Annotated in this window: 49 protein-coding genes and 4 tRNA genes (2 of these 53 cut by a window edge); 30 read left to right on the top strand and 23 right to left on the bottom strand. The window is 39.9% G+C overall.

Annotation, left to right across the window (positions count from 1 at the left end; translation table 11 throughout):
* Positions 1-635, top strand: partial view of an ATP-binding protein gene (locus FNH22_RS18405; protein WP_255518093.1) — the 3' end only. The gene continues 874 nt to the left of window position 1, outside the view; 635 of the gene's 1,509 nt are visible here — the last part of the coding sequence; its start codon lies off the left edge, out of view; it ends in the stop codon at positions 633-635.
* Entirely contained in the window at positions 622-1,440 is an 819-nt protein-coding gene (panB, locus tag FNH22_RS18400; RefSeq protein ID WP_143399892.1) for a 3-methyl-2-oxobutanoate hydroxymethyltransferase, read from the top strand. The genes FNH22_RS18405 and panB overlap by 14 nt, the downstream gene beginning before the upstream one ends.
* On the opposite strand, the gene FNH22_RS18395 is transcribed toward panB, so the two are convergent.
* A complete protein-coding gene (locus tag FNH22_RS18395) occupies positions 1,437-2,012 on the bottom strand; it encodes a CAP domain-containing protein (RefSeq protein WP_185154285.1) in 576 nt (191 codons plus the stop codon). The genes panB and FNH22_RS18395 overlap by 4 nt on opposite strands.
* A 172-nt stretch (positions 2,013-2,184) precedes the next feature.
* On the opposite strand from FNH22_RS18395, the gene FNH22_RS18390 reads away from it, so the two are divergent.
* Entirely contained in the window at positions 2,185-4,416 is a 2,232-nt protein-coding gene (locus FNH22_RS18390; RefSeq protein ID WP_143399890.1) for an NADP-dependent isocitrate dehydrogenase, read from the top strand.
* 62 nt (positions 4,417-4,478) lie between these two features.
* On the opposite strand, the gene ribH is transcribed toward FNH22_RS18390, so the two are convergent.
* From ribH to pdhA, 3 genes are all read right to left on the bottom strand, one after another.
* Complete coding sequence (gene ribH / locus FNH22_RS18385) at positions 4,479-4,955, bottom strand: 6,7-dimethyl-8-ribityllumazine synthase (RefSeq protein ID WP_143399889.1); 477 nt, start codon at positions 4,953-4,955, stop codon at positions 4,479-4,481.
* A gap of 82 nt (positions 4,956-5,037) precedes the next feature.
* A complete protein-coding gene (locus FNH22_RS18380) occupies positions 5,038-5,745 on the bottom strand; it encodes a tetratricopeptide repeat protein (protein WP_143399888.1) in 708 nt (235 codons plus the stop codon).
* Between the two features lie 86 nt (positions 5,746-5,831).
* On the bottom strand, positions 5,832-6,863 hold the full coding sequence (gene pdhA / locus FNH22_RS18375; RefSeq protein WP_143399887.1) for a pyruvate dehydrogenase (acetyl-transferring) E1 component subunit alpha: 1,032 nt from the start codon (positions 6,861-6,863) through the stop codon (positions 5,832-5,834).
* 48 nt (positions 6,864-6,911) lie between these two features.
* On the opposite strand from pdhA, the gene FNH22_RS18370 reads away from it, so the two are divergent.
* The 22 genes from FNH22_RS18370 (at position 6,912) to chrA (ending at position 27,991) form a co-directional block, all read left to right on the top strand.
* Positions 6,912-8,036, top strand: a complete 1,125-nt coding sequence (locus tag FNH22_RS18370) for a DNA replication/repair protein RecF (RefSeq protein ID WP_143399886.1) — start codon at positions 6,912-6,914, stop codon at positions 8,034-8,036.
* Positions 8,020-8,331 carry a DUF721 domain-containing protein gene (locus tag FNH22_RS18365; RefSeq protein WP_143399885.1) on the top strand — a complete coding sequence of 104 codons (312 nt, stop codon included), beginning with the start codon at positions 8,020-8,022 and terminating at the stop codon, positions 8,329-8,331. Before FNH22_RS18370 ends, FNH22_RS18365 begins: the two co-directional genes overlap by 17 nt.
* A 155-nt stretch (positions 8,332-8,486) precedes the next feature.
* A tRNA-Tyr gene (locus FNH22_RS18360) sits at positions 8,487-8,569 on the top strand.
* A gap of 65 nt (positions 8,570-8,634) precedes the next feature.
* Positions 8,635-8,707, top strand: a tRNA-Gly gene (locus FNH22_RS18355).
* A 199-nt stretch (positions 8,708-8,906) separates the two neighbouring features.
* Positions 8,907-8,978, top strand: a tRNA-Thr gene (locus FNH22_RS18350).
* Positions 8,979-9,067: 89 nt separating this feature from the next.
* Complete coding sequence (gene tuf, locus FNH22_RS18345) at positions 9,068-10,255, top strand: elongation factor Tu (RefSeq protein WP_143399884.1); 1,188 nt, start codon at positions 9,068-9,070, stop codon at positions 10,253-10,255.
* A gap of 186 nt (positions 10,256-10,441) precedes the next feature.
* Positions 10,442-10,514: transfer RNA gene (locus tag FNH22_RS18340), tRNA-Trp, on the top strand.
* Positions 10,515-10,532: 18 nt separating this feature from the next.
* A complete protein-coding gene (gene secE / locus FNH22_RS18335; RefSeq protein ID WP_143399883.1) occupies positions 10,533-10,724 on the top strand; it encodes a preprotein translocase subunit SecE in 192 nt (63 codons plus the stop codon).
* 18 nt (positions 10,725-10,742) lie between these two features.
* Positions 10,743-11,300, top strand: coding sequence for a transcription termination/antitermination protein NusG (gene nusG / locus FNH22_RS18330; RefSeq protein ID WP_143399882.1), 558 nt, complete (start codon positions 10,743-10,745; stop codon positions 11,298-11,300).
* Between the two features lie 4 nt (positions 11,301-11,304).
* The gene (gene rplK / locus FNH22_RS18325; protein ID WP_143399881.1) at positions 11,305-11,748 is read left to right on the top strand and encodes a 50S ribosomal protein L11; all 444 of its coding nucleotides are present in this window, start codon (positions 11,305-11,307) and stop codon (positions 11,746-11,748) included.
* An 11-nt stretch (positions 11,749-11,759) separates the two neighbouring features.
* Positions 11,760-12,458 (top strand): 50S ribosomal protein L1, encoded by a 699-nt coding sequence (gene rplA / locus FNH22_RS18320; RefSeq protein WP_143399880.1) that lies wholly within the window; start codon positions 11,760-11,762, stop codon positions 12,456-12,458.
* Between the two features lie 2 nt (positions 12,459-12,460).
* On the top strand, positions 12,461-12,991 hold the full coding sequence (rplJ, locus tag FNH22_RS18315) for a 50S ribosomal protein L10 (RefSeq protein WP_143399879.1): 531 nt from the start codon (positions 12,461-12,463) through the stop codon (positions 12,989-12,991).
* Positions 12,992-13,026: 35 nt separating this feature from the next.
* Positions 13,027-13,410, top strand: coding sequence for a 50S ribosomal protein L7/L12 (rplL, locus tag FNH22_RS18310; protein WP_143399878.1), 384 nt, complete (start codon positions 13,027-13,029; stop codon positions 13,408-13,410).
* Between the two features lie 190 nt (positions 13,411-13,600).
* A complete protein-coding gene (gene rpoB / locus FNH22_RS18305) occupies positions 13,601-17,473 on the top strand; it encodes a DNA-directed RNA polymerase subunit beta (protein ID WP_143399877.1) in 3,873 nt (1,290 codons plus the stop codon).
* Positions 17,474-17,530: 57 nt separating this feature from the next.
* On the top strand, positions 17,531-21,844 hold the full coding sequence (gene rpoC / locus FNH22_RS18300) for a DNA-directed RNA polymerase subunit beta' (RefSeq protein WP_143399876.1): 4,314 nt from the start codon (positions 17,531-17,533) through the stop codon (positions 21,842-21,844).
* Positions 21,844-22,173 carry a DUF3467 domain-containing protein gene (locus FNH22_RS18295; protein WP_143399875.1) on the top strand — a complete coding sequence of 110 codons (330 nt, stop codon included), beginning with the start codon at positions 21,844-21,846 and terminating at the stop codon, positions 22,171-22,173. The genes rpoC and FNH22_RS18295 overlap by 1 nt, the downstream gene beginning before the upstream one ends.
* A gap of 171 nt (positions 22,174-22,344) precedes the next feature.
* Positions 22,345-22,719 carry a 30S ribosomal protein S12 gene (rpsL, locus tag FNH22_RS18290; protein ID WP_143399874.1) on the top strand — a complete coding sequence of 125 codons (375 nt, stop codon included), beginning with the start codon at positions 22,345-22,347 and terminating at the stop codon, positions 22,717-22,719.
* 12 nt (positions 22,720-22,731) lie between these two features.
* Positions 22,732-23,199: a 30S ribosomal protein S7 gene (gene rpsG / locus FNH22_RS18285; protein ID WP_143399873.1), complete on the top strand. Its 468-nt coding sequence runs from the start codon at positions 22,732-22,734 to the stop codon at positions 23,197-23,199.
* A gap of 17 nt (positions 23,200-23,216) precedes the next feature.
* Positions 23,217-25,325: an elongation factor G gene (fusA, locus tag FNH22_RS18280; RefSeq protein WP_143399872.1), complete on the top strand. Its 2,109-nt coding sequence runs from the start codon at positions 23,217-23,219 to the stop codon at positions 25,323-25,325.
* A gap of 11 nt (positions 25,326-25,336) precedes the next feature.
* A complete protein-coding gene (gene rpsJ / locus FNH22_RS18275) occupies positions 25,337-25,642 on the top strand; it encodes a 30S ribosomal protein S10 (RefSeq protein ID WP_143399871.1) in 306 nt (101 codons plus the stop codon).
* Positions 25,643-25,819: 177 nt separating this feature from the next.
* A complete protein-coding gene (locus FNH22_RS18270; RefSeq protein ID WP_143399870.1) occupies positions 25,820-26,791 on the top strand; it encodes an isopenicillin N synthase family oxygenase in 972 nt (323 codons plus the stop codon).
* Between the two features lie 12 nt (positions 26,792-26,803).
* On the top strand, positions 26,804-27,991 hold the full coding sequence (gene chrA, locus FNH22_RS18265; protein ID WP_143399869.1) for a chromate efflux transporter: 1,188 nt from the start codon (positions 26,804-26,806) through the stop codon (positions 27,989-27,991).
* 264 nt (positions 27,992-28,255) lie between these two features.
* Here the strand turns inward: chrA and FNH22_RS18260 are convergent, their stop codons facing one another.
* From FNH22_RS18260 to FNH22_RS18185, 16 genes are all read right to left on the bottom strand, one after another.
* A complete protein-coding gene (locus FNH22_RS18260) occupies positions 28,256-28,930 on the bottom strand; it encodes an energy transducer TonB (protein WP_143399868.1) in 675 nt (224 codons plus the stop codon).
* 69 nt (positions 28,931-28,999) lie between these two features.
* Complete coding sequence (locus FNH22_RS18255; RefSeq protein ID WP_143399867.1) at positions 29,000-29,368, bottom strand: VanZ family protein; 369 nt, start codon at positions 29,366-29,368, stop codon at positions 29,000-29,002.
* Between the two features lie 6 nt (positions 29,369-29,374).
* The gene (gene gcvH / locus FNH22_RS18250; protein WP_143399866.1) at positions 29,375-29,755 is read right to left on the bottom strand and encodes a glycine cleavage system protein GcvH; all 381 of its coding nucleotides are present in this window, start codon (positions 29,753-29,755) and stop codon (positions 29,375-29,377) included.
* Between the two features lie 50 nt (positions 29,756-29,805).
* Positions 29,806-37,047 (bottom strand): cell surface protein SprA, encoded by a 7,242-nt coding sequence (gene sprA, locus FNH22_RS18245; protein ID WP_255518092.1) that lies wholly within the window; start codon positions 37,045-37,047, stop codon positions 29,806-29,808.
* A 14-nt stretch (positions 37,048-37,061) separates the two neighbouring features.
* Positions 37,062-37,646: a Holliday junction branch migration protein RuvA gene (gene ruvA / locus FNH22_RS18240; RefSeq protein ID WP_143399865.1), complete on the bottom strand. Its 585-nt coding sequence runs from the start codon at positions 37,644-37,646 to the stop codon at positions 37,062-37,064.
* Positions 37,643-39,919 (bottom strand): NADP-dependent malic enzyme, encoded by a 2,277-nt coding sequence (locus tag FNH22_RS18235; protein WP_185154284.1) that lies wholly within the window; start codon positions 39,917-39,919, stop codon positions 37,643-37,645. The genes ruvA and FNH22_RS18235 overlap by 4 nt, the downstream gene beginning before the upstream one ends.
* A 156-nt stretch (positions 39,920-40,075) precedes the next feature.
* Positions 40,076-41,176, bottom strand: a complete 1,101-nt coding sequence (locus tag FNH22_RS18230; protein ID WP_185154283.1) for a DUF4837 family protein — start codon at positions 41,174-41,176, stop codon at positions 40,076-40,078.
* 45 nt (positions 41,177-41,221) lie between these two features.
* The gene (locus FNH22_RS18225) at positions 41,222-42,595 is read right to left on the bottom strand and encodes a lytic transglycosylase domain-containing protein (protein WP_143399863.1); all 1,374 of its coding nucleotides are present in this window, start codon (positions 42,593-42,595) and stop codon (positions 41,222-41,224) included.
* A gap of 1 nt (position 42,596) precedes the next feature.
* Positions 42,597-44,015 carry an Asp-tRNA(Asn)/Glu-tRNA(Gln) amidotransferase subunit GatA gene (gatA, locus tag FNH22_RS18220; RefSeq protein WP_143399862.1) on the bottom strand — a complete coding sequence of 473 codons (1,419 nt, stop codon included), beginning with the start codon at positions 44,013-44,015 and terminating at the stop codon, positions 42,597-42,599.
* Positions 44,016-44,026: 11 nt separating this feature from the next.
* A complete protein-coding gene (gene tatA / locus FNH22_RS18215; RefSeq protein WP_143399861.1) occupies positions 44,027-44,236 on the bottom strand; it encodes a twin-arginine translocase TatA/TatE family subunit in 210 nt (69 codons plus the stop codon).
* A gap of 125 nt (positions 44,237-44,361) precedes the next feature.
* Positions 44,362-45,555, bottom strand: a complete 1,194-nt coding sequence (locus FNH22_RS18210; RefSeq protein WP_143399860.1) for a murein hydrolase activator EnvC — start codon at positions 45,553-45,555, stop codon at positions 44,362-44,364.
* Entirely contained in the window at positions 45,542-46,294 is a 753-nt protein-coding gene (locus FNH22_RS18205; protein ID WP_185154282.1) for a DUF4292 domain-containing protein, read from the bottom strand. Before FNH22_RS18205 ends, FNH22_RS18210 begins: the two co-directional genes overlap by 14 nt.
* Positions 46,287-48,011: a tetratricopeptide repeat protein gene (locus FNH22_RS18200; protein WP_185154281.1), complete on the bottom strand. Its 1,725-nt coding sequence runs from the start codon at positions 48,009-48,011 to the stop codon at positions 46,287-46,289. Before FNH22_RS18200 ends, FNH22_RS18205 begins: the two co-directional genes overlap by 8 nt.
* A gap of 26 nt (positions 48,012-48,037) precedes the next feature.
* Entirely contained in the window at positions 48,038-49,042 is a 1,005-nt protein-coding gene (locus FNH22_RS18195) for a sugar phosphate nucleotidyltransferase (RefSeq protein ID WP_143399857.1), read from the bottom strand.
* A gap of 50 nt (positions 49,043-49,092) precedes the next feature.
* The gene (locus FNH22_RS18190; RefSeq protein ID WP_255518091.1) at positions 49,093-50,592 is read right to left on the bottom strand and encodes a polysaccharide biosynthesis C-terminal domain-containing protein; all 1,500 of its coding nucleotides are present in this window, start codon (positions 50,590-50,592) and stop codon (positions 49,093-49,095) included.
* Between the two features lies 1 nt (position 50,593).
* The gene (locus tag FNH22_RS18185) at positions 50,594-51,379 is read right to left on the bottom strand and encodes an enoyl-CoA hydratase-related protein (protein ID WP_143399855.1); all 786 of its coding nucleotides are present in this window, start codon (positions 51,377-51,379) and stop codon (positions 50,594-50,596) included.
* Positions 51,380-51,745: 366 nt separating this feature from the next.
* Between FNH22_RS18185 and FNH22_RS18180 the strand changes: the two genes are divergently transcribed.
* On the top strand, positions 51,746-52,372 hold the full coding sequence (locus FNH22_RS18180) for a T9SS type A sorting domain-containing protein (protein ID WP_143399854.1): 627 nt from the start codon (positions 51,746-51,748) through the stop codon (positions 52,370-52,372).
* Here FNH22_RS18180 and FNH22_RS18175 read toward each other — a convergent pair.
* Positions 52,358-53,305, bottom strand: a complete 948-nt coding sequence (locus FNH22_RS18175; RefSeq protein WP_143399853.1) for an NAD-dependent epimerase/dehydratase family protein — start codon at positions 53,303-53,305, stop codon at positions 52,358-52,360. The two genes, FNH22_RS18180 and FNH22_RS18175, sit on opposite strands and share 15 nt — an antisense overlap.
* Positions 53,306-53,419: 114 nt before the next feature.
* Here FNH22_RS18175 and FNH22_RS18170 point away from each other — a divergent pair, with 114 nt between their 5' ends.
* Together FNH22_RS18170 and kbl are read left to right on the top strand one after the other, a co-directional pair.
* Positions 53,420-53,746 carry a hypothetical protein gene (locus FNH22_RS18170; RefSeq protein WP_143399852.1) on the top strand — a complete coding sequence of 109 codons (327 nt, stop codon included), beginning with the start codon at positions 53,420-53,422 and terminating at the stop codon, positions 53,744-53,746.
* Entirely contained in the window at positions 53,746-54,939 is a 1,194-nt protein-coding gene (gene kbl / locus FNH22_RS18165) for a glycine C-acetyltransferase (RefSeq protein ID WP_143399851.1), read from the top strand. Before FNH22_RS18170 ends, kbl begins: the two co-directional genes overlap by 1 nt.
* 26 nt (positions 54,940-54,965) lie before the next feature.
* Here the strand turns inward: kbl and cdaA are convergent, their stop codons facing one another.
* On the bottom strand, positions 54,966-55,853 hold the full coding sequence (cdaA, locus tag FNH22_RS18160; protein ID WP_143399850.1) for a diadenylate cyclase CdaA: 888 nt from the start codon (positions 55,851-55,853) through the stop codon (positions 54,966-54,968).
* Between the two features lie 14 nt (positions 55,854-55,867).
* On the bottom strand, positions 55,868-56,725 hold the full coding sequence (gene folP / locus FNH22_RS18155; protein WP_255518090.1) for a dihydropteroate synthase: 858 nt from the start codon (positions 56,723-56,725) through the stop codon (positions 55,868-55,870).
* A 38-nt stretch (positions 56,726-56,763) separates the two neighbouring features.
* Here folP and FNH22_RS18150 point away from each other — a divergent pair, with 38 nt between their 5' ends.
* A complete protein-coding gene (locus tag FNH22_RS18150; protein ID WP_143399916.1) occupies positions 56,764-57,315 on the top strand; it encodes a DUF1599 domain-containing protein in 552 nt (183 codons plus the stop codon).
* On the top strand, positions 57,308-57,671 hold the 5' portion of the coding sequence (locus FNH22_RS18145; protein ID WP_143399849.1) for a BT_3928 family protein. Its footprint extends 734 nt past the window's final position; only the first 364 of its 1,098 coding nucleotides appear in the window; its start codon is at positions 57,308-57,310; its stop codon lies off the right edge, out of view. Before FNH22_RS18150 ends, FNH22_RS18145 begins: the two co-directional genes overlap by 8 nt.

Raw genomic sequence — 57,671 nt, 5'->3', positions numbered from 1 at the left:
GATCTATACTGGGTCTTATTGAATTATATCGCATAGAAACCAATCAAAGTATTAGGGCAGAATGTATAGAAAAAATACAAGATAGTGTAAAAAGGCTAGACGATCTGGTGGTGGAGCTTTTAAGCATTTCCCGAAATGATAGGGTCAATGACCCGCATGTTGAAATAAATCTTATGTTGGAAATCAATAATTCTATATCCAGCTATTATAATGCCTCCAACACTGAGAATCTCCAAATTAGGACTAAGGTATTACAACCTGTAACTTTTAAATCTGACCTTACCAGGGTGAGAATTATATTGAATAACCTTATCTCCAATGCCATCAAGTATAGAAGCTATGGTAAAGACGAAAATTATATATATATAGATGCAGTAGTAGACAATGAGCAACTGGTATTGAAGGTAGAGGATAATGGAGAAGGTATAGAAGAGTCTAAATTACCCCATATTTTTGATATGTTTTACAGAGCTACTGAAAAAAGTGAAGGCTCAGGCCTGGGCTTATATATCGTAAAAAAAGTAGCGGATAAACTTGAAGCCAGTATTTTAGTAGAGAGCCAGGAATTAGAAGGAACAACATTTAAAGTAACTATTCCAAATACTTTTGAACCAGATATAGATGTCAATTCATAAATCAGAATTAAAAAAGATCACCACACACCAGTTCCAGGAAATGAAAAACCGTGGAGAGAAAATATCGATGCTTACAGCGTACGACTATTCAATGGCTAAGATCTTAGATAGTGCAGGGATAGATGTGTTATTAGTAGGTGATAGTGCTTCAAACGTTATGGCTGGCCATGAGACCACTCTACCCATTACTTTGGATCAGATGATATATCATGCCAGTTCTGTAGTGAGAGCAGTAGAAAGGGCTCTTGTAATTGTAGATATTCCTTTTGGTTCTTATCAAGGGAATTCTACAGAAGCTTTACGTTCTGCTATACGGATCATGAAAGAGTCAGGTGCTCATGGAGTCAAAATGGAAGGAGGTAGCGAAATAAGAGCGTCTGTAGAGCGTGTGTTAACTGCCGGCGTGCCTGTAATGGGGCACCTTGGTCTCACACCTCAATCTATATTTAAATTTGGTACTTACACAGTAAGGGCAAAAGAAGAACAAGAGGCTGAGCGACTGATGGAAGATGCTAAGGTGTTGGAAGAATGTGGATGTTTTGGCATAGTATTGGAAAAAATACCAGCCTCGCTGGCACAAAAAGTAGCACGAGAGGTTTCTATCCCTATAATTGGTATCGGTGCTGGTGTGGGGGTGGACGGCCAGGTGCTGGTGATGCAAGATGTACTCGGTATTACCAAAGAATTCCAGCCTCGCTTCTTAAGGCGTTATGCAGATCTTCATACGACTATAACCGAAGCTATTGTTGGTTATATTAAGGATGTGAAATCGGAAAGCTTTCCAAACGAAAGAGAACAGTATTAACGGTCACATCGCTTGATCTTGGATTTATCTTCTTCTTGTCCAAACCAGACAACAGCATATTCCTTGTATATACCTACTCCGACAGCTTTCCATTCAGCTTGTTTCCATGTGCCGCTATTTACAAGCAGGGGATTATGACTTGGGCTTTTTTTCCAGCCAGACATACCTTCCGCTGCCGTAGCACCTTTGGAACTGTAGTAAGCTATTTCGTATCCGGGACTATCATATCCGGCAATTTCCTTAGGTTTATCCCACATACATTGTGCCTGTTTATGATTATTGGTATAACAGCATTCACTCCATTTACCTTTGTCTGACCAACTGTGAGGGTTACATTTGTTATCCGGATCAAATGTGTAATGTACAGCCAGGTCTTTAGCATGTGCCTGGGCAACCATGGTCAGGTGCGATGAAAAAGGTATTGCCTCAAGCTTCTTAGAGCGTCTGTAGTCATTGATCATCTTATATAACTTTTCCTCTTCTTCACCCAAACAGACTTCTTTTTCGGTCGGGTAAGAGGTGTTCGAAAGATGAGGAGTAACCTGTAACAATAGTAAGACAATAATGAACATAGTTAGAGCGATTTTCTTTTTAGAACGACACATTTAGATAAGTGGTTACCTGATAATATGTAATAGCAACGACCATATCCTAAAAGGCTTTTGAAAATGATTTCACCACCATGTGAAACACGTTGATATTTTCTTAAATTCACAACCCGAAAAAGCCCAAAAAAAAGATAAAATGACACAGGTATCTAAAATAATTTATACAAAAACCGATGAAGCACCGGCTTTGGCCACTTATTCGTTGCTACCCATTATAAAAAGGTTCGTAGCACCAACAGGCATTGCTGTGGAAACCAGAGATATATCTTTGGCAGGTAGGATTTTGGCTAACTTCCACGATTTCCTTACAGAGGAACAGAGGATCCCAGATGCCTTAGCCGAGTTAGGTAAACTGGCAAAGACACCAGAAGCGAATATTATCAAATTACCCAATGTCAGTGCTTCTATTCCTCAGATGAAGGCTGCAATTCAAGAACTGCAAGATCAGGGTTATAAACTTCCGGATTACCCGGACGAACCAAACAATCCACAAGAAGTGGAAATAAAGAACAGATATGATAAAATTAAAGGTAGTGCTGTAAACCCTGTACTACGCGAGGGCAATTCTGACCGTAGGGCTCCTAAAGCAGTGAAACAGTATGCCCAAAATCATCCACATTCAATGGGGGTCTGGAGTGCTGATTCCAAGACTCATGTGGCAAGTATGGATGAAGATGACTTTAGAAATAATGAAAAATCTCATACATCGTCAATAGCAACGGAAGTAGCCATCGAGTGGGTAGGAGGCAATGGAGATACTATTATCCTGAAGGATAAGGTTAATCTTTTGGAGGGAGAAGTGATAGATGCTACCGTAATGAGTAAAAAGTCACTTGTGGGGTTTTTAGAGGCTCATGTTAAAGAAGCAAAAGCACAGGGCATCCTTTTCTCATTGCATATGAAAGCTACAATGATGAAAGTTTCGGATCCTATTATTTTTGGATTGGCAGTGAGAGTATTTTTTAAAACATTATTTGAAAAGCATTCTAAAACACTTCATGACTTAGGGGTTGATGTTAATAATGGCTTTGGCGATCTTCTTGCCAAAATAGAGAATTTACCTGAAGCAAAGAAGACTGAGATTGAAGCAGATATTGCCAGGTGTTATGAAGAGGGCCCACAGCTCGCTATGGTTAATTCAGACAAAGGTATCACCAACCTGCATGTTCCCAGTGATGTGATTATTGATGCGTCTATGCCGGCCATGATTCGTAGCTCCGGTAAAATGTGGGATACAAAAGGAGAAATGCAGGATACCAAAGCAGTAATACCTGACAGTAGCTATGCAGGGCTTTATCAGGTGGTGATTGATTTCTGTAAAGAGCATGGAGCTTTTGATCCTACAACTATGGGTACTGTACCTAATGTTGGTTTGATGGCGCAAAAAGCAGAGGAATACGGATCACATGACAAAACTTTTGAGATCGAACGTGACGGTTCAGTAAGAGTAGTTGATGCTGACGGAAACGTACTTCTGGAGCATACCGTGGAGGCTGGTGATATATGGAGAATGTGCCAGGTGAAAGATGCGCCCATACAAGATTGGGTGAAATTAGCCGTGTCTCGTGCAAAAGCAACAAATACACCTGCTGTATTCTGGTTGGATGAACATAGAGCACATGATGCTCAGTTAATACAAAAAGTTAATGAATACCTTCAGGATCATGATACAACAGGTCTTGATATTAGAATTCTTCCACTGAAAGAAGCTACCCTGTTTACACTGGAACGATTAAAGGCAGGAAAAGATACAATTTCGGTTACAGGTAATGTACTGAGAGATTACTTGACTGATTTGTTTCCTATTCTTGAAGTGGGTACAAGCGCTAAAATGTTATCGATAGTACCATTGATGAATGGTGGTGGGTTATTTGAAACAGGGGCAGGAGGATCTGCACCAAAACATGTTCAGCAATTCACCGAGGAAGGTCATCTAAGGTGGGATTCATTGGGAGAATTCCTGGCATTGGCCGCTTCTCTGGAGCATTTAGGCAGCGCCACAAGTAATGATAAAGCTATAATACTGGCCGAGACACTTGATGTCGCTACGGCTAAATTTTTAGAAGAAAACAAATCGCCGTCAAGAAAGGTCAATGAACTTGATAATAGAGGTAGCCACTTTTATTTGGCCATGTACTGGGCACAAGCGATAGCTTCTCAAACCAAAGACCACAGTCTGCAAAGCACGTTTGCTGGTCTTGCAAAAGCGTTAGAAGAAAACGAGATCAGGATTGTTGAAGAGCTAAATAGTGCTCAGGGTGCGGAAATAGATTTGGGCGGGTATTATAATCCAAATGAAGAACAAGCAACCAAAGCCATGAGGCCTAGTGAAACATTGAACACGATTTTAGACGAAGTGACAATATAGGGATTGACGTGAAAAAAGATAGATAGTGAATGGCCAATTTATCAGCCCCCATTTCCATTGACTCAGAACCCTAACATTTTAACAGCAGTAATAGCGGCTTCATCTCCTTTGTTACCATGTTTACCGCCTGCCCTGTCCAAAGCTTGTTGTTGATTATTTGGAGTTAGTACACCAAATATTACAGGCTTGTTATACTTCAAAGCAACATTGGTTAATCCGTTTGCTACGGAGTTACAGATAAAATCGAAATGCTTCGTTTCACCTTGTATAACACATCCAATACAGATTATTGCGTCTACATCTTCTCTTTCTGCCATCCATTGTGCTGCAAGCGTGAGTTCAAAGCTCCCTGGAACATCTTTTCTTATGATATTCTCTTTCCGTACACCATTTTCCCTAAGTGTATTGAACGCCCCTTCAAACATAGCTTCTGTAACGGCCTCATTCCATTCTGATACGATGATGGCAAAAACCTTTTTATTAATGTCTGGAATAAACTTTCTGGAAAAGCTACTCAAATTCTTTTCAGCTGTGGCCATACTCTAAATCTTTTAATAAAGTACCAAAAATAAAAAAGGGATAAAGATTAATCTTTATCCCTTTGAAGGAGTTTTAAATATTTTATGCCTCTTTCACTAATCTGGCCTTAAATTTTTTGGCATTCTGAAATTCGGCAGATTCATGATACGTGTCAATAATAATTTGATAGGCGTCAATTGCTTCAGTATTCTTACTAGCTTTTTCGTAAGCAATTCCCGCTTTCATTAAATACTGTGGGGTAAAGAACTTATTAGTCTTATGATTGGCAGCTTTAGTGTAAAAAGTTGCTGCATTGGCATAATCTTTCAATTCCATATGGGCGTCACCGATCAAACTATAGGCGCGGGCCTGTACAAGCAAATCATCTGAACTAAAATCTTCAAGGTACAAAATGGCAAGTTTGAATTTGCCCTGTTTTAAGTAGGCAGTGCCAGCATAAAAGTTGGCAAGATTGCCGGCATCTGTCATTCCATAATCCTCTACAATATCTACGAATCCAAGATTATTACCATCACCGTCAAGAGCTAACCCCAGGCTGTCGGCCTCAAAATAATAGACTGCCTGAAACATTTCACTTTGAGCAAGCTCATTTTGGGAGTTTTTATAATATCTAAAACCAAAGATCCCGCCTAGTACCAAAATTGTTACGATGGCTACACCGTATACTAAAGCCTTATTGTTTTCTATAAATTCTTCCGTTTGAGAAAGTTGGTCGGCCAGCGCGTCTGGATTTTCAAGGAAATCGGTTCCGTGCTTTTCTTCTTCCTTTTTCTTACTTTTTACTGCCATCTTCAAAAAATTAAGGCTGCAAAACTAATGATTAATATGACAATAAGAAATGGGTATACTAGTTTCTTGTAGCCAAAATTAGACAATCAGTCCATTATGTATGGGTAATCACTTTGTGCGTATACATCTTTGAGAGCTTCTGAGGGGTCAGGAAAATTAGACGTTTCTGCAAACTTTACACATTCCATTACCTCTTCCTTAATTTTTGCACCAATAGCATCTAGTTCGGCTTCTGTTGCAAACTTATTTTTAAGAATAGCGGCTTTTACCTGCTCAATAGGGTCTCTACGCTTGTAATCTTCTAATTCTTCTTTTGTACGGTATTTAGCAGGGTCTGACATGGAATGCCCCTTGTATCTATATGTTCTGAATTCCAATAGTACAGGCCCTTCGCCTTTTCTTACTCCTTCAGCTGCGGCAGCTACTTCCTTGTGAACTTCTTCCACGGACATAGCATCAACGGCCTTAGAAGGCATATTGTACCCTTCACCTAAAACATAAAGGTCTGTGACATTGGAAGTTCGTTCTACTGACGTGCCCATGGCATATCCGTTGTTCTCTATCACAAAAATCACAGGCAACTTCCAGGTCATTGCAATATTGAGCGCTTCATGAAATGCTCCTTGACGGACGGCCCCATCACCCATGTAACACATACATAATTTATCAGTCTTATTATATTTTTCAGCGAAAGCAATGCCTGCTCCTAAAGGGATCTGCCCTCCCACTATACCATGGCCCCCGAAAAAGTGATTTTCTTTATCGAACATGTGCATTGACCCTCCTTTACCTTTTGAGATTCCAGTCTCTTTGGCAAATAATTCTGCCATGATAGCTTTAGGATCACTACCCAGGGCAATGGGGTGAGCATGGTCACGATACGCCGTAATATACTTGTCTCCTTTTTTCAAGGCGGAAACAGCACCTGCGACACACGCTTCCTGCCCTATATAAAGGTGGCAAAACCCTTTTATTTTTTGTTGGCCGTATAACTGACCCGCTTTTTCTTCAAATCTTCTCATGAGGAGCATGGTTTCAAACCATGTCATATAGGTCTCCTTGGAAAATGTATTTTTCGTAGTTTTAGCTTTGGATTTACCTTTTGCAGTCGTAGCCATAGTCTTAGTTTTGGTCCAATGGAGTGCGAAAATAAGTAAAAAAAGTCAATGTACATTGAAAAACTAAGCCTGATTAATTTCAAAAACTACAAGGATTTGAATCTTCGTTTTTCGGATAAAATCAACTGTTTTTTAGGGCCTAACGGATCAGGGAAAACGAATTTACTCGATGCCGTGCAGTACCTGTCATTAACTAAGAGTGCCTTTAACACAGTCGATAGCCAGAATATCTTATTTGGAGAACAACTGTTTACAGTCCGTGGCCATTTCGTTAAAGAAAAAACTACCATCGAGGTGACGTGTGCTGTTGTGAAAGGACAAAAGAAAATCGTTAAAGTAAACAAAAAGGAGCACGATAAATTGTCCGACCATATCGGTATGTTTCCCGTGGTATTGATGACACCGGATGATACGGACATTATTCGTGATTCAAGCGAGATTAGAAGAAAGTTCTATGATACCATACTTTCACAGCTAGACCGCAAATACCTTCAGGCATTAATAGAATATAATCATCTGCTGAAACAAAGAAACTCACTCCTTAAACAGTTTGGGAATGGCCTAAGTTTTGATCAGGATCTTTTAGAACCTTATGATATCAAACTGGTCACAAGTGGAATGTTTCTTTTCGAAAAAAGGAAATCGTTTCTAGAAGAATTTCAGTCAAAGTTTAAAGAGTCCTATGAAGTTATCTCTTCGCATAAGGAGAACGTCAGCATTGAATACCATTCAGATTTGGAAAATGAAGAATTTGATAAACTTCTAAAAAAAACGTTACAACGTGACCTTGTTCTTGAACGCACCACGACAGGGATACATAAAGATGATTTTAAATTTTTTATAGATAACCATTCGCTAAAAAAATTCGGTTCTCAGGGGCAACAAAAAGCTTTTGTCATCGCTTTAAAATTGGCCAATTACCATGTTATTTGTAATAACATAGGCTTTAAACCAATTCTTTTACTTGACGACATCTATGATAAACTTGATAGTGACAGGATATCCAGCTTAATGAATATTGTATCGGGTGATAGCTTTGGTCAAATTTTTATTACCGATGCACGTCAGGAAAGGACCAGAACTATATTAAATGAGTTAAATTTGCAGTCAACTTTTTTTCAAGTAGAAAATGGTCTTGTGAAGACTACCACGAAATATGCACCGCAAAAATGATAATAAGCGAAAGGCACAAACCTCCACCGTACGTGAAGCTATTAACGAGTTGCTGAATCAATACCATTTGAAACCTAGATTTGATGAAGTTCAATTAATAGCTTCCTGGCCCGGTTTAATGGGTAAAACCATAAGCAGTAAGACGGGAGAAATCTACATGAGAAACAACGTACTTTTTGTTGAGATTAGCTCTGGACCACTTAAGTATGAATTAAATATGTCTAAGGCCAGGGTCAAAGATATTATTGAAAAGAAGTTTGGTAAAAATGTGGTGGACGATATCATATTCATTTGACTTCATTTCCAGGAGTAAAATAGCAAGGAAAATAAAACATCTTTTTTTCTAAATGCTTGAATAAAATAAAAAAGCGTATAATTTTGCACTTCCTTTGAAAAATCGGCTGTTAATAAGTCATTTTTCAAATCTTGTTCTTTTAAAGTATTTAGGGAGGGGGGATACCAAAGCGGCCAACTGGGACGGACTGTAAATCCGTTGTCTTATGACTTCGCAGGTTCGAATCCTGCTCCCCCCACTGCAACGATCTTCGCATTACTACTTTCTTTCATGAAGGTGGGTTTCCAGGAAGGCGTTGATTAAGCGGGAGTAGCTCAGCTGGTAGAGCGACAGCCTTCCAAGCTGTAGGTCGCGAGTTCGAACCTCGTCTCCCGCTCTGTTCGACATCATGGGTAGATGTTTAATTGAAATAAATGTCACTTAAGTCGATCAAAGAACTTGATTACCAGGTATTCTTTCAGGGAAAGTAATATCTGGTAATTACTGTTATACTGGGAAGTTTTTAGAACTAAGAGAGTTCAAAAAAAAACGCTTTGCACCAAATTGGAATGGATTAAACCTTTCCTGAATTTAAAGCCGAGATAGCTCAGGGGTAGAGCGCTTCCTTGGTAAGGAAGAGGTCGGGGGTTCAAATCCCCTTCTTGGCTCAATAGTAGATCGCTTGCTGCGCCAGTATAAAAAGAATTTTAATTGATAAAAGAAATAAATTTTAAACTAAACTTAGGGATTTTCAAATATGGCTAAAGAAACATTCGACCGTTCAAAACCCCATGTTAATATTGGGACAATCGGTCACGTTGACCATGGTAAAACTACCTTGACTGCGGCTATTTCTAAAGTATTGTCAGACAAAGGTCTGGCGCAAACGAGAGACTTTTCTTCGATTGACAATGCACCTGAAGAAAAGGAAAGAGGTATTACGATTAATACTTCACACATTGAGTATGAAACAGCTAATCGTCATTACGCTCACGTTGACTGCCCTGGTCACGCTGATTACGTAAAGAATATGGTTACTGGAGCTGCTCAGATGGACGGAGCGATTATAGTGGTTGCTGCTACTGACGGTCCTATGCCTCAAACACGTGAGCACATCCTGCTTTCACGTCAGGTAGGTGTTCCTGCTTTGGTTGTTTTTATGAACAAAGTAGATTTAGTGGATGATCCCGAACTGTTGGAGCTTGTTGAAATGGAAATCAGAGAATTACTTTCTGCCTACGATTTCCCAGGTGATGATATTCCAGTGATACAGGGTTCTGCTCTTGGTGCACTTAATGGGGAATCTCAATGGGTGGAGAAAGTGGAAGAGCTTATGGATGCTGTTGATAACTTCATTCCTATTCCTGAAAGATTGATAGATAAAGATTTTCTGATGCCTGTGGAAGATGTATTCTCCATTACAGGTAGAGGGACTGTGGCTACTGGTAGAATTGAAAGTGGTGTTATTAACTCTGGTGATCCTGTAGATATATTAGGGATGGGAGCAGAAAACTTGAAGTCTACTGTAACTGGTGTTGAAATGTTCAGAAAGATCCTCGATAGAGGAGAAGCCGGTGATAACGTGGGTCTTTTATTAAGAGGTATTGAAAAAACCGATATTAAAAGAGGAATGGTAATCTGTAAACCAGGTTCAGTAACTCCTCATTCAAAATTCAAGGCAGAAGTTTATGTGCTGTCTAAAGAAGAAGGAGGACGTCATACACCTTTCTTTAATAAATATCGTCCTCAGTTTTATCTCAGGACTACAGATGTGACGGGAGAGATCATGCTTCCTTCAGGTGTTGAAATGGTTATGCCTGGCGATAACGTGTCGATCGAAGTGAACTTGATTAACCCGGTTGCTATGGGCAAGGGACTTAGGTTTGCTATCAGAGAAGGTGGTAGAACGGTAGGTTCAGGTCAGGTAACTGAGATTCTGGACTAAGAATAAATAAACAATGTAAAAGCGTTCTGAATTTTTTCAGAACGCTTTTGTTTTGTAAAAACTTATGCTACCTTTGCAGACCATTTTGGATGATGTGGGGCCAGTAGTGTAAAAATTGTATCCAAAATGACGGCATAGGAGTAGGATAGAGAGGTGCGTCTTTGGCTCGTATTTATATAATGAAAAACGGGTGTAGCTCAATTGGTAGAGTAGCGGTCTCCAAAACCGTTGGCTGGGAGTTCGAGTCTCTCCACCCGTGCAAGGAAAATAAAAAACAATGCAAAAATTAAAGACTTTTATCCTGGATGCTTACGATGAGATGAAAAATAAAGTCTCTTGGCCGAAATATAGTCAACTACAAAATAGTTCTATGTTGGTGTTAATTGCTTCTTTAATATTTGCACTGATTATTGGCGCTATGGATTATGTCTTTCAAAATGGCATGGACTTGTTTTACAAGGAATTCTAATTTAAACCTTAGCTAGTTGTGAGCGAATTAAAATGGTATGTAGTTAGGGTCGTTAGCGGTCAGGAAAAGAAAGTTAAGAGCTATCTTGAGACGGAGGTTGAAAGAGAGGGGTTGGCAGATTTTGTTCCTCAAGTGTTGATACCTTCTGAAAAGGTGTATGAGATGAGGAATGGGAAAAAAAGAGTTCGAGAAAGAAACTTTTTTCCAGGATATGTTCTAGTCTCGGCAGATTTGAGCAATGGGGAGGCAAATCACCTGGTGACAAGCATACCAGGAGTGATCGGTTTTCTCGGTAATAATGGTACAGGCTCTTCCAAGCAACCTGTTCCTTTAAGGCAAGCTGAGATCAATAGAATTCTTGGCAAGGTGGATGAAATGGATGAGTTTGAAGAAAAGCTGGATACACCTTATATAGTGGGAGAGTCAGTGAAAGTGATGGACGGACCGTTCAGTGGTTTTACGGGTACTGTGGAAGAGGTATTTGAGGAGAGGAAGAAATTGAATGTTATGGTGAAGATATTCGGCAGGAATACTCCTGTTGAATTGAATTATATGCAAGTAGAAAAATTAGATTAAGATAATGGCTAAGGAAATTAGTGGATACTTAAAGTTACAAATCCGTGGAGGTCAGGCAAATCCTTCACCTCCGGTAGGACCTGCCCTTGGTAGTAAAGGTCTGAATATAATGGACTTTTGTAAGCAGTTCAATGCCAGGACACAAGAAAAACAAGGTCAGGTATTACCCGTCTTAATTACGATATACGCCGACAAGTCTTTTGAGTTCGTAATCAAAACACCGCCGGCTGCCGTGATGGTGTTAGAGGCATCCAAGAAGAAAAAAGGTTCACCTGAGCCTAATAGAAATAAGGTAGGGTCGATTACCTGGGACCAGGTTCAAACAATTGCTGAGACAAAGATGCCTGATCTTAATGCCTTTAAAATGGAGTCTGCTATGAAAATGGTAGCAGGTACAGCCCGCAGTATGGGTATAAAAGTTACAGGAACAGCTCCTTGGAGTAATTAATATAGCATCTAATGGGAAAGCTAACAAAGAATCAAAAAGCAGTGCTGGCTAAAGTTGAGCCTCAAAAAGAATATTCTGTGGAAGAAGCATCTGCGCTTTTAAAGGAAATAACATTTACCAAATTTGACGCTTCTGTTGATATTGACATTCGTTTGGGTGTTGATCCTAAGAAGGCGGATCAAATGGTTAGAGGTGTTGTTACTCTTCCTCACGGTACGGGTAAAGACCTTAATGTACTAGTGTTATGTACTCCTGACAAAGAGCAGGAAGCGAAGGATGCTGGTGCTGACCATGTAGGCCTTGATGATTATATAGCTAAGATTGAAGGTGGTTGGACCGATGTTGATGTAATTATCACCATGCCAACAGTAATGGCCAAAGTGGGGCGATTAGGCCGCGTTCTGGGACCAAGAGGCTTGATGCCTAATCCAAAATCCGGAACGGTGACGTTAGACGTAGCAAAAGCGGTAAAAGAGATTAAAGCAGGTAAAATTGACTTTAAAGTAGACAAGTTCGGTATAATACATACCAGAGTGGCTAAGTCGTCTTTTACAGCTGATAAAATCCAAGACAATATTAATGAAATGGTTCAGACTATAGCGAAGTTAAAGCCATCTTCTTCAAAAGGTACTTATTTCAAAAGTATCAACGTATCAACTACCATGAGTCCTTCAATTACAATCGATAAAAACTCAATAGGAGGAATATAGCCATGACGAGACAAGAAAAAGCGACGATAATAGACGATCTCAAAGATAAATTTGCTAATAATGGGCATTTCTATATTACTGATGCTTCAGGATTATCCGTGGCACAGATCAATGCCTTTCGTAGGTTGTGCTTTGAAAAGGGAGTTGAGTATCGAGTATTTAAAAATACATTGATAAAGAAAGCGCTACAGGATGTAGAGGGCGACTATGATGGCTTGAATGATGTTCTTAAAGGCTCATCAGGCGTAATGTTTGTAGAAGAAGCTGCAAATATACCGGCTAAAATTATCACTGAATATAGAAAAAAACAAGGTGGCGGAAAACCACTTTTAAAGGCTGCTTCCATTGAAAGAGATCTTTTCATCGGAGAAGATCATTTAAAATCGTTAAGTCAACTCAAATCTAAAAACGAGTTACTGGGCGAAGTTATAGGTTTACTACAATCACCTGCTAAAAACGTACTTTCTGCACTTCAAAGTGGAAAAGGTACATTAGGCGGACTGATAAAAACCTTAGCTGAAAGAGAAAATTAAGTTTGAATTAAAAAGGAATATTAAATAGAATAAAAATGGCAGACGTTAAAGCACTTGGCGATCAACTAGTTGAACTTACTGTTAAAGAAGTAAACGAGCTTGCGGAATACTTAAAAGAAACACATGGCATTGAGCCGGCAGCAGCGGCAGTAGCAGTAGCTGGTCCTGCAGCAGGTGGAACTGAAGGTGGTGACGCAGCGGCTGAAAAATCTGAGTTTGATGTTGTCCTGAAATCAGCAGGAGGAACGAAACTAGCAGTAGTTAAATTGGTAAAAGAGCTTACAGGTTTAGGACTTAAAGAAGCGAAGGAGATGGTAGATGGCGCTCCTAAATCCATTAAAGAAGGGATAGCAAAAGACGAAGCAGAAGGCCTTAAAAAGCAGCTTGAAGAAGCCGGGGCAGAAGTAGAGTTAAAATAATCCTTGGCGACGACACATAGTTGTCAAAAATTTACAGACCCTTATTCCAGAGGCCTGAAAAGGTGAATGGGATAATAGGGTCTTTTCCTGTTTGTAGATATACAAACAAATATCTTAGGCCTACCTTCTTTCTTACAAATATAAAGGACAGGCCGGACAAGAAAGTTCTGGTAATTAAAAAAATAATGCTTTGGCTAATAACACAGAAACCTCAAGAATCAATTTCTCATCCATAAAGAAAGTAATCGACTATCCTGGTTTCTTGGATATTCAATTACAGTCTTTCAAAGATTTTTTCCAGCTGGAGACGCCTGCTGAGAAAAGAGAGCAAGAAGGTTTGTTCAAAGTTTTCTCTGAAAACTTCCCTATTTCAGACTCAAGGGAAAATTTTGTTCTTGAATTCATCGATTACATTGTTGATCCTCCAAAATATTCTGTTGACGAATGCATAGACAGAGGTCTTACGTATTCTGTTCCTTTGAAGGCAAAATTGAAGTTAACTTGCAATGATGAGGACAATGAGGATTTTGAAACCATAGAACAGGAAGTATTCTTGGGTAATATTCCTTATATGACCAAGAAGGGTTCTTTTGTCATTAACGGAGCTGAAAGGGTAATTGTGTCCCAATTGCACAGATCACCTGGTGTGTTCTTCGCTCAAAGCAAGCATACCAACGGAACGAAATTATATTCAGCCAGAATTATTCCTTTTAAAGGGTCCTGGATAGAATTTGCTACAGATGTAAATAATGTAATGTATGCTTACATCGATAGAAAGAAAAAGTTCCCTGTTACCACACTTTTGAGAGCTATTGGTTATGGTACAGATAAAGATATTCTGGACCTTTTCGGATTGTCAGAAGAGGTAAAAGCTACCAAGAAAGATTTAAAAGATGTAAGTGGTCGAAAACTTGCAGCCAGAGTGCTTAGAACCTGGACTGAGGATTTCGTGGATGAGGATACTGGCGAAGTAGTATCGATAGACCGAAATGAGGTGCTGCTTGAGAGAGATCACATTCTTACGGAAGAGGATATTGACATTATAGTTGATTCTGGTGCTAAGTCAATTATACTTCATAGGGATGACGTAAACGTAACAGATTATACTATCATTTTTAATACGTTATCTAAAGATAACTCAAATTCTGAGAAGGAGGCTGTTGAGCAAATCTATCGTCAGTTGAGAAATACTGAAGCACCAGATGAACAAACAGCACGTGATATTATCCAGAGTTTATTCTTCAGTGAGAAGCGCTATGATCTGGGAGAAGTAGGTAGATATAGAATTAACAAGAAACTCGGGTTAGATCTTGATACTGACCAAAGAGTTTTGACCACCGAAGATATTATTCTTATTGTTAAATATTTGATTGGTCTTATTAATTCAAAAGCAGTAGTTGATGATATTGACCATTTGAGTAACAGAAGGGTAAGAACAGTTGGGGAACAATTATATACTCAATTTGGTGTAGGTCTGGCCAGAATGGCAAGAACTATCAAAGAGAGAATGAACGTTAGAGATAACGAAGATTTCAAGCCGGTTGATCTGATCAACGCAAGAACATTGTCATCAGTTATCAACTCTTTCTTTGGTACTAATCAACTATCTCAGTTTATGGATCAAACGAATCCATTGGCGGAGATTACCCACAAGAGAAGAATGTCTGCGCTTGGACCTGGAGGTCTATCCAGAGAGCGTGCCGGATTCGAGGTACGTGATGTGCATTACACACACTATGGGAGGCTTTGTACTATTGAAACTCCCGAGGGTCCGAATATTGGATTGATATCTTCCTTATGTGTTCATGCTAAGGTGAACCATATGGGCTTTATTGAAACACCTTACCGGGAGGTAAATGGCGGCAAGGTAGATATGACCGGAAATGTCAAATACCTTACAGCTGAAGAAGAAGATACACATAACATAGCCCAGGCTAACGCTCCTTTGAAAGATAGCGGTGACTTCCTGAACGAAAGGGTCAAGGCCAGATTTGAGGGAGACTTTCCTGTGGTGGAACCAGCGGAAGTTAAATATATGGACGTTGCACCTAATCAAATTGTTTCTGTGGCAGCCTCCCTTATCCCATTCTTGGAACATGACGATGCCAACCGTGCTTTGATGGGATCAAACATGCAACGTCAGGCGGTTCCACTTATGAAACCTCAAGCACCAATAGTAGGTACAGGTTTGGAAAGTCGGGTTGCGCTGGACTCAAGAGCACTGGTTCTTGCGGAAGAAAACGGTATTGTTGAATTTGTCGATGCCAAAAGGATCATAGTAAAATATGATATGGATGAAGACGACCTGTTGATCAGTTTCGATAAAGACAGTAAGACATATGATCTGATTAAGTTCAGAAGGACAAACCAGGATACGTGCATTAACCTTACTCCAATTGTTAAAAAAGGAGATAGAGTTCTTAAAGGGCAGCCTTTGGTAGAAGGTTACGCTACTGAAGGTGGTGAATTGGCCTTGGGTCGAAATTTGAAAGTAGCTTACATGCCATGGCAAGGTTACAACTTTGAGGATGCCATCGTAATTTCCGAAAAAGTAGTCAGGGACGATGTGTATACATCTATCCATATAGAGGAATTTGAACTTGAAGTAAGGGATACTAAGCGAGGAGAGGAAGAACTTACTTCTGAGATACCGAATGTTAGTGAGGAAGCAGTTAAGCACCTGGACGAAAACGGTATTATTCGTATTGGGGCAGAAGTAAAAGAAGGAGATATCTTAATCGGTAAAATAACACCGAAAGGAGAGACTGACCCTACTCCAGAAGAAAAGCTGCTAAGGGCTATTTTCGGAGATAAAGCAGGTGATGTAAAAGATGCTTCTCTTAAAGCGCCTCCATCACTTCGCGGAGTTGTAATAGATACCAAGCTTTTTTCAAGACCTAAGAAGGATAAGGAACTTAGGGCCAAATCGAAGAAAGAGGTTGAAATACTTAAGAATAAGTATAGTAAGCAGTTACTTGGACTGAGAAGTGAAATGATCGAGAAGATGACGACACTTCTTAATGGAAAAACCAGCCAGGGTATCAAGCACAAATTTGGTGACGAACTCATTAGCAAAGGAGTTAAATTCGGAGCTAGAAATATTGAAGAGAATCTTTTTCCGGAAAAGAACATCTATAAAGATGAGAGTACCTATAATGTTCCCGAGGAGGTTAATCTGGTATCTGATGTTAATTTAGATAATTGGACAAGTGATGAGAAGGCGAATGAAATGGTATTCAAGCTTGTCAAAAGTTATAACATCAAGAGGAATGAGATTGCCGGAGACTTCAAGAGGGAAAGATTTACATTGGAAGTAGGTGATGAATTACCAGCCGGTATCGTACAGTTGGCTAAAGTCTATATCGCGAAGAAAAGAAAGCTAAAAGTAGGTGATAAAATGGCAGGTCGCCATGGTAATAAAGGTGTGGTAGCCAGAATCGTGAGAACGGAAGATATGCCGTTCCTTGAAGATGGAACACCTGTTGATATTTGCCTCAATCCTTTAGGTGTACCTTCCAGGATGAACCTTGGACAAATATACGAAACGGTTCTTGGATGGGCAGGCCTACAGCTTGGAAGAAAATATGCTACTCCGATTTTTGACGGTGCATCGATGGAAGAGGTAGCGACAGAACTGAATGAAGCCGGACTACCTAAATATGGCAGAACATTTCTATATGATGGGCTAAGTGGTGAGAAATTCGATCAACCGGTTACGGTCGGTATTGCTTACATGTTGAAACTGGGACACCTTGTAGATGATAAGATGCACGCCAGATCCATCGGGCCGTACTCATTAATTACTCAACAACCCCTGGGAGGTAAAGCGCAGTTTGGAGGTCAAAGGTTCGGTGAAATGGAAGTTTGGGCTCTTGAAGCGTTTGGAGCATCCAATGTACTTCAGGAAATTCTTACCATTAAGTCTGATGATGTGATAGGAAGAGCGAAAGCGTATGAAGCTATCGTTAAAGGTGAAAATATGAAAAAGCCTAATATACCTGAATCCTTCAATGTACTTGTACACGAACTTCGTGGATTAGCACTTGAAATTACCTTAGACTAATAAATATATGTTGTACAGGATTTTTCCTGCACAACATTGCTCATAAAAAATCTAACTATGTCGTTCAGAAAAAACAAAAAGTTAAATAACGATTTTTCAAAAGTTACTATCAGCCTGGCATCTCCGGAGTCGATCTTAGAAAGTTCGCACGGAGAAGTAACACAGCCTGAAACGATCAACTACAGAACGTACAAGCCTGAAATGGGCGGTTTATTTTGTGAAAGAATATTCGGTCCGGTTAAAGATTGGGAATGTCATTGTGGAAAATATAAGCGAATACGTTACAAAGGTATTATTTGTGATCGTTGTGGAGTAGAAGTTACCGAGAAGAAAGTAAGACGTGAGAGAATGGGGCACATTGAACTCGTGGTTCCCGTAGCTCACATTTGGTACTTTAAGTCTTTACCTAATAAGATAGGTTATCTTTTAGGTCTACCAACTAAAAAGTTGGATCAGATCATTTACTATGAGCGCTACGTAGTTATTCAGGCCGGCGTGAAGGAAGAGGATGGACTAGCCTACATGGATTTCCTTACGGAAGACGAATACCTGGATATTCTGGATAAATTGCCAAGAGAAAACCAGTTGCTAGATGACGATGACCCTAATAAATTCATTGCCAAGATGGGAGCTGAATCCTTGGAGATGCTGTTGTCTCGTCTTGATTTGGATACCTTGTCTTATGACCTAAGGCATCAGGCGGCCACAGATACATCACAACAGCGGAAGGCAGAAGCTCTGAAAAGACTTAAAGTAGTCGAGGCTTTTAGAGATGCTAAGACCAGAATAGAAAATCGCCCGGAGTGGATGGTGATCCGTATGGTGCCCGTTATTCCGCCTGAATTAAGGCCACTAGTGCCTTTAGATGGTGGAAGGTTTGCTACGTCTGATTTGAACGATCTTTACAGAAGAGTGATCATTAGAAACAATCGTCTAAAAAGACTTATTGATATTAAAGCGCCTGAAGTTATCCTAAGGAATGAAAAGCGGATGCTCCAGGAAGCGGTTGACTCACTTTTTGATAATTCAAGAAAAGTAAATGCCGTGCGTTCTGATGGGAATAGAGCACTGAAATCCTTAAGCGATATGCTCAAAGGAAAACAAGGTCGTTTTCGTCAAAACTTATTGGGTAAGAGGGTGGATTATTCTGGACGTTCGGTAATCGTTGTAGGTCCGGAACTAAAGCTGCATGAGTGTGGGTTGCCAAAAGATATGGCAGCGGAGCTTTTCAAACCATTCATTATAAGAAAGCTTATAGAGAGAGGTATTGTAAAAACAGTAAAATCCGCTAAAAAGATTGTGGACAGGAAAGATCCTGTTGTTTGGGATATTCTGGAAAATGTTTTGAAAGGCCATCCCGTATTACTTAACAGGGCTCCAACGCTTCACAGACTGGGTATTCAGGCTTTCCAACCCAAATTAATCGAGGGAAAAGCAATCCAACTTCATCCATTGGTATGTACTGCCTTTAATGCTGATTTTGACGGTGATCAAATGGCGGTTCATGTACCGTTAGGTCAGGAGGCTGTTTTGGAAGCGTCATTGTTGATGTTATCATCACATAATATATTGAACCCTGCCAATGGTGCACCTATTACTGTACCCTCTCAAGATATGGTACTGGGTCTGTATTATGTGACTAAAGGTAGAAAAGGAACTAAGCAGGAAGCTGTTCCCGGTGAGGGCAGAATCTTCTACAGCGCTGAAGAAGTAGTGATAGCGCTTAATGAAAAGAAACTTTCTAAACACGCTCACATCAAAGTAAGAACTAAAGTTAGAACAGAGAGTGGAGAGTTAGAGACCAAAGTAGTTGAGACAGTGGCTGGTAGAGTTTTATTCAATCAGTATGTTCCTGAAGAAGTGGGTTTTGTCGACGAACTACTGACAAAGAAAAAGTTACAAACCATTATATCAGATGTCTTTAAAATTTCTGGTATGGCCAGAACTGCTCAATTCCTTGATGATATTAAGGAGTTAGGCTTCCAGTCTGCCTACAAAGGCGGTCTTTCAATGGGGCTGAACGATGTAGCAGTTCCTGCGGAGAAAGAAAATCTGGTTAACCAGGCCAAAGAAGAAGTAGATGTAGTTTGGAATAACTACTTGATGGGGCTGATCACTGATAATGAGCGATACAACCAGGTGATTGATATCTGGACGAGGATCAACACTCAGTTGACAAATACGTTGATGCATCAGTTGGAAGAAGACGATCAGGGATTCAACTCTATCTATATGATGATGCACTCTGGCGCAAGAGGTTCAAGAGAACAAATACGTCAGTTGGGAGGAATGAGAGGACTTATGGCCAAACCTCAAAAAAACCTGGCAGGTTCTGTAGGGGCGATTATTGAAAACCCTATTCTGTCTAACTTTAAAGAGGGACTGGACGTATTAGAATACTTTATCTCAACACACGGTGCTAGAAAGGGGCTTGCAGATACCGCACTCAAAACGGCTGATGCAGGATACTTGACCAGGAGATTAGTGGATGTAGCACAAGATCTTGTGATTACCGAGGCTGATTGCGGTACGTTGAGAGGTCTTACCGTTGCCGCACTTAAGGACAATGAAGACATTGTTGAGCCATTATCTGAAAGAATACTGGGTAGAGTATCTGTTCACGATATCTATGATCCGCTTACAGATGAAATCATTTGTGAATCAGGAGAAGAAATTACAGAAGATATCGCAAAACAGATCGATGAGACTAGCTTGGAAGAAATTGAAATTCGCTCGTTATTGACTTGCGAAACCAAGCAGGGAGGTTGCGCGAAATGCTATGGAAGAAATCTATCTACCGGTAGAATGGTACATGCAGGTGAGGCTGTTGGTGTAATAGCTGCACAATCTATTGGTGAACCTGGTACACAACTTACCTTAAGAACATTCCATGTAGGTGGTACGGCTTCGAATATTGCTGTGGATGCCAGTATCAGAGCTAAATTTGATGGTGTGATTGAGTTCGAAGGAATTAGAACAATATCTACCATTAACAGTGAGGATGAGAAAGTAGATGTTATCATGGGTAGGACTGGCGAGATAAAAATCGTTGACCCTAAGAAGAAGCAAGTACTTATTTCCAATCATGTACCCTATGGTTCTTTCCTTACTGTTAAAGAAGGACAGAAGATTTCAAAGGGTGATCAAATGTGTTTCTGGGATCCTTATAATGCCGTGATCTTATCAGAGTTTGATGGAACGATCGAGTTTGACTCCATCATAGAAGGAATTACTTACAAGGAAGAGTCCGATGAACAAACCGGTCACAGAGAAAAAGTAATTACTGATACAAAAGATAAGACTAAAAACCCAGCCGTGGTTGTTAATGCCAAGAACGAGTCTAAAGGCTATAATATACCCGTGGGAGCTCACTTGTCAGTAGAGGAAGGGCAAACGATCAAGGCTGGTCAAATACTGTCAAAGATCCCCAGGACTATGGGTAAATCACGGGATATTACCGGAGGTCTTCCTCGTGTTACTGAACTTTTCGAAGCCAGGAACCCGTCTAATCCTGCAGTCGTTAGTGAAATTGACGGTGTTGTGACTTATGGTGGAATAAAGAGAGGAAATCGAGAGATATTTATTGAATCGAAAGACGGTGTGAAGAAGAGATACCTGGTCCCTCTTTCAAAGCATATACTTGTACAGGATAATGACTTTGTCAGAGCAGGTTATCCTTTATCGGATGGTGCAATAACACCTTCTGATATTCTTGCCATAAAAGGTCCTACAGCAGTTCAGGAATACCTTGTTAATGAAATTCAAGAAGTATACCGTTTACAAGGGGTTAAGATCAATGATAAGCACATAGAAGCTATTGTTAGCCAAATGATGCAAAAGGTGCAGATCCTTGATCCGGGAGATACAAGCTTCCTGACGGGTGAGAGTATTGATAAATTCGTCTTTGGCGAGGAGAACGATATGGTTCTGGATAAAAAGGTGGTTATGGATGCAGGGGATTCGGAAAATCTTAAGCCCGGACAAATTGTTACCGCAAGAGAATTGAGAGATGAAAACTCTACACTCAAGCGTAAAGATATGAAACCTGTCGAGGTGCGGGAGGCAATGCCCGCAGTGTCTAAACCTACACTCCAGGGTATTACGCAGGCATCACTGAAAACGGAGAGCTTCTTGTCGGCTGCTTCATTCCAGGAAACTACTAAAGTGCTTAGTGAAGCTGCTATTCGAGGTAAGGCGGATCAATTGCTCGGCTTGAAAGAGAACGTGATTGTAGGTCATTTGATTCCTGCGGGTACCGGTCAACGGAACTTTAATAAGTACATCGTTGGTTCGCATGAAGAATATGATCAACTGGTTACAGCTGGTGAACAAGCCACTGATTCACCAAGGGAATTACAAGCAGATAGCTAATGGCTGAAGAGAATAAAGATAAAAAAGCAAATCCAAATCAGATCAATATAGAATTATCTGAAGAGATTGCTGAAGGTGAATATGCTAATCTGGCAATGATTGCGCATTCAAACAGTGAATTTGTTATTGACTTTATTCGTTTGATGCCAGGTGTACCTAAGGCAAAGGTAAAATCCAGGATTGTGATAACGCCGGAACATGCCAAGAGATTACTTAATGCCTTGAATGATAATATCCAAAAATATGAAGATACTTTTGGTTCAATTAAAAAAACTGATGAAGCTCCTAAGTTCCCTATTAATTTTGGAGGAACAGTAGGAGAAGCCTAATACAAAAAGCCTGTAATATCGTCCAAGAAAGAACCTTCTTTAGATATTACGGGCTTTTTTAATGCCCTCTCTGAAGGATTAAATAAATTAGATTTATTTGTTTAATCTAGCTCTTTTTATACCTTTGCAGTCCGAATTTTGAGAACGTTGTAATTTAAGAAATAAATATAAATGCCTACTATTCAACAATTGGTAAGGAAGGGCAGAAAGAATTTGATATCAAAGTCAAAATCACCAGCTCTAGATTCATGTCCGCAAAGACGTGGTGTTTGTACCAGAGTTTACACTACTACACCTAAAAAGCCGAATTCAGCGATGCGTAAAGTAGCGAGAGTTCGCTTGACTAATGGTAAAGAAGTGAACGCCTATATTCCGGGAGAAGGTCATAACCTTCAGGAGCACTCTATTGTTTTAATTAGAGGAGGGAGAGTGAAAGACCTTCCTGGTGTGCGATATCATATCATTAGAGGTGCCTTAGATACTGCCGGTGTGAATGGCAGACTACAACGAAGGTCTAAATACGGTGCTAAAAGGCCCAAGAAATAAATAGTAAAAAGAATGAGAAAAGCTAAACCTAAAAAGAGGTATATCCTTCCTGATCCCAAATTTAGTGATACACTTGTTACTAAATTTGTTAATTATCTGATGGTTGATGGAAAGAAAAGTATTGCTTACAATATTTTTTATCAAGCTATAGAGCAGGTAGAAAGTAAAACAGGTGAAAATGGATTGGAAACCTGGAAAAAGGCATTAAATAATGTCATGCCTGCTGTTGAGGTAAAAAGTCGAAGAGTAGGTGGAGCTACCTTTCAGGTGCCAATGGAAGTACGCCCTGACCGTAAGATAACCTTAGGTATAAAATGGATGATCCGTTATGCCAGATCCAGGGGTGAGAAGACAATGAGAGATCGGTTGGCTGGTGAGATCATCGCTGCGTCAAAAGGCGAGGGAGCTGCTATTAAAAAGAAGGACGACACACATAGAATGGCTGACGCAAATAAGGCATTTTCTCATTTTAGACTATAATTTCAGGCAGTTTTACAATGGCAACAAGAGATTTAACATATACACGTAATATCGGTATTGCAGCGCATATCGATGCCGGAAAAACCACTACTACAGAACGCGTTCTGTATTACACCGGAGTGAGTCATAAAATTGGTGAGGTACATGATGGTGCCGCTACCATGGACTGGATGGAACAAGAGCAGGAGAGGGGTATTACGATTACTTCTGCTGCCACTACTGTGTTCTGGCCTTATAAAGGCAATGAATATCACATTAACATTATAGACACTCCCGGACACGTGGACTTCACTGTTGAGGTGAACAGGTCATTAAGAGTCTTGGACGGTCTGGTGTTTTTATTCAGTGCTGTGGATGGGGTTGAGCCACAATCAGAAACAAACTGGAGACTTGCCGACAATTATAAGGTGGCAAGAATAGGATTCGTAAATAAGATGGATCGTGCTGGCGCTGACTTTCTAAACGTGTGTAAACAGGTGAAAGAAATGTTAGGTACCAAGGCAGTGCCTCTTCAATTGCCTATAGGTGCAGAAGATAATTTCAAAGGGGTGGTAGACCTTGTTGAGAATAAGGCCATTGTTTGGAACGAAGAAGATAAAGGCATGACCTACGAGGAAATCGAAATTCCTGCGGATATGGTCGATGAGGTGAATGAATACAGAGCTAATCTGGTGGAAGCCGTAGCTGAATATGATGACGAGCTTCTTGAAAAATTCTTTGAAGACCCTGAGTCCATTACAAAAGATGAGATCATCGCAGCATTGAGAAAAGCCACTATTGATTTGGCTTTTGTTCCTATGATGTGCGGTTCTGCTTTCAAGAATAAGGGAGTTCAAACGATGTTGGACTATGTAATGGAATTACTTCCATCTCCTTTGGACAGAGAGAGTGTAAAAGGAACGAATCCTGATACCGATGAGGAGGTAAGTCGTGCGCCAAATCCGGATGAACCTTTTGCGGCATTGGCATTTAAAATTGCCACGGATCCATTTGTGGGTCGGTTATGCTTTGTTCGTTCTTATTCTGGTATGTTGAACTCAGGGTCATATGTTTTTAACTCGAGAACAGGCAAAAAGGAGAGAATTTCCCGAATATTTCAAATGCATGCCAATAAGCAAAATCAAATTGATCGATTGCATTGCGGAGATATTGGTGCTGTGGTAGGGTTTAAAGATATCAAAACAGGAGATACGCTCTGTGATGAAAAGGCTAAGGTGGTTCTTGAATCTATGGTGTTCCCTGACCCGGTTATTGGTTATGCTATTGAGCCTAAAACACAAGCTGACGTTGACAAGTTAGGTATTGCAATAGGCAAGCTCATAGAAGAAGACCCTACGTTGCAGGTGGAAACGGATCAGGATACCGGTCAGACAATCCTGAGAGGTATGGGGGAACTTCACCTGGATATCATCATCGACCGTTTGAAACGAGAGTTTAAGGTTGAAATTAATCAGGGAGCGCCACAGGTAGCTTATAAAGAAGCGCTGAGGGAGACAGTAGAGCATAAAGAGGTCTATAAGAAGCAAACGGGTGGTAGAGGTAAATTTGCTGACATTGTCTTCGAAATAGGCCCTAAAGATGAAGATCACGAGAGTGCAGGACTTCAATTTGTAAATAATATTGTTGGTGGTGTTATACCACGAGAGTTTATTCCAGCTATTGAAAAAGGATTTAAGGATGCCATGTTCAACGGCCCTTTGGCAGGATATCCTATCGATCATATGAAGGTGAGGCTATTTCATGGCTCTTTTCATGATGTTGATTCCGATGCGCTTTCTTTTGAATTAGCTGCTCGAATGGGTTTCAGAGAGGCAGGTAAAAAAGCGAAGCCTGTTCTTTTAGAACCTATTATGGCAGTAGAAGTGGTTACTCCTGATGAATATACAGGTTCTGTAACCGGTGACCTGAATAGGAGAAGAGGTATCATGAAAGGAATGGATACCAGGGGTGTAGCACAAGTAATTAAAGCAGATGTTCCTCTTTCTGAATTATTCGGTTACGTAACAGATTTGAGGACCATTACCTCAGGTAGAGCAACAGCATCATTGACATTCTCACACTATGATCCTGTTCCTCAGAATATAGCCGAGGCTGTGATCACAAAAGTAAAAGGTCAACCAGCTTAAAATCTAAGATCATGAACCAGAAAATAAGAATAAAATTAAAATCTTACGACCATAACTTGGTTGATAAATCTTCTGAAAAAATTGTACGGGCTGTTAAGACTACCGGAGCAGTAGTTAGTGGACCTATTCCATTGCCTACAGTTAAGGAGAAATTTACAGTACTTAGATCTCCTCACGTTAATAAAAAATCGAGAGAACAATTTCAACTGTGTACTTACAAGAGACTTGTTGATATTTATTCGAATAGCACTAAAACAGTTGATGCTTTAATGAAGTTGGAGTTACCGAGTGGTGTGGACGTAGAGATTAAAGTATAAAGAACAACCCTGATAAAAATCATAAGCCTTTAGTTTTCTAAAGGCTTTTTTTTTGTGGTATATTCAAAACAAAACGCTTAATTTCATCAGGTTTAAGTTATACAGAACTAATGATCTGGGAGAAATGTCACCGGAAAATGGTTGGCCTCCAATTAAGCCGAAAACATTGAAAATATTATGGACCAACGACTTTATGAAGAGATACCTTCACTAGATTTGAATGATTTCACCAAAGGTAGTGAAGAGCAACGGACCAGGTTTGTGAAGGAATTGGGAGAAGCTTATAATAACATAGGCTTTGTGGCTGTGAAAAACCATTATCTCACTAATGAGTTAAGTCGCAATTTATATACTAGTATTGAAGAATTCTTTGCCTTACCGGAAGAGATCAAACAACGTTATGAAATCCCTGAACTTGCGGGCCAACGAGGGTACATCGGTAAGGGGAAAGAGCATGCCAAGGGGCGGTCTACGGGTGACCTGAAAGAATTCTTTCATATAGGCCAGGAAGTAACAGATGGTGACAGTATTAAGTATCAATATCCTGATAATGTATGGGTGGACGAAGTGCCGGAGTTAAAAGAGATTGGACTTGATGTTTACCGAAGGTTGGAACGTACTGGTATGGAAATGTTAAAGGCCATAGCACTATATCTTGAACTGGACGAAAATTATTTTGATGATAAAGTAAAGAACGGGAATAGCATACTTCGGCCAATACATTATTTCCCAATTGAGAATCCAGAAGAGATTCCAGATGATGCCGTAAGAGCAGCTGAGCATGGGGATATCAATCTCATTACCTTATTGATGGGAGCCAGTGCAGATGGATTGCAGGTGCTTCGCAGAGACGGTGAATGGATATCCATAACCGCCTTACCAGATCAATTGGTTATTAACGTAGGGGATATGCTTGAACGACTAACGAACAAGAAGTTGAAATCCACCATTCACCGAGTGATCAATCCTCCAAAGGAACTTATGAGGACCTCCAGGTTTTCGGTGCCTTTTTTTATGCACCCAAGATCGGAAATGGATTTGTCGTGTCTGCCTAACTGCATTGATGACCAAAATAATAAGCAATTCGATGACATTACGGCGGGTGAATTTTTGGATCAAAGATTAGCTGAGATTGGCCTGAAAAAATAATGTAAATAAGGCGTGTTCAAAAGAGTACGATATTACATTTTTCTTAGAGACATTTTTATTCTTTCTATTTCCGCTTTTGGAGGGCCTCAGGCGCACTTTGCGATGTTCGTAGATCTATTGGTCCAGAAGAGGGGATATCTGTCGGAAGAAGACCTTATTGAGCTAACGGCGCTTTGTCAAATACTTCCAGGCCCTACATCTACACAAACAATTACGGCGGTAGGGTTTAAAATAGGAGGCCCTAACCTTGCATATCTCACGTTGCTAATTTGGATGTTGCCTGCTGTTACGGCGATGACAGTAGCAGCAATAGTGATCAGTAACCTGCAGGAACGGGAGATTTCAATAGAGTTTACCAAGTACATTCAACCTATGGCAGTGGGTTTTGTAGGTTATGCAGCTTTACGGATAGGTCAAAAAGTAATTAAAACAAAGACGGCAGCAGCTATCATGGTTATGGCTGCCGTAGGTTCGTTTTTGCTAAGGTCACCGTACGCTTTTCCTATACTGCTTATTATTAGTGGAGGTATTACCGGCCTTAAATATAAAGCACAGCCAGTGGAAGAAAAAGACAGAATCAGGGTGCAGTGGTCAAACTTCATATTATGGATATCAGTTATTCTGGCAGCTGCTTTACTTGGGGCATTAACGCGTAATGAACCGGGTTTACTTCCGTTCAGGCTGTTTGAAAACTTTTATCGAAGCGGGTCGCTGATATTTGGTGGTGGGCAGGTGCTCATACCTTTTCTATATACTGAGTTTGTTGAATTTAAATATTACCTCAGCTCGGAAGAGTTCCTTTCCGGATATGCCTTGATGCAATCTCTGCCAGGTCCGGTGTTTTCATTTTGTGCATATATAGGATCGCTTTCAATGCGTAGTTTTGGTACAGGAGGGGAGATTATCGGTGCTTTTGCTGCTGCTTTTGGTATATTTCTGCCAGGTACTTTTCTGATCTTTTTTGTCATACGCTTCTGGGAGCAGTTGAAAAAATACCGGATAATAAAAGCTTCTTTGGAAGGCATCAATGCTGCCAGTACAGGTATGGTGATAGCGGCGGCACTGATCATGTTCATGCCCCTGGATAACTCGATTCAAAATTTGCTGATCGTTCTAGTTACATTTGGTATACTGACCTTCACAAAAATTCCTGCTCCCTTCATTATCTTGTCCGGTTTACTTGCAGGGTTTTTATGGTGACTGAGGGGCTTAATCAAATTAAAATGTTCTTCTCTTGGTGAGGAACGTGGCGTCACATCGTGGATAATTAATAAAATTATGGCAGTACTAATAGTGGAGCCTAGCCTGGTCGGATAAAAAGTCGATAGGTCAAACCGTTGCGGTTGCGTTCACCGTAAGTATTGCTGCTCTGTGGAAGAGCTGATAATAAATAAGAATCATCATTAACTAATGATTTAGTTAATGATGTAAAAATAAATCCCGGCTTGTCCGGGATTTTATTTTTTAACCTAACTTAAAAGTGATAGGTAATATAATTCTCTGTTTTACCGGCTTACCTCTTTGCTTTGGAGGACTCCACTTTGGCGCACCTTTAATTACTCTTACAGCTTCTTCATCACATCCTGCACCAATACCTTTTACAGCAGTTACATCTGTTAATGATCCGTCACGGTCTACAACAAATTGAACGTAAACCTTTCCTTCGATTCCCATACGCCTAGCTTGTGAAGGGTATTTCATTTTTTTGCCCACATAATCGTAGAAAGCCTGGTATCCACCAGGAGGCATTGCCGGATCTTCCACGATTTGGAATATTTCATCCGCTACTTCTTCTTCTGGCGCTTCTTCTACAATAATATCTTCAATTACTTCTTCTTCAGTAATTTCAACATCAAGATCTACCTCAATTTCCTCTTCTATTTCTTCCTCATCAGGTACCTCGATAATTTCAGGCTGCTGAATTTTTGGTGGTGGTGGCGGTGGTTGCTCAGTAGGTGGTATTTCCAGAAGATCTTCGAAGTCATCCGTGATCTGTCCAAGGTCCACTAATGAACCGTCATCATAATTCTTGTATTCGAAGGCGAACACAATGATAAGCATCGCAGAAAAGAGTCCAATATTAAAAAAAAGACCTCCTCGCTTGCCTAGATCGGCTTTCTCAGTTTTTTTTGATTCCATTTATCTGTTAGCTTGTTACGATTTATAAAATGTCGTATTATCAAATATACGAAAGTTCAAACAAAATTTTCATTGTTCAAAAAGCTTATTATGCAAATAAAACAATGTTACTCCAAAAAAAGATCCAATTATATTGGCAATCGCATCATATAACTCCATGCCCCGGTCAGGTATGAAGCTCTGAGCATACTCAATAGCAAATCCATATAAAACAACAATTACTAATCCTGATAGTGCATACTTGAGCCTATTACCTTTTAATGGATTAACCTTATACAATCCCATGATGATTAAATAGGACTGAACCATAAATATTCCTGCATGTCCAAGCTTATCGTAATCAAATAAGCCAATATCCGGAACGGCTTTACCGGGAGTAAGGGTGAGTATTAAAATCAAAAGTGCCCAGGCGACGGCACCTATTAAGTATCTGTTCACAGAAGGTTAGCTACCTATCAGTTCTTTGTATTGTTCCGGTGTAAGCAATTCATCCATATTAGCACCATCACTGATGGTTACCTTGATCATCCATCCCTTTTCATAAGGATCTTCATTCACTATTTCCGGAGATGATTCGAGTTCTGTATTAAATTCACTAACGGTACCAGTGATAGGCATAAGCAGATCGGAAACGGTTTTTACAGCTTCCACAGTACCAAAAACATCGCCTTGCTCTACCTCTTCACCTTCAGTTTCTATTTCTACATAAACGATATCTCCCAGTTCACCCTGGGCGAATTCTGTGATCCCTACAGTAGCTGTATTTCCTTCTATTTTAACCCATTCATGATCTTTTGTAAACTTCAGTGTTTCTGGTATATTCATGGTCTGTTTTTTGAAATCAAAAATACATTCTTTTTCGGAATGCAGAAATATTATTGGGCCAAACTAAACCTCACTTGCACCCCCAAACGAGTAGTGGCCCTTCTAAACGCCTGTGATGTTTTAGGTTCGTTAATATTACGTTCAAAATAAAATTGAAGGTTTAATTTTTCATTAAGCACGTAACTTACATTAGGCCGTAACTGTATATTTAAAGCGCCATTGGTGATCACATTGATTTCATCAATTCTACGTTGAATGGTTTTTGTATTTCTTATCGTGAAATTCATACGGAAGGTGAGGTCATTTTTTAGGGTTACAACACGTCCGCGTGATTTAAATGGTAGTTTGAAATTTGCTTTTGTGAAACCCAGTTCAGCTACTACATCATTGCTTTTTACTTCCGTAACCTGAGCATTATTAATGCTAAGGGCTATATCTCGCTTGGTTTTGTATTCCAGTTTCGCTGTTAATCTTTTTTTCGTTCTGATGCTGACGCCAAATAGTGGTGAAAATTGCTCGCTAATAATTACCTGGCTAATGTTATAAATGGGAATTATCTCTTCGCTGTCGTTTTCAAGGTTTGAAAAAACAGTGTTATTATAATCATCCAACCCATTACTCAGGTCCAGGTTGTCCGTATATTCTAAGTTACTATTGTAATTGGTGACCGAGTAACTGGATTGATAGGCATGAGTAATACTAATGGATTGGAACTGCTCTTGAAGTGCAGGGATCTTACCCAACCCTGCGTAGTCAATGCGCCAGTTGGGAATGGGAAATTTTGGAAATGGACTAAGGTTGACATCATTAGGATCTGTACCCGTATATGCGGCAATAAATGCCGGGATCAAGACATCCTGGGAATTGGTATCATATTTGGTATTTACCTCTCTGAATCGAGCCAGAATTTCCAACCTGTTTTCTTCGAAATCCTGGAATACAGGGGAATTATTGTCACCGTCATCAGCTTTGAAGGCTGTTTTTAAGGTGAAAAATGAAATATTGTAAGATCCGGAACGCACGGGACTTAATGATCTAAAGTCGTTGAAACCACCTAGAGTATCAAATTTAAATATTTCCTCAAATGTCGATGTCTTGGTTTTTTTTGAAGTTAACTGAATTTTAAAATCCTTAAACGGTTCAACATCAGCACGTATATTAATATCTTCTGTTTCTGTTTGTGTAAATGGAGTCGTGAGACCGGGATTTCGGGTAATTAATCCTTGTTCGGCTAACCGAGTCCGGATGGAGGGGTCCTGATCTCCAAGAATAAAGCCTATCCCAGGCTCATTAAAACCACTGTCCAAGCCAAACAAATATGGCCTGGGGGTAAAGCCGGTAATGGATGTACCTTCTCTCAATGTATAAGTGGCATTGACCGAGCGTACTGACATCAATAGTTTAAGAAAGCCGTTTAATGCTTTGCTCTCAGACTTTTTAGTTTGAGTAGTGTCGGCTGCCGACTGAGTATTTTGTCTTAAACTACTTCTTCGACTGCTTTTGGGCGGTGAATTTATCTTTTTCAGGAAGCCTACTTTATTGTAGAGTTTCACCAGATCTACTTTGCCACTTACGGTATTGTCCCTGCTGTTTTGAATGGTGTTACCGAAGTCACGTTCCGCCCTGGCAGTTGAATCTGAATAAAGAGGTCCAGCTGTCCATGCATAACTAGCCTGGTAACGATAGTCTGAGCTTAACCAATCAGTTATCGGAATTTTATCCAGTGGCAGTTGGTAGTTGGCGCTGAGGCTTTGATTGAAGTTTTTCATTCTACCCAAGCGTTTCAAGTTAGACCAGATAGAATCCTGATACTGTTTTTTACTTACAAAAATGGCTGTGTCCGTTCTCTCCTGATTTAACCCTCCAAAGGGACTACTGTTAGGTTCATCAATAATGGCTTCGGCTCGTGCTGTATAATCAATGGAAAGGCTTTTGGTAAGGTCCCAGCGCACGTTATAATTACGGTCAAATGTGAAGAATTTCTCAAAATTCTCCAGATTCCCGCTATTTGTATTTCTGTATAGGCGCTGTACTAACTGTCGGTTAAGGTCCCATCTTACCGATATATTGCTAGGGATAGGATTAAAATTAAAATCCTTTATCAGTTTCAGGTATTTGCCATCCAGGAATTTAACGTTCTTGAATGGTTCAACGGGTTCATTTGTAGGGCTATAGTTATAAGCTATGGAACCGTTCTGATTTTCCCTTAAAAAACGTTGCAGGTTGAAGTTGGTTTGTACCAGTTCACTGTAGGAATAGGAAAAGCTTAGGTTTTCAAAATCGTATATGTGCTTTTTTGCATCTTCCTTTACTTTTACTTTCCTGACGTTTATAAAATTGATACTCCGTCGGGTTTCAGTGTCCGTCACTATTTTTTCATATTCATCTCTTTCATCTTCACCTCTCGAAAGTAATGCAGCCTCGAGTGTTATATCCGGATTAGCCGGATCGAATTGTGGTTTGATGGTTGTTTTTTGATAACTCACGAACATAGGTACTTTTAGTCCCAGCTTTTCCGGAAGTAGTTTGTCGAGGGTTATATTCGCTGAAATGTCATAAGCTGTAGTTTCTTCCCGCGTTCGTTCTGCTATCCTTGACTGGATACCTCCAAATCCGAAGGTAGTATGGCGTACATTAGCCGTAACATTAGCAAAATCAGCCAGTTTGGTATTTAGCGTAGCATTTGCCGCCCACCCTTTGGTGTCATCAAAATCGGTAACTCTTAGTTCATTTGCCCAAACACAGGCTGTTTGTGCAAGGCCATCCCTTGATTTGGGGTTACGCACACCTATCGTCAGCCAGTCGACAGCACTCATATCAGGATTACCTCTTACTCTGATACGATGCCTGCCCACTATTTTGGCACTGTCTCTTGGAAATACTTGCCTTTTGGATAGATTGAGCCGATCCCTTTCGGACTTCAATGCATACAATTCATTAATATCCAGGTCTATTTCATTTTCTTCCGGCCATATTTCTGTGGGTAATTCTGATCCTAATGGTGTGATCTGAAGCGGTACCTCTATTTCATAATAGTTTGAATCTACATCCGTACCTAATCGTAAAAAAGCGCTTATCTCACCATCTTCTGCTTCACTGTCGGCATGTAGAAACATTTTTATCCGTCCGTAGTTGATAAGGTCCAGGCTTACGGGCTTAACCACTGCTCTTGATTCTCCGTCGTTGATGTCTTCCACACAAACTTGTATTGATTGTTCATTTAATCTTCTTTCCACTGCCGATGTGTTATCCCTATCTCGATCGAACCCTGGAGGAAGAACATAAGGTGATTGAGTAGCTGTACCTGCTGCATTTTCCTCGATGTTTACTACCGATACTGTAAAATCATCAGGGATTCCATCTTGATCACCTCCGTCGGCAAAATTCGCTTCTTCAAAGCGATTATTAGATCGTCGCCACCGGCTGGATATAAAACGGAAATTAGCCATACGGAGTACTACAGGCTCTTCAAAATCTGTTAAGTACATTCTTAAATATCGAATCGATTTAAAGTCGGAAATGTTTCCAAAATCATCATCAGGCTGTCGGATGGGTACTCTAAACAAATACCAGGTGACATCTTCTCCTGTACGTGTTTCTGTAACCTGGTCAACAACATATTTATTATCAGACAACTGGCCTGGGTCCAAGTCGAGTTTGTATTCATAATACTCTTCCAGACTACTTAGTGTATTATCATCATTCAAGTCCTCATTATCAGGGAGAGTACTACCTGAAGGGGTGAACAATGAGTTAGCACTGGTAACAACCGGTGAGTTATTTTCAAGTCCGTTGAAATTTTTATAACGCTCTAGTATACCCGCATCTGATTGATCGAATTCATCTCCAAGAAAATAGGTGAAATCGTCAGCAGAAGGGTCTTGAAACCCACTATTAAAAAAGTCTCTTTCCGCATCACTATCTAGTCCATCCAGCCCTACATCCTGATTGGCACGTGATGATGTAGAATTGTCAAAGGCATTGGTAAGAAAAGGTTGCTGAGTAACAAACCCCCAAGGTGTACTTGCGACAGCTTCCGGGTTACTGGCTATGCCATTTGGAGGGAGTCCATTTTCAAAACCATGTTGATTATCAGGGATAACATCTTCAGAAATACTTCCCAGGTTGAAATACAGGTCGCCTCCCGTGGTGTTGCCCTTATTGTTTCCACGTCCATCATCAATCACTCCATTAGAACTGGTTAAACGTCCGCCCAGGAAGGGGTCCATTAACCAAAACTCAATGTACTCCACGTTGGCTTTGTCAAAATCCACTTCTGAACGTATAGCATGTGTTACCCCTCCCCAGTTTCGCTTAGGGTCATTCGTCAATAGCTCTCCATCCGTTGAGGTTTGAGGATTGTAATTATAAGGGCCTCGCTCCTCCGGGTAATAGGCTAAATCGAATATTTGTTGAAAGTTAATGATGTTCGGATCTAACCCGGGAAATATTTCCTGTGGCGTTACCGATCGTACGTAGTGATTTAACAAGTCTTCTTCAGAAATTCCTGAAGGCGTTCTTCGGTCATTACGATAAAATAAATTGTCAATCTGATACCAGGCTAATTTAGCTCTGAAATAGTTTTGACCCAGATCGGCATCACCACGTTCATGGAGTTCGGGCCTGAATTCGGCGTTTGGAGTTGCAGCCAGTTTCCAGGTATTAGGATTATTCAGGGAAAAGGGTGTGGCGGTGTTTTCGAAATCATCGATATAAGAAGTACCCTCTCCATCTATGATATTGGTGGTTCCAGGGATCAGTTGAGCAAACTCAGCATTGAAAGTAACGCTGGAAGGTTCCTTGGTTTGTAAGATCGGTAGCTTATCCAACATCTTTGTGATAAAACGTGATTCTTTCTGGACGTTGATATCAAAGCCATATTTTGTGTTTCGGGTAGGTTCGTTGCCTATACTTATCCGGGATATAAGTGGTCGTTCATTTAATTGTAAAATGGTTGCGCCCAGGTTGATATCATCATTCACTTTGTAATCAAACCGTGCACCGAATAGTGACCTGGATTGAAAGTTAAACAGGTCAGCCTTTTCATAAGAGATGGATATTTTCTTACCGGAATTTAGTACGCCTTCATTAATGATATTTACTTTGCCGAAGGTGTAATCCACCTGGAAGTCAGTCCCTTCCACTAATGGCGATCCGCCGGCAAATACCCTTACCGAGCCTTCCGCAATGTTAAATCCTGGAATAACAATTTCATTGGAAGAACCGGATTGAAAAATACCTTGAAGCAGGAACTTGTTCTTACTGGAAACTAATTGTGCATCAATTTGAGTGTTATCGTAAAGTTCATTATAGGCATACTTTGCTATTAAATCATCTTCTCTCGGGTCATTTCGAAACGCTTCTCTTAACGCCGCATCGAAAGGCTCAAGGAAAGGGAAAATCACTGTTCCTGTTTCGGTGTCGATAGTAATATCTTCTACAAAATCGAAATTCCCGTCGCGTTGCGGGTCATTGTTAGGATTAAGCTTATCCAAGCCTAAGACTTCAATTAATGGGGTGGTACTGGTTATCTGACCTTCTTGAAGTTGCGGATTATCTATTCCTGTATTATCGTCCCGGTAAATGACACGAAGTTGAAATCCTTCCGGGTTGACGTTACTTGCGTTAAGCGAGTAGATATTTTTCATCATTAGATCCCAGGTAGGTACTCTCTGGGGTTCGGGTTCAGAATCTGTGTTAGCCTCAATACTTATTTTGCGAGGCCTGAGTAACTTTAAGAATACCACTTTATTTTCATCCAGGTTGGTATAATCACGTGAGAGTTCCCCTACGGTATAAGGGCGGCCGTTTGAACTATACTGATAGGAAACTGCCAGGGCTTCATCATTCTGTAGTTTTCTAAAGAGGCTAATATATCCCAAACGGGAATTGATTGTATATTCATTAAAATCCAATTTTCTGGCGCTGGTAATTTTTTCGAAGTCTAACCCTTCATCCAGCCCCAGGCCTTCAAGAATACCATTGATCTCATTGGAATTCCGTCCGTTTTCATTCTGGCCAGGTAAAGCTGCAAAAAGTTCATTGGCATCGTTACGGTTTACAGGGTTAGGGTCACTTCCGGAAGGGAGAAATTGCGTATTCCTGAAAACATTCTCAGTATTAGGTTCTCCCAGGTCCATGAGACCTACTACATCGCGCAACGTTTCGGTATCATTATTTCTATTTACCACATAAACTTCTACATTACTTACAATGATTCCTGAACTTATTAAGGGAACCCCTTCTAACCATCTTTCATAATTATCACGGAAATAATGTCCCAGAAAGAAATGCCTGTTTTCGTCATAATTAGAGGCAAGGATCTCAAACTCACGTCCCTGTGCGCCTCCACCTTCAATTTCTATCGTTTCTGACTTACCTCTTTGCGTAGAAGCCACGGCTGTGACAAACAGGTCACCAAACTGTAATTGCGCCTTTACCCCGAATAGATTTTGTGCTCCGGTGATCAAACTATTATTAAGGGGTAGACTGACATTTCCTATTTCCAGCTTTTGAAGAATGTCTTCTTCAAATCCTGTATATTCCACTTTTAGATTGTTTTCAAAATCAAAGGAGTTATTATTGTCGAAATTGGCCGTTACCTGCAGTTTTTCGCCGATCTTACCAGTCACATTCATACTAATTTGCTGGTCGAATTCAAACCCGCCGTTTCGCTGCTGACGTATAGGGATATTTGGGTTGTTTACACGTTGCCACCTACCACCAAAGTCCAGTGTTACGAAACCCCTTGGGATAATTTCTACATAGGTACCGCCAAAGATGCGATCGAAAATGGGACTGACATAGATTGGTGGGATAAGGTTTCTCCCACTTACTGCACTTTCTCCATCCAGCCCGGCGCTGCGGTTTTTCCAGTAGTCTTTTAGCATTTCGCGTTCCTGATATTGCTTAAACTCTTCAAAGGACATAGAAGAAGTGGGGCGATAGTTCAGGTCTCCTATTTTTTCATAGATAGTATAGTTTAAACTAGTATCTATCTCTGCTTCCAGTTTGAGACTAGCGGGATCCTGTAATTGTAATGGAGAATTACTGGACATGTTACTAAAGGGATCTCCAAACCTGTCTTCAGGCTTATAGGTAGGCCTCCTGGAAGGTTCATATGGTCTTTCAGTGGTATCTTGTTCCGTTGTGTCGGAAAGAGCCAGTAGTAAGGTAGATGAATTCACTTCATCCAATATACCTTTTGGACTTACCGAAAAAGCTAACCCAAGACAACAAGTGAAAGCAAAAAGAAAGGCCGATAAAGAACTATTGAATTTATCGAATATCAAAACTTAAAATATTATCAGGCGTTTTTTAATGCGAGCTTGATTAATTCCTCCAATGTAATTGTATTTCCCGAATTTTTCAGGACGGCATCAATACTTTTTTCAGCTGTGCTTTTGCTGATTCCTAATGTAATTAAAGCGGATAACGCTTCCGATCGGACAGTATTGTGTTGGGATGGTACGAAATCTTTTTGAATACCTTCTTTTTTGATTTTATCCTTTAATTCCAGGATGATCCGTTGGGCAGTTTTTGCCCCAACACCCTTTACACCCTGGATGGTCTTTACATTTTCATCAGCAATGGCCTGCTTCAATTCGTCTGATGATAAAGACGATTGTATCATTAGTCCTGTGCTTGGCCCTACACCTGATATAGAAAGTAACAGTAGGAACATCTTTTTCTCTGCTTCATTGGTAAAACCATATAAGGTATGAGAATCTTCTTTGACATGTAAGTAGGTATGTATTAATGTGTTTTCCTTGTCTTTTAAATCACTGTAGGTGGCTAGTGAAATGTTCACAAAGTATCCAATACCATTTACATCGATTAAGATATGTGTTGGGTCTTTGGTAACTAGTTTACCTTTTAAGTATGCTATCATTCTTCTTTCTCTTCTACTTCTTGCGCATCAACCACAGCTATAGCAGCCATATTTATTATATCCCTTACTGAACTACCGAGTTGTAGGATGTGTACAGGTTTTTTCATCCCTAATAATACAGGGCCTATAGCTTCTGCTCCTCCTATTTCCATGAGGAGTTTATAAGCAATATTTCCTGAGGCCAGGTCTGGAAATATAAGGGTATTAGCGCCTTCTTCAGCCAGTTCGCTGAATGGGTAATTTTCCTTTTGGATCTTAGTGTTTAGTGCTACGTTGGCCTGTATATCTCCATCAATCTTTAACTCAGGATATTTCTGTTTTACTAACCTGACGGCTTCCTGTGTCTTACTGGGAACATATCCGGAAGTAGAACCGAAGTTGGAGTAGGATAATACTGCTATCCTGGGCTCCATGTCGAAAAACCGTACGCCTCTTGATGTCATGGCTATGATCTCTACCAGTTCTTCAGGGCTTGGGTCTACGTTTACTGTGGTGTCTGAGAAAAAGAACGTGCCTTTTTTGTTGGTAATGATGTACATTCCGGCTACTTTCTTCATTTCCTCTTCCGTACCTATAACTCGTAGTGCCGGGAGAATGGTTTTCGGATAGTCCTTAGATAATCCTGATATAAAGGCATCAGCTTCACCTTTTTCAACCATCATACAACCGAAATAATTTCGGTCGCGCATAAGCTTAACCGCTTCATACAATGAGAGTCCTTTGCGTTTTCTTTTTTCGTATAAAGTTTCTGCGTATCGGTGTATCCGGTCATTTTCGTCATAACTGTCAATGATTTGACAGTCGGGAAGTTCCAGATTGTGTTCTTCTATCAGCGACTGTATGACATCTTTTCTTCCCAGCAGGATAGGTTTACCTATTTTCTCATCCTGGATGACCTGTGCAGCTTTTAGGATTTTTAACTCATGTGCTTCTGCCAGTACAATACGTTTCGGATTTTTCTTGGCCCTGTTAATAACCCGGGTCATAAGTCTTTCATCTATCCCGATCCTCTTTTGCAGGTCAATATGATATTGATCCCAGTTGTTTATATTGAGTCCGGCAACACCTGATTCAATTGCTGCTTTGGCAACGGCAGGGGATATTGTAGTGATCAATCGTGGATCAAGAGGTTTGGGGATAAGGTAATCCGCTCCAAACTGAATTTTACTATTACCATAGGCTTTGTTCACCATTTCAGGAACTGCTTCTTTGGCTAAGTTTGCAATAGCCTTGACAGCTGCCAGTTTCATCTCCTCATTTATGGTGGTTGCCCTTACATCAAGTGCTCCTCTGAAGATATAAGGAAAACCCAACACATTGTTCACCTGATTAGGATGATCAGACCTTCCGGTAGCCATAATAATATCTTTCCTGGTGCCCATAGCTACGTCATAGGCTATTTCAGGGTTGGGATTAGCCAGTGCGAAAACAACTGGATTTTCAGCCATGGCCATCAGGTCATCAGGAGTCATTATATCCTCTATGGAAAGACCAAGAAAGAAATCGGCTCCTTTTATGGCATCAGATAAAGTGTTCAAATCTTTATCTGTAGCGAATTCCGCTTTACTCGCATCCAGACTCTCACGGTCTTTGCGAATGACACCTTTACTGTCACACATGACAATATTTTCTTTACGGGCTCCAAGAGTGCAATATATTTTGGTGCAACTGATGGCTGCTGCCCCTGCGCCGTTTACCACTATAGAAATTTCATCTATTTTCTTGCCGATCAATTCCAGTGCGTTCAGTAGTGCTGCACCAGATATGATGGCTGTTCCGTGCTGGTCATCGTGCATGACCGGGATATTCATTTTTTCCCTGAGTTCATTTTCTATTTGAAAACTCTCAGGAGCTTTGATATCTTCCAGATTAATGCCTCCGAAAGTAGGTTCTAACGACTGAACAATTGAAATGAATTTGTCCGGGTCTTCTTCGTTGATCTCAATATCAAACACGTCTATGCCCGCAAATTTTTTAAATAATACCCCTTTACCCTCCATTACTGGTTTGGAAGCATCAGGACCGATGTTCCCCAGGCCTAACACTGCTGTGCCATTGGATATAACACCTACCAGGTTTCCTTTAGAAGTGTATTTATAAACATCATCTTTATTGGAAGCTATTTCCATGCATGGTTCAGCCACACCTGGAGAATAAGCTAAGGCAAGATCTATCTGAGAACCCAGAGATTTAGTAGGGACCACCTCGATCTTACCCGGTTGTCCTTGCTGATGATAATTTAATGCGTCTTGCTTACGTATCTTAATAGCCATAGTATGCTTCGAAATTCAATTGGCTAAAATAAGAAAAGGTGAGGAGTTATTAGTTTAAACTCATAAGTTCCGTCCCTAATTTTGACGTACCGATAAGACAGCGGGTGAAAGTATGCAATATACTTTCACCTTTAACGGATAGGATTTAATTGGTTATCAGGATTTAAACTCTTCTTTTATGCGAAATGTCGATAATATGACTTCCATTTCCCTCATAAATTCACGCTGATTTTTTCCAGGACTGTATACAAACCCCTCAATGTAATAGATACGACCCAGCGCTTCGTCTACTACTGAAAAGCCAAGAAAAGGACCTCCCATGGACAGATTATTGGTTTTCCAAAGTCCTTTCATTTCTACACCATACTTTCCGTTAAAGTTAGTTTCCTTGGTAGTTACTGGTATGTAGGGGACGGATGTCTCCGTTACAATATAACTATCGGTTAAATCGGGATCTTCAAACAATTGTTCACCAGCCACAGAATCTCTCCAAAGGATGAGTTTTCCTTTTTGGAAGTCTTCTCGTGAAATATAATCCTTGTAAGTGATGAATACATTTTTATCACTTTCATCATTGATCTGTCGGAACCATATGAATCCCTTTTCATTGACCACTAACTTATAGCCAAATGGTACTCTCATAGAACATTCATGTTCTTTTCTGAGCATGTCACGCAGCCCTTTTGATTCTTTGGCTTTAAACAAACCCTTGGTTAGCCTGTCTTTTTCCGCATTGTTAAAATAGTTTTGCAGAACATCTTTGTTGCCTTTGATTTTCTGTATTAAGGCTTTTTCCGTACTGCTGAAGAGGTACATGATACTTTGTCCTTTGGCAAACTCATCTGTTTTAGTATGAACATATATGGATGAATCTTTTTTAATTCTATCCAGCGAGGACTTGGTAAAATAGTTTTTTAACACTTTACTCTGCCCGGATCTGCTATCCAGTGTCATTACGAAAAGAAGGTTCTTCACCCCTTTTAGCAAGTTATTAAGCTTGGTGGGGTCTACCCGGTTTATCTTGAACATTCGTTCATCCCGTGGTAATCCTTCAAGTTCGGCACGAAAAGTCTGTTTTATTTCTTCGCCCAGTTCTCCGGCCCATTGTGCTGAATCCATTACTACTATCATTTCCCCGGCTCGGCCAGTGGCCTTAGGTAAAAAGGTTTTATCCCTTTTTCCGTCATTTTCACTACATCCAACGGATATTAAGATGGTAATAAGGGAAAGTATTGTTAATATTTTTGTCTTCATCATACGTTTACTTGTATAATTCATGTGCTTGCAATAGTCACAGAAATGCTACCCTCCAATAATTAATTGCTGGCCGGGTTTAATTTTATTGGTCTGTAGTCGATTCATTTTTTTTAGCTTTTCAATACTCAAACCATTAAACTTTCTGGAGATATCCCAGAGAGTATCACCAGGCTGTACTACATAAGTTTTAATACCGTTAATGCTTTGCGTAATAGGATCAGCCTCTTTTTTCGCAATTGCCTGATAGGTACCTGGTTTTCGCCATATATTCAATCGCTGACCTACGCGAATGGTACTTCCTCGTAAATTATTCCATCTTTTGATATCCGAAACCCTGACCCGGTAACGTTCTGCAATAGTACCCAGAACATCTCCACTTTTGACCCGATATACTATTCTGTCCCGATTATAGGTGCTTCCTACAGAGTTTTTTGCGAGCTGTTCCAGTCGTTTTTTACCGGTTTTACCGGCACTGTCGAGTATTGTTGCTCTATTGGCTTGCAGCAAGACTTTGGCATCCTTTGGTATCCTGAAAGTATACCCACCCTTTATGGAAGGTATTGCCCCCCGCTTGAGACCGGGATTAAGCTTTTCAATGTCTTCTTTGCACAAATTCAATTGATTGGCCAACGTTTCCAGATGAATATAACTGCCTGTACTTATAGTATCTGAGGCTACAAGGTATTCCATATCTTCCGTCAAAAAATTATGTTCTTCGGCATAATTAAAGACATAAAGTATGGCTACAAATTGAGGTAAATAAGACCGGGTTTCTCTGTACAGATAAGGATAGATCTCCCAAAATGTCCTTTTATAACCGGATCTGCGTATGGCTTTTCTTACGTTACCCGGCCCGGTATTATAAGCGGCTATGGCTAACTCCCAATTACCAAACATGTTGTACAACTGTTTCAGAAACCTGCAGGCAGCTTCAGTTGACTTTTCAGGATCCATACGTTCGTCGATATACCAATCTTGATGCAAGTCGTAACTTTTACCTGTAGAAGACATGAACTGCCATAATCCTACTGCTCTTGCTCTGGAAACTGCTTTTGGATTTAAGCCGGATTCTATAATTGACAAGTATTTAAGTTCATCAGGCAATCCGTACTTCTTTAAATATTTCTCGAAAAGTGGAAAATACACATTTTTCCGTTGTAGCATTAAGTGTGTGTATGCTCTGTCTTTAACAGCGAAATAATTTACAAAGGCATGTACTTTGGTGGTATAGTTAAGAGGGATTTCTTTTTGTATACAGCTTAACCTGTCACGTACCAGGTCGTAATCAATTTCAGCAGGTATGTATTCATAATCTGATACAGGAGTAAAATATGTAACTGTAGAATCCTGTTGTACTACTGTGGAGTCTTCTGCTCCGGCGTAAGGAAAAATGGCAGTTAAAAAAATAAGTAATTTCATCTTAACTAAGATTTAAAAAATAGTCAGAAAAAGCCAACAATTCTTCTTCTTTAAAATCATCAGCCATTAACTGTATGCCAATAGGCAAATTATTTTCATCCACTCCTTTGGGAATGGAGATGGCAGGTAACCCTGCTACGGATGATTGAACGGTAAATAAGTCGGCCAGGTACATTTCTAAAGGATTTTTATTATGTTCTCCTAATTTAAACGCGGTGGTGGGAGAGGTGGGCAGCACTATAAAGTCATAGTCCTGCAATATAGCGCGAGTGTGATCCCTCACCAGTCTTCGGACCTTTTGTGCCTTGGTATAATAAGCGTCATAGTAGTTGGCGCTAAGGACAAATGTGCCTAACATGATGCGACTTTTTACTTCTTCACCAAAGCCTTCTGTACGTGTTTTTTTGTACATCGACTCCAGGTTATATGTGTTTGGGCTTCTATATCCATATCGCACTCCATCGAAGCGAGAGAGGTTTGAGCTTGCTTCTGCCCATGTAAGTATGTAATAAGTTGGTAGTATATGTTCCAACATAGGAAAATCAACCTGCTCAACAGTGTGACCGGCATCTCTCAAACGATCCAGATTTTCCAACAGATTATTTCTAACACTTTCCGAAAGGCCCTCACCCTCAAGGGCTTCTTTGATATAAGCCAATCGGTAGTGGTTTTTTGGATCGAGTTTTTTAGTGTAAGCAGGGACCTCTTTTTGAGATACTGTGCTATCAAATTCATCTGCTCCCGCAACGACTTCCAATACAAGTGCTATGGTTGCCACATTTTTGGCAAAAATACCAATGGTGTCAAATGATGAAGCATAGGCTATCAACCCATGCCGTGATATTCGGGAATAAGTGGGTTTAAGCCCCAAAACACCACAGAAAGAGGCTGGTTGACGTACAGAACCACCAGTATCCGATCCTAAAGCTACCAGGCAAGTATCTGCCTGAACAGATACAGCGGATCCACCTGAGGAACCTCCTGGTACCCGTTCATTATCTGCATCATTGAGTACAGGTCCGAAAGCAGAGTTTTCATTGCTGGAACCCATGGCAAATTCATCACAATTTGTGCGACCTATTATGATAGCGTCTTCAGCTAAGAGTCGTTCTATAGCGGTAGCGTCAAACTGTGAATCAAACCCTTCAAGTATTTTACTTCCCGCTTGAAGCTTGTGGTCTTTGTGACAAATCACATCTTTTACAGTGATTACCATACCAGCTAGTCGACCAGCCGTTCCTGCCTTGATCTTAAGATCAATTTTAGCAGCCCTGGCTTTTGCTTCTTCCTGATATATCTCTACAAAGACATTAAGATGTGTCTTCTTGTTGATATTATCCAGGTAATACCGTACGAGTTGAGAACAGGTGAGCGCTCCATTTTCCAGATCCTTGCGGATAAGATTAAATGAAGTGTGCATAATAGAGGATATTATTTTTTTACCGCCTCGTCAGTAGAACTGGCGGATTCTTCAATATCCTTTTTGATTTCCTTGGTAGCATCTTTGAACTCTCTGATGCCTTTACCAAGTCCGCGAGCTAATTCTGGTATTTTCTTTGCACCAAAGAAAATCAGCACTACCAGGATAATCACGATCCACTCCCAACCTCCGGGCATACCTAGAGCTAATAAACTATTCATATGATTGCTATTAGTTGTTATCTTTTCAAAGTCCTGTAAAGAACGTATATGTAAAGATAGATATTAATTGTTCAACGTAAAAAGATGAATTATGATGTTAGTATATAAGACGGATACTTAACGGGTTAATTTCGGGTAAGCCATAGCTGCGGATCCAGGGGTTTATCACTTTTTCGGATCTCGAATTTTAGTTCTGAAACGCCATCTTTATTCGTCAAAACTGTTCCAAGCTCTTGTGCAGTACTGATTTTTTGACCTTTTTTGACAAATACGTCTTTTAACCCGGCATAAACCGTGATATAGTCTCCGTGACTAATTAATAGTGTGTTACCCAGGTATTTAATAAAGGCTACCATACTCACTTCCCCTTCAAAAATAGACTTGACCTTTTCATCTTTAGTAGTTTGTATTTGGATCCCGGTACTTTCCACAACAATTCTTTTTAAAACCGGATGATTCCGTCTTCCGAATTTTTGTGCTACGAAACCTTTGACTGGCCAGGGTAACTTAGATTTATTCTCAGCGAAATTGTTTGAAAGTTTTATACTAGCATCAGAATCTCTCTTTTTAGCCAGTCGTGCACGTTCCATTTCATCTTTAATGATATCATTAATGTATTTTTCCAACTTTGCCACCGCTGACTTTTTTTCTTCCAGATCTTTCATAAGGGTTTTTTCCTCCTTCTGAAGATTAGCCACAAGACGGGTCTTGGACCCTTTAAGTTTTGTAAGGTTCTTACCTTCCTGAAGTTGTTCGGCCAAAAGAATACTCTTTTCGGACATTCGGCTTTCTATAATAGTGATTTGACTTGCAAGAGCGTGTTGTACTTTTTCTATCTGCTCGGCCTGTTTTTTCCGGGTCTTACCATAGTAATCCATGTATTTCAGTCTCATCAAAAATTGATTAAAAGATGTTGCTGAAAAGAGAAAAGTAAGTTTGTTAAAGCCTTTGTTAGCTTTATAAGTAGCATAGACCATTGCGCCATACTCTTCTTTGAGACGTGACACATCCTCTTCCAAAGCGTCAATGATGCCGTTATTTTCACCTATCTCACTGTTTAACAAGGTCAATTCTTTTCTGATTGACCTTATGAGCGCTTCCTGTGTCTTAATACGTTGGTTTAAAGCATTCAACTGGCCAAGGGTATTCTGCTTTTTACCTTTGGTCTGGGAGAGGATTTTTTCTGCTTCTTCAATTTTCTTCAGGTTATCTTGCTTTTCTCTTTGAAGTTGGGCCTTCGTTTTTTGAGCCTGGAGATTTGAGGAAACAAGTAAAATAAAAACGAATAGTATGCCTATTACACTTCTACTTCCGCTCATATTTTTTAGGTATATTAAAAGGGAATCTAAGTTCCTTTTCTTCCAATTGAGCTTTATTGTATTTAAACTCTATCTGAGTATTCAACGTTTTATTATTTGCTTTGTAAAATAAGGAAATAATAGCAGAAAATGGGAATGCCTGATCTTCAATCATTTGAAAATCATAATAACTTATGGTACCTGAGTTATTAGATTTATCTTCCAACATTTCCACTCGTTCGAGTTTCATGGTTTTGGGGTTCACATAATTGTTGATATGTACTGAACCTGAGTTCTGTTCAAGGATAAAAAAGTCATCTCTTTTTTCTACATTATCATTTTTTCCGTTGGGTCTGATAAGGTTACCTAAAGCAGCAGATTGAATAGACCCAAAATTCACATCAAAATTAAATTGCTCGCTGAGCGAATCGTAGTGGAATACGTAGTACTCCTTTTTAAACATATTCACTATTATAATGGAATCTTTATTGATCATACACCTTGCTCCTTGGATACCAACTGCAGAAAAAGATATCCATATCACACTATCCTTTTTCATTCGCACATTGGCCTTGGCTTTAATATCTAACTCATGATCTTTGTAGTTTATTTTTGCTTTACCAGAAAAATAATCAAAACTAACTTCCCTAACATCAAGCTTACTGTGGTCAGAAGTGAGGCTTATCCCTGTTGTTTTTTTACTACAAGATGATAGAAGGGCGAATGAAAAAATCGCCAGAAGTATGTAAATTTTATTCATGTAATTTCCTGTCGGCAATTTTCTGGTCAATGAGTTCTGCATTGGGGTTTAGGCCTTTTGCAATGCGCCAGTTTTTTACTGCCTCATCGATGTCGCCAAGTTGATATAGGATGTCTCCGTAATGTTCATAATGAATAGCAGAAACATTGTCGGGGTCCAGTTCAAACGCCTTTTGCATGACCTTTTTTGCTTCTTTATATTTTTCGCGCATATAAAGCACCCATGAATAGGTGTCAATATAAGTGGCGTTTTTAGGGTTATTCTTGACTGCTTTGGCGGCCATCTTCTCTGCTTTCTCCAAATTCTCTTTACGTAGTGCCAGGTAGTAGCTGTAATTGTTGAGTACGATATAGTTGTCAGGATCAAAATCGAGTGCGGCATCATAGGAGATATCAGACTTTTTATATTCTTTCAGCCCATTATATGCATCTCCCAGCATACTGTTGAAGGCACTAAGTAAACTAAGGTTAGCAGAGGACAGTTTTTTGCCTTGTTCCAATACCGGTACGGCTTCCTCATAATCACGCTGTTGTAGGTTGGCCGCACCATTGTAGTAATATAACGAGCCTTGATTAGGAAATAGCTCCAGTGCATCTTCTGATACGATGACTACACTGTCCACCTGATTCAGATCAAAACAAAGCTGTATGACGTTTTGCCAAATATTGAAATTTGATTTGTCTAGTTGAAGTGCTTGAAAATAAGCGTTTTTAGCCGCTTCTTTCTTGCCCAGAGTTTGTAAAAGATCCCCTTGAATTGCATATGCATTAGCTTCATTCGGATGTGTTTCTACCAGTACCTTGGCTAACTTAACCCCCAGGGTCCCCAATTGATCAGTGCTCATTTGTGTTCTATATTCCGCAAGAAGCTGTATTTTATTCTGAGCGCTTAAATCAGGACTACCGAAAGTAACGGTTAAATCTTCTTCGGCACTTTCAAAATCACCCCCTTTTCTTTTTATTTCTGCTACTACCAACCTGGCCTGGGCGCTATTAGGATAATCTTTCAGGAACTCTTCCAATAGTATTTTAGCATCTTCACTTTTATCGTTTGCGAGTAATATTTCCACTTGTTTTAATAAGTACGGTTCTTCTCCTGGAAATGCATCCACCAGTTTTTTACCTTCTGCCAGCGCTTTTTCCAGGTCATTGTTTTGTAAATGAATTTTTTGCTTTTGAAAAACTACTTCTTCACTTAAACCGAAAGCCCTTTCTATTTTATCATACGCTATTAATGCATCATCATATCGTGCCTGGTACAAATAAAGCGCAGCTAGCTCAAAAAGGTATTGATCGGTATTATCAATTCTACCTACCAATTCCTCATAAATAGCTGAGGCGTTTTCAAAATCACCTAACTGGCTATAAATGTCAGCAGCTAATATGTAAAAATACTTATTGTCCTGGTCTAGTCGGATGGATTCTTTAGCACTTTCCAAGGCTTTCTGAAGATCATTACCTTCGGCAAGAATCTGAGCTATCTTATAATGAACAGTAGCATTTTGGTCGTTAATGGCCAGAGATTTTTGAAAAAGCACCAAAGCTTTAGCGTAATCCTCCAATATATAATACTTCTCACCTTCTGTGAAATAGAATTCAGCTTCTCGTAGATTAGACTCACCGGTCTTATTCTTTCTGGATTTCCCCTTTTGCGCCTGGGTTTCGGGTGATGCAAAAATGCCCCCTAAAAACAGAAAGATGAGTAGATATAGTTTCAAAAAACGCATTTAAAAAATAACGGGATTTATATCAAAACGTTGTAGTCTCCTAAACTGAGGTCTTCTTGCCTACCTTTGAAATTAACAAAATTCCCAATCATAGAGTTTTTAATATTCAAATTATTAAGGTCTGAGTGGGTTTGTATGATGGAATTCTGAATAATACTGTTCTTCACCACAGTACTATCACCGATAGAAACATGTGGACCAATCACACTATTTTCTACAATTACATCTTTGCCGATATAAACAGGAGGGATAATCACAGCGTTCTTTTTTTGAACAGATGGATCGATAAGTTCTTCCTTGCTTAAATATTCTAAATATCGCTTGTTAGCATAAACAGTTGCATTTTTGTTTCCACAATCCAGCCATTCTGATACTACTCCGGGAATAAATTTTGTCCCTTTTTCTTTCATGCTTTCAAGGGCATCAGTTAACTGATATTCACCTTTCACTTTAAGGTTACGGTCAATAAGATGCTGTAGTTCGGTTCTTAGAGTGACAGCATCCTTAAAATAATAAATGCCTATTATAGCCAGATCAGAAATGAAATCTTGCGGTTTTTCTACAAAATCTGATATCACTTCATCATCGTCTAATTTCACCACACCAAAAGCCGAAGGGTCGTCTACCTGCTGCACCCATATGATACCGTCCTGACTGGTGTCCAGTACGAAGTCTGCTTTAAATAAAGTATCTGCAAAGGCTACCACCACGTTTCCTTCCAGTAGCTGCTGAGCGCATAAAATAGCGTGAGCAGTACCTAATTTATCATCTTGATAATAAATGTAACCTTCGCCACCTACCTCGTTGGCTATTTTTTGAAGATTATCCTCTATCTCTTCTCCAAAATTTCTATCGATGATAAAGCCTATTTTATCAATTTTTTCGTTACAAACCTGTGCAATATCCTCTACCAGTCGTTGGACGATAGGTTTTCCTGCAATAGGTATCAGAGGTTTGGGAACGGTTAAAGTATGGGGCCTTAAGCGTGTACCCCTTCCCGCCATTGGGATCACTACGTTCATTATACGATAGCTTTGATTGAAAAATTATGAAGGCGCAAAGCTAATAAAATTCAAGTCGTTTTAGCAGGCAAATTGTCTTTTTCCAATCTGAGCACGACAAGTGCAAAGGAGATTATTACTATGAAATGGAGCGTTTTGGAGAGTACAAAATTTTCTATCTGTATGGTGAGGAGCAAATAGGCAATGATGGAAGTAACTGTGATATACCCCAATCCACTTAAAGTTTTATAAGGTATTGGGTAATGTCTTTTACCGGCCAGGTAGCTGATAACGGTCATTAAAGCAAATGAAATAAGTGTTACAAAGGCACTTCCATGAAAACCATAAACAGGTATAACGAGATAATTGAGTGTAATGGTAGTGATGGCCCCAACAATTGTGATCCATGTGCCATAATAGGTTTTGTCCGTGAGCTTATACCAAACAGACAGATTGTAATAGATCCCATAGAAAAGATTTGCCATTAATAACATGGGGACAACATCTATTCCCATTCTATAATCCGGGTTACGCAATAGGTATTTTAGAATATCCAGATTGAGGCTAATGGCTAGAAATATAAAACACCCAAATACTATAAACCAGTGCATTACCTTACTGAATAACTGGGGTGATTGCTTATTACCTGCTTGAGAAAAGAAAAAGGGTTCAGCCGCATAACGAAAAGCTTGAATTCCCAAGGTCATAAAAATGGAAAGTTTATAGACCGCACCAAAAATGCCAAGTACCTCCATGTTAGTAAAACCAGAATATACATTCGGTGTCAGCCAATATTTTAAAGCGCCTCGTGAGAGCATTTCATTAGTGGCATAGGCCAGACCGGTGAAAAGAATAGGATAGCCATACCTTAACATCGGCTTTAACAAATGCCATTTGATTCTTAGTCTCAATTGACTCAGTGGTCGCCATAGAAGTATCAGAAACAGTGCATTTGCAATTAGGTTGGATAAAAAAACATACTCTACACCAAACCCAGGGTTGTATATTTTTTCAATCCAGGGTTTTAATGTGGGTAGGTAGTCTCCTTTAAAAACAGAACTGCAGAAGGATATGAAGAAAAGGTTCAGACCAATATTAACCATGATATTTACCAACCTGGCGATAGCAAATAGTTTGGCCTTATTCTCTATCCGCAGTTTGGCAAAAGGGATGGCCACTATAGCATCTAAAGCGAAAATAGCAGATAGCCAGTACACATAGTATTCTTTACCCGGGTACTGAAGTAATGTTACTATTGGTGTGGCAAAAAGTGATAGGCAAACAGACAGGCCTATACTAGTGATAAATATGGAGGAAGTGGCTGTGCTGTAAATAGAGGCTTCATTGTTACGATTAATAGAGGCATACCGAAAATAGGCTGTTTCCAACCCATACGTATATATTACATTAAAAAAGGCTGCATAAGCATAAAACTCCGTGACAATACCATATTCAGCGGTGTCAAAAACTTTTGTATAGTAAGGAACAAGCAGGTAGTTAAGCATGCGGCCTAAGATACTGCTAGCTCCATAGATGACTGTATGTCCAGCTAGTTTTTGAAGCTGACTCAAATTATTCGCCCTTGAATTCAGGTTTTCGTTTTTCTAAAAAAGCAGTGGTTCCTTCCTTGAAATCTTCTGTTTTAGTGCAGTGTGAAAAGCTATTAGCTTCCGTTTGGTATCCGTTTTCCTCCGGTGAGAAAAAAGCATTCACACAATTGATTACCATCCCAACAGCCAATGGAGCTTTTGCCGTTATTTTGGACATAATGGTATTGGCCAAAATGAGTAATTCTTCTCTGGTTTGAGTCACATGGTTCACTAATCTAATTGAATGTGCCTGATCTGCAGTGATCATATCACCAGTAGCCATTAGTTCCAGCGCTTTTCCTTTACCCACCAGTTGCGTAAGGCGTTGTGTACCACCAAAACCCGGCAGAATGCCCAGGCTTACTTCCGGCAAACCGAATTTGGCATTTGACGATGCGATGCGAATATGGCATGACATTGCCAGCTCACATCCGCCGCCGAGTGCGAAGCCGTTTACAGCAGCAATCACCGGTTTTTCACTTTCTTCTATCATGGAAAATACCTCTTGACCATTTTCTGCGAACTTGCGTGCATTTAATTCATTGAGATCAGCTATTTCCGTGATATCCGCGCCAGCTACAAATGCCTTTTCTCCGTCCCCTATAAATATTGCTCCCTGTATATCTTTATTGTTATAAACATCTTCCATTACAGCTTTTAATTCTGACATGGTTTCGATATTCAGTGCATTCAGACTTGCCGGCCTGGAAATGGTTACAGTCAGAATTCCCTCTAATAATTCGGTTTTTAGATTGTTATATAGAGTCATAGGTCTATCAAAGTGATTGATTCAAAGATACAAGACATTGCATAATGTAAAAACAAAGTAGTAAAGCCCTCAGATTAAATTGATGATCTGGATCAACCCTAAGAATAAAAGAGATCATACTTTCTGTGAAATTATAGTCATTTTAATTTTAAAATGGCTTGAGCTTGTAATTTCAAAGACCTTTCAGCATTACCTGGTAAAGCATATTCGGTTAAACTACTTAACTAAAATTACGCTTTTCTGCTCTTTATAAGAAGGCCAGCTACTGCGTAGCTTTGATTATTTATTTGAGAGAAGTTAAGTAGATGCCAATGATGAATAAGATGATAGTGGTTGCGCTGATGGTAATAGGTTTCAGTTCAGTAAATGCAAAATTTATATATTTATGAAGGTAGTACAGTAGCTAAAAAAGAAAGCTTGACACAATACGTAACTACACCCTTTCCGCAGACTTTAGTTGATTATTTTCAAGCTGATGTGAATAAAAGCTCCATTAGACTTAAATGGTTAACAACTATTGAAATAAATAGCGAATTTTTTACTGTAGAAAGATCATTGGATAGCATTCATTATGAAGCTATTGGTATGGTCAGAGGTAGTGGCAATAGTTCTGTTGAGTTGGAATATGCTTTTAATGATACCACTCCTTTGAACGGTAAAGCATATTACAGATTGGTAAATACAGATTACCATGGAAAAGAGACTTTCTTTACGACCGTGGTGACTTACGTGAGCAACATGACTAAAAATGGAATGCATATTTTTCCATCAATATCGGGAAACCAAGGTGTTATCGAAGTGATCATGGGCGTAGATAGCAACGAAAAAGTCAGCATTAGCATCGTTAACCTGAAGGGAGAAGCTATTGACAAGGGAACCGTATCTGGGTATTTTTCTACTGTCTCATTAGGGGAGAATGCTTTACCTGGTATCTACATGGTACAGGCAAATGTTGGTAACATTCAAAAAACTAAAAGGTTAGTGATTCGCTAGCGTTCTTAATCCGTCCAACATAGTCTGAGTCATTCGATTGAGATTAACATCATGCTGCCAACCCCAGTCCTCACGGGCCTCGGTGTCATCAATGGAACTTGGCCAGGACTCGGCAATTTCTTGTCTGAAGTCAGGCCTATATGACATAGAAAATTCAGGGATGAACTTTTCTATCTCTTTTTTTAATTCGTCCGGAGAGAAAGACAATGCACTAACATTGTAACTGGAACGAACTTTAACCTTTGATCTGTCAGCCTCCATTAGCTCTATGGTGGCTTTGATGGCGTCACTCATGTACATCATGGGAAGGTAGGTGTCCGATTTCAGGAAACACTCATATGTGCCATGCTCAATGGCCTGGTAAAAGATATCAACAGCATAGTCCGTTGTACCCCCACCTGGCTTGGCTTTATAGCCTATAAGGCCTGGGTAGCGCAGGCTTCTTACATCTACGCCATACTTTTCAAAATAGTAGGCGCACCAGCGTTCTCCTGCCAGTTTGCTGATACCATATATCGTATTGGGATCCATCACTGTATCCTGAGGCGTATTTTGTTTAGGCGTACCAGGTCCAAAGACAGCAATTGAACTTGGCCAAAAAATCTTATCCAATTGCTTTTCACGTGCTAATTCTAACACATTTATCAGGCTGTCCATATTAAGTTGCCAGGCAAATTTCGGGTCGGACTCACCTTTGGCTGAAAGTATGGCAGCCAGATGATATATTTGAGTGATGCCGTGTTTATCAACAATTTGTGACAGAGTCTGCTTATCTCTTACATCCAGCTGTTCTGTTGGCCCCGCTGAAAGAATATCCTGTGGTTCTTTCAGGTCCGAGGCAACTACGTTGTTATCACCATAGATATTTCTAAGGGCTGTAGTGAGTTCAGAACCAAGCTGACCAAAAGCGCCAATAACTAATACCTTACTCATAAAATTTCATTCAAATCTAAGCCGTGAAATTAGGAATTTAAAGTGTGTTAAACCAAATCGTAAACGATTGAAATGTACATATAAAGCTATCGACAAAGTTTTTATATTTGCCACATGGTCTGGGAAGATTTTTTGACGAAAAAAAAAATTGACGGTGATGCTTTTAAGCAACATGAACCTGAATTATGGACGCAATGGAAGGGACTGTATGAACAGATGCACCCTAAAAGCTTTGTAGCTCAAAAACTGTATTTGATCAACCCGGTGAGAAGAAAATATCCTCTTGCTGTCACTGATGTATCGTCTCAAGAAGTTAAGAAGGCGGCGAAACCTATTGTTAAGGTCACTCAATCTAAGGTAAAGCCTAAGCCTGTTACTTCAGCAAAACCAAAAATGGCCAGTACCAAACCGATTTTTAAAAGACCAAAAAGCGACGAATAATGTATGACAAATTAAAGCCGGTGCTGGAAGCAGAACTTGCTTCAATAAAAGAAGCCGGACTCTTCAAGAAAGAAAGAATTATTTCTACCCCTCAGGGAGCTGATATCAAGACAGAGGAAGGCGAGGAAGTGATAAACTTTTGTGCAAACAACTATCTGGGGCTTTCCTCCCATCCGAAAGTAGTTGAGGCTGCAAAACAGGCTATTAACACTCATGGATATGGTATGTCTTCTGTCAGATTTATTTGTGGTACCCAGGATATTCATAAAGAGTTGGAAAAAAAGATATCACAATTTTTGGGTATGGAAGATACCATTCTTTATGCGGCAGCTTTTGATGCTAATGGTGGAGTTTTCGAGCCGCTATTTGGGCCCGAAGATGCCATTATATCGGATGCATTAAATCATGCATCGATCATAGATGGTGTCAGATTATGTAAAGCTATGCGTTATCGATACAAGCACAATGACATGATGGATTTGGAAAAACAGCTTAGAGATGCTGATGAGTCCGGAGCTAAGCAAAAAATTATTGTCACAGATGGCGTGTTTTCGATGGACGGTACTATTGCCCAGCTTGATAAGATATGTGATCTGGCAGATAAATATGGAGCTTTGGTCATGACGGATGAGTGCCACTCTACCGGTTTTATGGGTAAGACTGGCCGTGGAGTGCATGAGCATTGTGATGTGATGGACAGAGTGGATATCATTACAGGTACATTGGGCAAGGCTTTAGGCGGTGCTTCGGGAGGATTTACTTCTGGGAAAAAGGAGATAATTGAACTGTTAAGGCAAAGATCTCGGCCTTATCTCTTTTCTAATACCCTGGCGCCATCAATTACAGGTGCTTCAATAGCCGTAATTGATATGCTAAGTGAGACTACTGAATTACGGGATAAGCTAGAGGAAAATACACTTTACTTCCGTTCTGAAATGACAAAAGCAGGTTTCGATATTAAGCCGGGGCAGCATGCTATTGTTCCTATTATGTTGTATGATGCCCCGCTTTCTCAACAATTTGCAGATGCGTTACTTAAAAAAGGCATATATGTTATTGGCTTCTTTTATCCGGTAGTGCCAAAAGGTCAGGCAAGAATAAGGGTCCAGATTTCTGCAGGCCATGAAAGAAGTCATCTTGACAGAGCCATACAGGCATTCACAGAAGTCGGTAAAGAGTTAAATGTAATCTAGTCTATATTATAAGAGGCTGCGGTGGCTTAGGCGCCAGCCTTAGCTTCCGCACCTATTGCACTTGAAGTTTGTGTCTCTTCTTTAGTGGAATCTTCTACTTCACGAAGATTACGCGGAATATCGGTAAGATAATCATTTATCATTTTTCGCAATTCAAGCGGGGATAAGTTATGCGAAAGTATTCCATTTCTGGCAATAGAATACTGTCCGGTCTCTTCCGATACTATGAGTACCATAGTGTCCGTTATTTCAGACATCCCAAGAGCAGCTCTGTGGCGTAATCCGAATTGCGCTGAAAGAGTCTCAGTTTCTGAAACGGGAAGCACACACCTTGCTGCCTTGATCTTGCCCTTATATACGATCACTGCGCCGTCATGAAGGGGGCTGTTTTTATTGAAAATGGCCAGTAATAATCTTTTAGAAAGAAAGGCATCTATTTTATCCCCGGATTCTGAATAAAATCGTAATTCAGAGTCTCGTGAGAAAACGATTAATGCACCTGTATTTGTCCCTCCCAGTGTTTTTGAGGCCTCTATTACTGGTGTAATATTAAATGCTTCGCGTTCGTCCTTTTTTTTCCATACCAGTAAGTTGCTCAAAAAACTGGCTTTATTAAAATCGGTGGTCTTACCTACCAAAAGTAAAAATTTTCGTATTTCAGGCTGGAAAAGAATAATGGCGGCTAATACACCAACTCCCATAAATTGTCCCAAAATCAAACTTAAAAGTTCCATTTGGGCCGCCCTTACAATTAGGTAAGCCAAATACACAGACAGTACTCCCAGAAAGATCTTAATGGCTACACTACCCCGCATGAGCTTGTAGATTTGATATAGCAGGATACTGACCAGTAAGATATCAATAATATCCACCCAACTGATCTCCAAAAACCCTATGCTAAATAAAAATATCACTTAAGCTCTACTTCTTAGTTATTGTACGTTAAGTTAAACAATTTGACTGTTTCCATTGCTTCTTTTACATCATGAACGCGCAAAATGTCGGCACCACGCAGCAATGAGACCATGTTTAAGGCAGTAGTCCCATTGAGTGCTTCTTCCGGGGTAGTCTCAAGCGCTTTGTATATCATTGACTTCCTTGATAACCCCACGAGTAACGGTACGCTCAGTGTTTTAAAAAACTCCAGATGACCCAGTACCTGGTAGTTTTGTTTCATAGTTTTTGCAAACCCAAAACCTGGGTCAATAATTATATCTTTTAATCCCTTTTGACGTAATTCTGTAACCTTTCTTTGAAAGAATAAAAATATGTCGGCCAGCAAGTCTTTATAGTTAGTTTGCTTATTCATGTCTTGAGGAGTGCCCTTCATATGCATCATGACATATGGAACTTGTAGTTCAGCGACTGTATCAAACATTATTGAGTCTAATTCTCCTCCCGAAATGTCGTTGACAACATCTGCGCCATTTAAAATAGCTTCTTTAGCCACTTTTGATCGAAAAGTATCAATGGAAATGTATAATTCAGGAAACCTTTTTCGAATATTCGCGATGTGTGGCAATACTCTGTTCAATTCCTCTTCCTCCGTAAGGTCATCAGCGCCGGGACGTGAAGAGTAACCACCGATGTCTATTATAAAAGCACCTTCTGAAGCCATAAGTTCTGTTTTTTTTAACACCTCCGTCTCGTTAAGAGATCTGCTTCCGTGGTAAAAAGAATCCGGCGTAGCATTGATAATACCCATCACCTTCGGGCTGTCCAGTATCACCAGATTTCCCCTGATGTTGAGTATCATTTTAGTCGAAAAAGCTGTAACTTTCGCCACCTTTATAAACGGGATTAAATTCTAATTATTGGTTGAAATTGATAGATAAAACGATTAGCGAATATAAGCAGGTTATAGGGGAGTGTAAAGCGCTATTTGAAAAGAAGACGAAAGATTATGGCACTGCATGGCGTATTTTACGTATACCTTCTCTAACAGATCAGATCTTCATTAAAGCACAGCGAATTCGCTCTATCCAGGAAAAAGGAGAGCAAAAAGTAGACGAGGACATTTCTGATGAGTTTGTGGCCATTATCAACTATTGCATCATGGCTATTATGCAAATAGAATTGAAGGACAATAGTAACCTGAATATGTCCCACAAGGAACTGAATCCACTTTATGATAAGATCAGTGCTGAGACACTGAATTTGCTTACCAATAAGAATCATGACTATGGTGAGGCCTGGCGAGAAATGCGCGTGAATAGTATAACGGACATCATACTTATGAAATTACTTCGTGTGAAGCAGATAGAAGATAATCAAGGTAAAACACTGGTTTCAGAAGGGATAGAGGCTAACTATCAGGATATGATCAACTACGCAGTATTCTGTCTGATCAAATTAAATTTTGTAAAACATGTTTAGAAAAATCGTTGATCTCTTTTCAAGGGTTTTCGTAGGAGGACTCTTTATTTTTTCAGGGCTTATCAAGCTAAATGATCCTGTAGGTACAAAGATCAAACTACAAGATTACTTCCAGGTTTTTTCGAATGACTTTAGCACTTTATTTGAATGGTTTATACCGGCAGCCTTACCGTTAGGATTTGTCATTATAATATTGGAGGTAGTATTGGGTGTGTCGGTGCTGCTTTTTTATAAAATGGAGTGGACTACCAAGGTGCTTCTTGGGTTAATGGTGTTTTTTTCATTTCTAACGTTTTACTCTGCTTATTTTAATAAGGTCACGGATTGCGGTTGTTTTGGAGATGCTATTCCACTTA

Origin of the sequence: Fulvivirga sp. M361 (genome assembly GCF_007097395.1) — a bacterium.
GTDB lineage: Bacteria > Bacteroidota > Bacteroidia > Cytophagales > Cyclobacteriaceae > Fulvivirga.
This window is presented reverse-complemented; position numbering and strand designations above follow the sequence as displayed.

Coding starts and splice junctions, on each gene's coding strand:
- rpsL (WP_143399874.1), top strand. CDS start 22,345: ATGCCTACTATTCAACAATTGGTAAGGAAGGGCAGAAAGAATTTGATA.
- secE (WP_143399883.1), top strand. CDS start 10,533: ATGCAAAAATTAAAGACTTTTATCCTGGATGCTTACGATGAGATGAAA.
- FNH22_RS18365 (WP_143399885.1), top strand. CDS start 8,020: ATGCACCGCAAAAATGATAATAAGCGAAAGGCACAAACCTCCACCGTA.
- FNH22_RS18270 (WP_143399870.1), top strand. CDS start 25,820: ATGGACCAACGACTTTATGAAGAGATACCTTCACTAGATTTGAATGAT.
- rpoC (WP_143399876.1), top strand. CDS start 17,531: ATGTCGTTCAGAAAAAACAAAAAGTTAAATAACGATTTTTCAAAAGTT.
- rplJ (WP_143399879.1), top strand. CDS start 12,461: ATGACGAGACAAGAAAAAGCGACGATAATAGACGATCTCAAAGATAAA.
- FNH22_RS18260 (WP_143399868.1), bottom strand. CDS start 28,930: ATGGAATCAAAAAAAACTGAGAAAGCCGATCTAGGCAAGCGAGGAGGT.
- tatA (WP_143399861.1), bottom strand. CDS start 44,236: ATGAATAGTTTATTAGCTCTAGGTATGCCCGGAGGTTGGGAGTGGATC.
- rplA (WP_143399880.1), top strand. CDS start 11,760: ATGGGAAAGCTAACAAAGAATCAAAAAGCAGTGCTGGCTAAAGTTGAG.
- FNH22_RS18380 (WP_143399888.1), bottom strand. CDS start 5,745: ATGGCAGTAAAAAGTAAGAAAAAGGAAGAAGAAAAGCACGGAACCGAT.
- FNH22_RS18230 (WP_185154283.1), bottom strand. CDS start 41,176: ATGATGAAGACAAAAATATTAACAATACTTTCCCTTATTACCATCTTA.
- FNH22_RS18390 (WP_143399890.1), top strand. CDS start 2,185: ATGACACAGGTATCTAAAATAATTTATACAAAAACCGATGAAGCACCG.
- gcvH (WP_143399866.1), bottom strand. CDS start 29,755: ATGAATATACCAGAAACACTGAAGTTTACAAAAGATCATGAATGGGTT.
- FNH22_RS18225 (WP_143399863.1), bottom strand. CDS start 42,595: ATGAAATTACTTATTTTTTTAACTGCCATTTTTCCTTACGCCGGAGCA.
- FNH22_RS18170 (WP_143399852.1), top strand. CDS start 53,420: ATGGTCTGGGAAGATTTTTTGACGAAAAAAAAAATTGACGGTGATGCT.
- tuf (WP_143399884.1), top strand. CDS start 9,068: ATGGCTAAAGAAACATTCGACCGTTCAAAACCCCATGTTAATATTGGG.
- rplK (WP_143399881.1), top strand. CDS start 11,305: ATGGCTAAGGAAATTAGTGGATACTTAAAGTTACAAATCCGTGGAGGT.
- pdhA (WP_143399887.1), bottom strand. CDS start 6,863: ATGGCTACGACTGCAAAAGGTAAATCCAAAGCTAAAACTACGAAAAAT.
- FNH22_RS18205 (WP_185154282.1), bottom strand. CDS start 46,294: ATGAATAAAATTTACATACTTCTGGCGATTTTTTCATTCGCCCTTCTA.
- panB (WP_143399892.1), top strand. CDS start 622: ATGTCAATTCATAAATCAGAATTAAAAAAGATCACCACACACCAGTTC.
- FNH22_RS18195 (WP_143399857.1), bottom strand. CDS start 49,042: ATGAACGTAGTGATCCCAATGGCGGGAAGGGGTACACGCTTAAGGCCC.
- FNH22_RS18370 (WP_143399886.1), top strand. CDS start 6,912: ATGTACATTGAAAAACTAAGCCTGATTAATTTCAAAAACTACAAGGAT.
- FNH22_RS18295 (WP_143399875.1), top strand. CDS start 21,844: ATGGCTGAAGAGAATAAAGATAAAAAAGCAAATCCAAATCAGATCAAT.
- FNH22_RS18175 (WP_143399853.1), bottom strand. CDS start 53,305: ATGAGTAAGGTATTAGTTATTGGCGCTTTTGGTCAGCTTGGTTCTGAA.
- FNH22_RS18180 (WP_143399854.1), top strand. CDS start 51,746: ATGCAAAATTTATATATTTATGAAGGTAGTACAGTAGCTAAAAAAGAA.
- rpsG (WP_143399873.1), top strand. CDS start 22,732: ATGAGAAAAGCTAAACCTAAAAAGAGGTATATCCTTCCTGATCCCAAA.
- FNH22_RS18235 (WP_185154284.1), bottom strand. CDS start 39,919: ATGGCTATTAAGATACGTAAGCAAGACGCATTAAATTATCATCAGCAA.
- FNH22_RS18210 (WP_143399860.1), bottom strand. CDS start 45,555: ATGAGCGGAAGTAGAAGTGTAATAGGCATACTATTCGTTTTTATTTTA.
- FNH22_RS18395 (WP_185154285.1), bottom strand. CDS start 2,012: ATGTTCATTATTGTCTTACTATTGTTACAGGTTACTCCTCATCTTTCG.
- rpsJ (WP_143399871.1), top strand. CDS start 25,337: ATGAACCAGAAAATAAGAATAAAATTAAAATCTTACGACCATAACTTG.
- ruvA (WP_143399865.1), bottom strand. CDS start 37,646: ATGATAGCATACTTAAAAGGTAAACTAGTTACCAAAGACCCAACACAT.
- FNH22_RS18185 (WP_143399855.1), bottom strand. CDS start 51,379: ATGACTCTATATAACAATCTAAAAACCGAATTATTAGAGGGAATTCTG.
- rplL (WP_143399878.1), top strand. CDS start 13,027: ATGGCAGACGTTAAAGCACTTGGCGATCAACTAGTTGAACTTACTGTT.
- kbl (WP_143399851.1), top strand. CDS start 53,746: ATGTATGACAAATTAAAGCCGGTGCTGGAAGCAGAACTTGCTTCAATA.
- fusA (WP_143399872.1), top strand. CDS start 23,217: ATGGCAACAAGAGATTTAACATATACACGTAATATCGGTATTGCAGCG.
- gatA (WP_143399862.1), bottom strand. CDS start 44,015: ATGCACACTTCATTTAATCTTATCCGCAAGGATCTGGAAAATGGAGCG.
- ribH (WP_143399889.1), bottom strand. CDS start 4,955: ATGGCCACAGCTGAAAAGAATTTGAGTAGCTTTTCCAGAAAGTTTATT.